Annotated in this window: 59 protein-coding genes, 1 tRNA gene and 1 pseudogene (2 of these 61 cut by a window edge); 24 read left to right on the top strand and 37 right to left on the bottom strand. The window is 69.8% G+C overall.

Features of this window, described 5'->3' with window-relative positions; all coding sequences use genetic code 11:
• From dprA to RWS82_RS04195, 8 genes are all read right to left on the bottom strand, one after another.
• Positions 1 to 492: the beginning of a DNA-processing protein DprA gene (gene dprA / locus RWS82_RS04230; RefSeq protein WP_314648180.1), read on the bottom strand. It extends 687 nt beyond the left edge of the window; 492 of the gene's 1,179 nt are visible here — the first part of the coding sequence; the start codon lies at positions 490 to 492; the stop codon falls past the left edge of the window.
• Between the two features lie 5 nt (positions 493 to 497).
• The gene (locus RWS82_RS04225; protein ID WP_314647252.1) at positions 498 to 2,027 is read right to left on the bottom strand and encodes a YifB family Mg chelatase-like AAA ATPase; all 1,530 of its coding nucleotides are present in this window, start codon (positions 2,025 to 2,027) and stop codon (positions 498 to 500) included.
• Entirely contained in the window at positions 2,024 to 2,386 is a 363-nt protein-coding gene (locus tag RWS82_RS04220) for a YraN family protein (protein ID WP_314647250.1), read from the bottom strand. The genes RWS82_RS04225 and RWS82_RS04220 overlap by 4 nt, the downstream gene beginning before the upstream one ends.
• A gap of 110 nt (positions 2,387 to 2,496) precedes the next feature.
• On the bottom strand, positions 2,497 to 2,823 hold the full coding sequence (locus RWS82_RS04215) for a DUF2469 family protein (RefSeq protein ID WP_045280377.1): 327 nt from the start codon (positions 2,821 to 2,823) through the stop codon (positions 2,497 to 2,499).
• 46 nt (positions 2,824 to 2,869) lie between these two features.
• Positions 2,870 to 3,529 carry a ribonuclease HII gene (locus RWS82_RS04210; protein WP_314647248.1) on the bottom strand — a complete coding sequence of 220 codons (660 nt, stop codon included), beginning with the start codon at positions 3,527 to 3,529 and terminating at the stop codon, positions 2,870 to 2,872.
• Positions 3,526 to 4,254, bottom strand: coding sequence for a signal peptidase I (lepB, locus tag RWS82_RS04205; protein ID WP_314647246.1), 729 nt, complete (start codon positions 4,252 to 4,254; stop codon positions 3,526 to 3,528). The genes RWS82_RS04210 and lepB overlap by 4 nt, the downstream gene beginning before the upstream one ends.
• Before the next feature lie 115 nt (positions 4,255 to 4,369).
• A complete protein-coding gene (gene rplS, locus RWS82_RS04200) occupies positions 4,370 to 4,717 on the bottom strand; it encodes a 50S ribosomal protein L19 (RefSeq protein WP_314647245.1) in 348 nt (115 codons plus the stop codon).
• A gap of 167 nt (positions 4,718 to 4,884) precedes the next feature.
• A complete protein-coding gene (locus RWS82_RS04195; protein WP_314647244.1) occupies positions 4,885 to 5,373 on the bottom strand; it encodes an MFS transporter permease in 489 nt (162 codons plus the stop codon).
• Positions 5,374 to 5,488: 115 nt separating this feature from the next.
• Between RWS82_RS04195 and map the strand changes: the two genes are divergently transcribed.
• The gene (gene map / locus RWS82_RS04190) at positions 5,489 to 6,271 is read left to right on the top strand and encodes a type I methionyl aminopeptidase (protein WP_314647242.1); all 783 of its coding nucleotides are present in this window, start codon (positions 5,489 to 5,491) and stop codon (positions 6,269 to 6,271) included.
• Positions 6,272 to 6,276: 5 nt separating this feature from the next.
• On the opposite strand, the gene RWS82_RS04185 is transcribed toward map, so the two are convergent.
• Genes RWS82_RS04185 through rpsP form a run of 6 tightly spaced genes read right to left on the bottom strand, consistent with a single transcriptional unit; the run spans position 6,277 to position 9,488 of the window.
• A complete protein-coding gene (locus RWS82_RS04185; protein WP_314647241.1) occupies positions 6,277 to 6,732 on the bottom strand; it encodes a pyrimidine dimer DNA glycosylase/endonuclease V in 456 nt (151 codons plus the stop codon).
• A complete protein-coding gene (locus tag RWS82_RS04180) occupies positions 6,729 to 7,466 on the bottom strand; it encodes a class I SAM-dependent methyltransferase (protein WP_314647240.1) in 738 nt (245 codons plus the stop codon). Before RWS82_RS04180 ends, RWS82_RS04185 begins: the two co-directional genes overlap by 4 nt.
• Before the next feature lie 41 nt (positions 7,467 to 7,507).
• Entirely contained in the window at positions 7,508 to 8,203 is a 696-nt protein-coding gene (trmD, locus tag RWS82_RS04175) for a tRNA (guanosine(37)-N1)-methyltransferase TrmD (RefSeq protein ID WP_314647238.1), read from the bottom strand.
• A gap of 12 nt (positions 8,204 to 8,215) precedes the next feature.
• Positions 8,216 to 8,821, bottom strand: coding sequence for a ribosome maturation factor RimM (gene rimM / locus RWS82_RS04170; protein WP_314647237.1), 606 nt, complete (start codon positions 8,819 to 8,821; stop codon positions 8,216 to 8,218).
• A gap of 1 nt (position 8,822) precedes the next feature.
• Positions 8,823 to 9,053: an RNA-binding protein gene (locus tag RWS82_RS04165; RefSeq protein ID WP_314647236.1), complete on the bottom strand. Its 231-nt coding sequence runs from the start codon at positions 9,051 to 9,053 to the stop codon at positions 8,823 to 8,825.
• Positions 9,054 to 9,059: 6 nt separating this feature from the next.
• Complete coding sequence (rpsP, locus tag RWS82_RS04160) at positions 9,060 to 9,488, bottom strand: 30S ribosomal protein S16 (protein WP_314647235.1); 429 nt, start codon at positions 9,486 to 9,488, stop codon at positions 9,060 to 9,062.
• Positions 9,489 to 9,696: 208 nt separating this feature from the next.
• Between rpsP and RWS82_RS04155 the strand changes: the two genes are divergently transcribed.
• Positions 9,697 to 10,848 carry a glutamate--cysteine ligase gene (locus RWS82_RS04155; protein WP_314647234.1) on the top strand — a complete coding sequence of 384 codons (1,152 nt, stop codon included), beginning with the start codon at positions 9,697 to 9,699 and terminating at the stop codon, positions 10,846 to 10,848.
• Between the two features lie 2 nt (positions 10,849 to 10,850).
• Here the strand turns inward: RWS82_RS04155 and RWS82_RS04150 are convergent, their stop codons facing one another.
• Positions 10,851 to 11,822 (bottom strand): sugar-binding domain-containing protein, encoded by a 972-nt coding sequence (locus RWS82_RS04150; RefSeq protein ID WP_314647233.1) that lies wholly within the window; start codon positions 11,820 to 11,822, stop codon positions 10,851 to 10,853.
• A 98-nt stretch (positions 11,823 to 11,920) separates the two neighbouring features.
• Here RWS82_RS04150 and RWS82_RS04145 point away from each other — a divergent pair, with 98 nt between their 5' ends.
• From RWS82_RS04145 to glpK, 3 genes are all read left to right on the top strand, one after another.
• The gene (locus RWS82_RS04145) at positions 11,921 to 13,630 is read left to right on the top strand and encodes a glycerol-3-phosphate dehydrogenase/oxidase (RefSeq protein WP_314647231.1); all 1,710 of its coding nucleotides are present in this window, start codon (positions 11,921 to 11,923) and stop codon (positions 13,628 to 13,630) included.
• An 89-nt stretch (positions 13,631 to 13,719) separates the two neighbouring features.
• The gene (locus tag RWS82_RS04140; protein ID WP_314647230.1) at positions 13,720 to 14,475 is read left to right on the top strand and encodes an MIP/aquaporin family protein; all 756 of its coding nucleotides are present in this window, start codon (positions 13,720 to 13,722) and stop codon (positions 14,473 to 14,475) included.
• A gap of 38 nt (positions 14,476 to 14,513) precedes the next feature.
• Positions 14,514 to 16,028 carry a glycerol kinase GlpK gene (glpK, locus tag RWS82_RS04135; RefSeq protein ID WP_314647229.1) on the top strand — a complete coding sequence of 505 codons (1,515 nt, stop codon included), beginning with the start codon at positions 14,514 to 14,516 and terminating at the stop codon, positions 16,026 to 16,028.
• Here the strand turns inward: glpK and RWS82_RS04130 are convergent, their stop codons facing one another.
• A complete protein-coding gene (locus RWS82_RS04130) occupies positions 16,029 to 16,967 on the bottom strand; it encodes a LysR substrate-binding domain-containing protein (RefSeq protein WP_314647227.1) in 939 nt (312 codons plus the stop codon). It lies immediately after the preceding gene.
• Positions 16,968 to 17,045: 78 nt separating this feature from the next.
• Here RWS82_RS04130 and RWS82_RS04125 point away from each other — a divergent pair, with 78 nt between their 5' ends.
• Positions 17,046 to 18,011: an EamA family transporter gene (locus RWS82_RS04125; RefSeq protein WP_314647225.1), complete on the top strand. Its 966-nt coding sequence runs from the start codon at positions 17,046 to 17,048 to the stop codon at positions 18,009 to 18,011.
• Here RWS82_RS04125 and ffh read toward each other — a convergent pair.
• Complete coding sequence (ffh, locus tag RWS82_RS04120; RefSeq protein ID WP_314647224.1) at positions 17,905 to 19,461, bottom strand: signal recognition particle protein; 1,557 nt, start codon at positions 19,459 to 19,461, stop codon at positions 17,905 to 17,907. The genes RWS82_RS04125 and ffh overlap by 107 nt on opposite strands.
• A gap of 12 nt (positions 19,462 to 19,473) precedes the next feature.
• On the bottom strand, positions 19,474 to 20,085 hold the full coding sequence (locus tag RWS82_RS04115; protein ID WP_314647223.1) for a TetR/AcrR family transcriptional regulator: 612 nt from the start codon (positions 20,083 to 20,085) through the stop codon (positions 19,474 to 19,476).
• A gap of 92 nt (positions 20,086 to 20,177) precedes the next feature.
• Between RWS82_RS04115 and lipB the strand changes: the two genes are divergently transcribed.
• Together lipB and lipA are read left to right on the top strand one after the other, a co-directional pair.
• A complete protein-coding gene (gene lipB, locus RWS82_RS04110; RefSeq protein WP_314647221.1) occupies positions 20,178 to 20,816 on the top strand; it encodes a lipoyl(octanoyl) transferase LipB in 639 nt (212 codons plus the stop codon).
• The gene (gene lipA, locus RWS82_RS04105) at positions 20,813 to 21,802 is read left to right on the top strand and encodes a lipoyl synthase (RefSeq protein ID WP_314647219.1); all 990 of its coding nucleotides are present in this window, start codon (positions 20,813 to 20,815) and stop codon (positions 21,800 to 21,802) included. Before lipB ends, lipA begins: the two co-directional genes overlap by 4 nt.
• Positions 21,803 to 21,826: 24 nt before the next feature.
• Here lipA and RWS82_RS04100 read toward each other — a convergent pair whose 3' ends face one another.
• The 3 genes from RWS82_RS04100 to smc are packed head-to-tail and all read right to left on the bottom strand — an operon-like array spanning position 21,827 to position 26,837.
• Positions 21,827 to 22,327, bottom strand: a complete 501-nt coding sequence (locus tag RWS82_RS04100) for a DUF2004 domain-containing protein (RefSeq protein WP_314647216.1) — start codon at positions 22,325 to 22,327, stop codon at positions 21,827 to 21,829.
• A gap of 43 nt (positions 22,328 to 22,370) precedes the next feature.
• Positions 22,371 to 23,243, bottom strand: a complete 873-nt coding sequence (gene ftsY / locus RWS82_RS04095; RefSeq protein ID WP_314647215.1) for a signal recognition particle-docking protein FtsY — start codon at positions 23,241 to 23,243, stop codon at positions 22,371 to 22,373.
• 48 nt (positions 23,244 to 23,291) lie between these two features.
• Positions 23,292 to 26,837 carry a chromosome segregation protein SMC gene (gene smc / locus RWS82_RS04090; protein ID WP_314647214.1) on the bottom strand — a complete coding sequence of 1,182 codons (3,546 nt, stop codon included), beginning with the start codon at positions 26,835 to 26,837 and terminating at the stop codon, positions 23,292 to 23,294.
• A 518-nt stretch (positions 26,838 to 27,355) separates the two neighbouring features.
• Here smc and RWS82_RS04085 point away from each other — a divergent pair.
• From RWS82_RS04085 to RWS82_RS04065, 5 genes are all read left to right on the top strand, one after another.
• Complete coding sequence (locus RWS82_RS04085) at positions 27,356 to 27,634, top strand: hypothetical protein (protein ID WP_314647212.1); 279 nt, start codon at positions 27,356 to 27,358, stop codon at positions 27,632 to 27,634.
• A gap of 14 nt (positions 27,635 to 27,648) precedes the next feature.
• Positions 27,649 to 28,737, top strand: coding sequence for a GNAT family N-acetyltransferase (locus RWS82_RS04080; protein ID WP_314647210.1), 1,089 nt, complete (start codon positions 27,649 to 27,651; stop codon positions 28,735 to 28,737).
• Entirely contained in the window at positions 28,734 to 29,813 is a 1,080-nt protein-coding gene (locus RWS82_RS04075) for a GNAT family N-acetyltransferase (RefSeq protein WP_314647209.1), read from the top strand. The genes RWS82_RS04080 and RWS82_RS04075 overlap by 4 nt, the downstream gene beginning before the upstream one ends.
• Before the next feature lie 98 nt (positions 29,814 to 29,911).
• The gene (locus RWS82_RS04070; RefSeq protein WP_314647208.1) at positions 29,912 to 30,604 is read left to right on the top strand and encodes an ABC transporter ATP-binding protein; all 693 of its coding nucleotides are present in this window, start codon (positions 29,912 to 29,914) and stop codon (positions 30,602 to 30,604) included.
• On the top strand, positions 30,601 to 31,926 hold the full coding sequence (locus RWS82_RS04065; RefSeq protein WP_314647206.1) for an FtsX-like permease family protein: 1,326 nt from the start codon (positions 30,601 to 30,603) through the stop codon (positions 31,924 to 31,926). The genes RWS82_RS04070 and RWS82_RS04065 overlap by 4 nt, the downstream gene beginning before the upstream one ends.
• 7 nt (positions 31,927 to 31,933) lie before the next feature.
• Here the strand turns inward: RWS82_RS04065 and mutM are convergent, their stop codons facing one another.
• From mutM to RWS82_RS04035, 6 genes are all read right to left on the bottom strand, one after another.
• Positions 31,934 to 32,797: a bifunctional DNA-formamidopyrimidine glycosylase/DNA-(apurinic or apyrimidinic site) lyase gene (gene mutM, locus RWS82_RS04060; protein ID WP_314647204.1), complete on the bottom strand. Its 864-nt coding sequence runs from the start codon at positions 32,795 to 32,797 to the stop codon at positions 31,934 to 31,936.
• Positions 32,790 to 33,482, bottom strand: coding sequence for a ribonuclease III (gene rnc / locus RWS82_RS04055; RefSeq protein ID WP_314647202.1), 693 nt, complete (start codon positions 33,480 to 33,482; stop codon positions 32,790 to 32,792). The genes mutM and rnc overlap by 8 nt, the downstream gene beginning before the upstream one ends.
• Before the next feature lie 13 nt (positions 33,483 to 33,495).
• A complete protein-coding gene (rpmF, locus tag RWS82_RS04050; RefSeq protein WP_215173959.1) occupies positions 33,496 to 33,705 on the bottom strand; it encodes a 50S ribosomal protein L32 in 210 nt (69 codons plus the stop codon).
• Between the two features lie 2 nt (positions 33,706 to 33,707).
• Positions 33,708 to 34,202 carry a DUF177 domain-containing protein gene (locus tag RWS82_RS04045; protein ID WP_314648178.1) on the bottom strand — a complete coding sequence of 165 codons (495 nt, stop codon included), beginning with the start codon at positions 34,200 to 34,202 and terminating at the stop codon, positions 33,708 to 33,710.
• A gap of 126 nt (positions 34,203 to 34,328) precedes the next feature.
• Complete coding sequence (gene coaD / locus RWS82_RS04040; protein WP_314647198.1) at positions 34,329 to 34,826, bottom strand: pantetheine-phosphate adenylyltransferase; 498 nt, start codon at positions 34,824 to 34,826, stop codon at positions 34,329 to 34,331.
• Between the two features lie 55 nt (positions 34,827 to 34,881).
• On the bottom strand, positions 34,882 to 37,056 hold the full coding sequence (locus tag RWS82_RS04035; protein ID WP_314647195.1) for an ATP-dependent DNA helicase RecG: 2,175 nt from the start codon (positions 37,054 to 37,056) through the stop codon (positions 34,882 to 34,884).
• Between the two features lie 61 nt (positions 37,057 to 37,117).
• On the opposite strand from RWS82_RS04035, the gene rsmD reads away from it, so the two are divergent.
• Positions 37,118 to 37,687 (top strand): 16S rRNA (guanine(966)-N(2))-methyltransferase RsmD, encoded by a 570-nt coding sequence (gene rsmD, locus RWS82_RS04030; RefSeq protein ID WP_314647192.1) that lies wholly within the window; start codon positions 37,118 to 37,120, stop codon positions 37,685 to 37,687.
• A gap of 70 nt (positions 37,688 to 37,757) precedes the next feature.
• Here the strand turns inward: rsmD and thiL are convergent, their stop codons facing one another.
• A complete protein-coding gene (thiL, locus tag RWS82_RS04025) occupies positions 37,758 to 38,753 on the bottom strand; it encodes a thiamine-phosphate kinase (RefSeq protein WP_314647190.1) in 996 nt (331 codons plus the stop codon).
• A 23-nt stretch (positions 38,754 to 38,776) separates the two neighbouring features.
• Here thiL and RWS82_RS04020 point away from each other — a divergent pair, with 23 nt between their 5' ends.
• On the top strand, positions 38,777 to 39,262 hold the full coding sequence (locus RWS82_RS04020; protein ID WP_314647188.1) for a DUF3515 family protein: 486 nt from the start codon (positions 38,777 to 38,779) through the stop codon (positions 39,260 to 39,262).
• Positions 39,263 to 39,277: 15 nt separating this feature from the next.
• Here the strand turns inward: RWS82_RS04020 and RWS82_RS04015 are convergent, their stop codons facing one another.
• The 6 genes from RWS82_RS04015 to leuC all read right to left on the bottom strand — a co-directional run bounded on the left by RWS82_RS04015 (position 39,278) and on the right by leuC (position 45,612).
• Positions 39,278 to 40,360 (bottom strand): D-alanine--D-alanine ligase family protein, encoded by a 1,083-nt coding sequence (locus RWS82_RS04015; protein ID WP_314647186.1) that lies wholly within the window; start codon positions 40,358 to 40,360, stop codon positions 39,278 to 39,280.
• Positions 40,260 to 41,357 carry an NAD(P)H-dependent glycerol-3-phosphate dehydrogenase gene (locus RWS82_RS04010; protein ID WP_400190069.1) on the bottom strand — a complete coding sequence of 366 codons (1,098 nt, stop codon included), beginning with the start codon at positions 41,355 to 41,357 and terminating at the stop codon, positions 40,260 to 40,262. Before RWS82_RS04010 ends, RWS82_RS04015 begins: the two co-directional genes overlap by 101 nt.
• A gap of 31 nt (positions 41,358 to 41,388) precedes the next feature.
• Positions 41,389 to 42,144: a lysophospholipid acyltransferase family protein gene (locus tag RWS82_RS04005; RefSeq protein WP_314647182.1), complete on the bottom strand. Its 756-nt coding sequence runs from the start codon at positions 42,142 to 42,144 to the stop codon at positions 41,389 to 41,391.
• A gap of 5 nt (positions 42,145 to 42,149) precedes the next feature.
• A complete protein-coding gene (gene murA, locus RWS82_RS04000) occupies positions 42,150 to 43,517 on the bottom strand; it encodes a UDP-N-acetylglucosamine 1-carboxyvinyltransferase (RefSeq protein WP_314647180.1) in 1,368 nt (455 codons plus the stop codon).
• Positions 43,518 to 43,579: 62 nt separating this feature from the next.
• Positions 43,580 to 44,176: a 3-isopropylmalate dehydratase small subunit gene (gene leuD, locus RWS82_RS03995; protein WP_314647177.1), complete on the bottom strand. Its 597-nt coding sequence runs from the start codon at positions 44,174 to 44,176 to the stop codon at positions 43,580 to 43,582.
• A 2-nt stretch (positions 44,177 to 44,178) separates the two neighbouring features.
• Positions 44,179 to 45,612, bottom strand: coding sequence for a 3-isopropylmalate dehydratase large subunit (gene leuC, locus RWS82_RS03990; RefSeq protein ID WP_314647174.1), 1,434 nt, complete (start codon positions 45,610 to 45,612; stop codon positions 44,179 to 44,181).
• A 186-nt stretch (positions 45,613 to 45,798) separates the two neighbouring features.
• On the opposite strand from leuC, the gene RWS82_RS03985 reads away from it, so the two are divergent.
• Positions 45,799 to 47,094 (top strand): PLP-dependent transferase, encoded by a 1,296-nt coding sequence (locus tag RWS82_RS03985; RefSeq protein WP_314647171.1) that lies wholly within the window; start codon positions 45,799 to 45,801, stop codon positions 47,092 to 47,094.
• Positions 47,091 to 48,404 (top strand): LLM class flavin-dependent oxidoreductase, encoded by a 1,314-nt coding sequence (locus tag RWS82_RS03980; protein ID WP_314647168.1) that lies wholly within the window; start codon positions 47,091 to 47,093, stop codon positions 48,402 to 48,404. Before RWS82_RS03985 ends, RWS82_RS03980 begins: the two co-directional genes overlap by 4 nt.
• A gap of 14 nt (positions 48,405 to 48,418) precedes the next feature.
• Here the strand turns inward: RWS82_RS03980 and RWS82_RS03975 are convergent, their stop codons facing one another.
• A complete protein-coding gene (locus RWS82_RS03975) occupies positions 48,419 to 48,916 on the bottom strand; it encodes a DUF427 domain-containing protein (RefSeq protein ID WP_314647166.1) in 498 nt (165 codons plus the stop codon).
• Positions 48,917 to 48,952: 36 nt separating this feature from the next.
• On the opposite strand from RWS82_RS03975, the gene RWS82_RS03970 reads away from it, so the two are divergent.
• Positions 48,953 to 49,549, top strand: coding sequence for an LON peptidase substrate-binding domain-containing protein (locus tag RWS82_RS03970; RefSeq protein ID WP_314647163.1), 597 nt, complete (start codon positions 48,953 to 48,955; stop codon positions 49,547 to 49,549).
• Positions 49,550 to 49,555: 6 nt separating this feature from the next.
• On the opposite strand, the gene RWS82_RS03965 is transcribed toward RWS82_RS03970, so the two are convergent.
• Positions 49,556 to 50,560: a TerC/Alx family metal homeostasis membrane protein gene (locus tag RWS82_RS03965; RefSeq protein ID WP_314647161.1), complete on the bottom strand. Its 1,005-nt coding sequence runs from the start codon at positions 50,558 to 50,560 to the stop codon at positions 49,556 to 49,558.
• Between the two features lie 222 nt (positions 50,561 to 50,782).
• Here RWS82_RS03965 and RWS82_RS03960 point away from each other — a divergent pair, with 222 nt between their 5' ends.
• From RWS82_RS03960 to RWS82_RS03945, 4 genes and pseudogenes are all read left to right on the top strand, one after another.
• Positions 50,783 to 51,340: an RNA polymerase sigma factor gene (locus RWS82_RS03960; RefSeq protein WP_314647160.1), complete on the top strand. Its 558-nt coding sequence runs from the start codon at positions 50,783 to 50,785 to the stop codon at positions 51,338 to 51,340.
• Positions 51,337 to 52,434, top strand: coding sequence for a DUF4349 domain-containing protein (locus tag RWS82_RS03955; RefSeq protein WP_314647157.1), 1,098 nt, complete (start codon positions 51,337 to 51,339; stop codon positions 52,432 to 52,434). Before RWS82_RS03960 ends, RWS82_RS03955 begins: the two co-directional genes overlap by 4 nt.
• A pseudogene (locus RWS82_RS15165) lies at positions 52,415 to 53,209 on the top strand (acyltransferase); the annotation flags it as partial. The gene RWS82_RS03955 and the pseudogene RWS82_RS15165, both read left to right, overlap by 20 nt.
• A gap of 56 nt (positions 53,210 to 53,265) precedes the next feature.
• Positions 53,266 to 53,430 carry a hypothetical protein gene (locus tag RWS82_RS03945; protein WP_314647152.1) on the top strand — a complete coding sequence of 55 codons (165 nt, stop codon included), beginning with the start codon at positions 53,266 to 53,268 and terminating at the stop codon, positions 53,428 to 53,430.
• Positions 53,431 to 53,495: 65 nt separating this feature from the next.
• On the opposite strand, the gene RWS82_RS03940 is transcribed toward RWS82_RS03945, so the two are convergent.
• Positions 53,496 to 53,568, bottom strand: a tRNA-Glu gene (locus RWS82_RS03940).
• 155 nt (positions 53,569 to 53,723) lie between these two features.
• Here RWS82_RS03940 and RWS82_RS03935 point away from each other — a divergent pair.
• Entirely contained in the window at positions 53,724 to 54,362 is a 639-nt protein-coding gene (locus RWS82_RS03935) for an MBL fold metallo-hydrolase (RefSeq protein WP_314647151.1), read from the top strand.
• Positions 54,359 to 54,362: the beginning of a GNAT family N-acetyltransferase gene (locus RWS82_RS03930; RefSeq protein ID WP_314647149.1), read on the top strand. Its footprint extends 542 nt past the window's final position; 4 of the gene's 546 nt are visible here — the first part of the coding sequence; the start codon lies at positions 54,359 to 54,361; its stop codon lies beyond the right edge, outside the window. Before RWS82_RS03935 ends, RWS82_RS03930 begins: the two co-directional genes overlap by 4 nt.

The following is a 54,362-nucleotide window of genomic DNA, read 5'->3' as shown; positions in this document are numbered from 1 at the left end:
GGCGAGGTGCTCCCCGTAGGGTGTCGACGCACGGGCCCCCACGATCGCGACACGCCGTCGCGCTGCGAGAAGCGCCGGTCGGCCACGCACCCACAACGCGACCGGCGCGTGGACGTCCAGGTCGTCGAGGGATGCCGGCCACTCCGCATCCCCCGGGAGCAGGAGCCGGGCTTTCACGTGCCGCGCGCTCTCCAGCGCCTGCACGACCGCACGCGGATCTGCCCTAGGAAGCCATCTCGCCCGAGCCTTGTCGACACCGACGAGGTCGGTGGCGGTGCGCACTCGGCGCGACGCTTCCTCCGGCGACCGCCGGTCGAGTGCGCAGAGGAGCGCCTCGACTGCGCCGACCTCCCGGATGAGCGCCCCGGCTGCGCCGTCCCCGGGCTCCGCGATCACCGACCATGCCGCGCGCGCGACGACGACATCGACCGTGTCCGCGTCCGGTCGCAGCGCCCGGGCCGCCGCGCGCGCGTCGGGCGAGAACATCCGCATTGCGCTCACCGCGCCGCCCCCTGCTTGAGGAGGAGAGCCCGACCGACGTCGTCCCGTCGCGGCCGCTCCGCGCCGGCGAGGTCGGCCATGGTCCACGCCAATCGCAGAACCCGGTCGTACCCCCGGAGGGTCAACGCCCCGCGCTCGAGCGCCCGGTCCAGCGGCCCGCGCACCGCGGCGTCGAGCCGCATGCCCCCCTGCCGCAGCCAGGTGCCCGGCACGTCGGCGTTGCGCCGCCACGGCGTGCCCGCCCAGCGCTCCTCCGCCCGGGCGCGAGCCTGTCGGACGCGCTCGCGGGCCGTGGCGGTGTCCATGCCATCCGCGACGGCGGCGGTCGCACGGGATGCGGCGACGCGCGAGACCGAGAGCTCGATGTCGAGACGGTCGCGCAGCGGGCCGGACAGGCGCGAGGCGTATCGACGGATCGCCACCGACGGGCAGCAGCACTCGGCTCCTCGCACCCCGTAGTTCCCGCACGGGCAGGGGTTCATCGCGAGCACGAGTTGGAATCGTGCGGGGAACCGAGCGACGAACCCGGCTCGGGTGACCTCGATCGCCCCCGATTCGAGCGGCTGACGCAGCGCATCGAGCGCGCTGCGGGAGAACTCCGCCGCCTCATCGAGGAACAGGATGCCCCGATGCGCTCGGACGATCGCTCCGGGGCGAGCCACCCGCGAGCCGCCTCCCACGAGTGCGGCGACGGATGCACCGTGGTGCGGCGCCTCCAGCGGCGGGATCCGCTCGAGTCTCGCGACCCCCTCTCCGATGAGTGAGCGGATCGCGGCGACTTCGAGCGCCTCATCGTCGGAGAGCGGCGGGAGGATGCCGGGGAGACGGCGCGCGAGCATCGTCTTCCCGGCGCCGGGCGGTCCGCTCAGCAGCATGTTGTGCCCTCCGGACGCCGCGACGAGCAGCGCATCGACGGCGTCCTCCTGCCCGACGACATCTCGGAGGTCGGGAACGGGTGCGGGGTCGGGCGGGGGTTCTCCCGCACTCACCGCGACGACCTCGGGAACCTCGACCTCCGCTCCGTGCCACGCCGCGACCTCCGCGAGCGACGCGGCACCCCGCACCTCGACTCCGGGGACGAGACGAGCCTCGGCCTCGTTCGCCACCGGCACGACTACACGATCGAACCCCGCTCGTGCGGCTGCGAAGACCGCCGGAAGCACGCCGGGGACGGGACGCAGACGACCGTCCAGTCCCAGTTCCCCGATGTGCACGGTCTGCCGGATCGCTCGACGCGGGATGACGTCGCCGCTCGCCAGCGCCGCTACTGCGATCGCCAGATCGAATCCGGAACCGTGCTTGGGCAGGCTCGCGGGCGACAGGTTGACCGTGATGAGCCGGCGGGGCAGCTCCAGCCCGGCGTTGCGACCGGCGTTGTGCACGCGCTGGGCGGCCTCCCCCAACGCTTTGTCGGGAAGTCCGATGATGCGGAACCCCGGCGTCTGGTTCGACAGATCGGCCTCGACCTCGATGAGGTGTCCGTCGACCCCGGTGAGCGCGACCGCCCACGTGCGCGCGGTGCTCATACGAGATCCGTCAGATGCTCGAGCACGCCGGTCGCGGGCGTCGCTCCCACGATGCCGATCGCGTGCAGACGGATCGATCGGCCGCGGGCGGATTCGGGATGCGCGACGGCCCAGGCGAGCGCCAACGCCCACAGCCGACGCCTCTTTCGTGCGTCTATCGCCTCGAACGGGTGGCCGAAGCGCTCGCTGGTGCGCGTCTTGACCTCGACGACGCAGAGCTCACCGCCCCGCACCGCCACGATGTCGAGTTCGCCCTGCGGCGCTCGCCAGTTGCGATCGACCACCGTGTACCCGAGGTCGCGCAGATACGACGCCGCCCGTTCTTCCCCGGCCCTGCCGAGTTCGTCCTTCGCTGCCATGACGACAGCGTGCCGCCCCCGCGGGGCACCCGCGGCTGCTGCCGCAGGCGACGAGCGAGTTCAGAGAAAACTCCGAACCGCGGCGACGCGTGGAGGAAGAGTGCCGCCGGTTACTCGCCGTCGAGCGAGAGCTCCTGGGGGATCTCGAACTCGCGGCGCTGCAGCTCCTCGACGTTGACGTCCTTGAAGGTGAGCACGCGCACGGCCTTCACGAACCGGTCGGCGCGGTAGATGTCCCACACCCAGACATCGCTCATCGAGATCTCGAAGTAGAAGTCGTGCTCGGTGTCGCGACGGACGACGTTCACCTCGTTGGCGAGGTAGAACCGACGCTCCGTCTCGACCACGTACTGGAACTGCGACACGACGTCGCGGTACTCGCGGAACAGGGCGAGCTCGAGCTCACGGTCGTAGTCGTCGAAGGCTTCCTCATCCATGGTCCCTCCATCCTAGGCCTGGACGGAAGACGCCGCCGTCGTGCGCTCAGAACAGGGTCGGCGCGTCGGCGATGGCCCACGACGACCGGTGGAACGGCGACAGCCCGAGGGTCCGGATCGCCTCGCGGTGCTCGAGGCTCGCGTACCCCTTGTTGCGTTCCCACTGGTAGTCGGGGTGATCGGCGTGCAGCTGCGTCATGTGCGCATCCCTCGCGACCTTCGCGATCACCGAGGCGGCCGAGACCGATGCGCAATCGCGATCGGCCTTGATCACGGGCCGCACGTCGAGGGCGACGGGGTGCACCGCCGAGAGGTAGTCGTGGTTGCCGTCGAGCAGCACGACGGCCCCCTCCAGCGAGGCGCCGAGGGCAACGACCGCGTCGACGGCCCGCGACGCGGCGAGCCCCAAGGCCCGCATGATGCCGATCTCGTCGACCTCGGCCGCACTGGCCCATCCGACGGCGGATGCCTGCACCCAGGAGGACGCACGTGCGGCGACATCCGGTCGGCGGCGTTCGGTGACGAGCTTCGAGTCGCGAAGCCCTTCCGGAACGCGGCGACGCGCCCCCGCGGCATCCATGACGGCTGCCCCGACGGCGACGGGACCGGCGAGAGCGCCGCGGCCGACCTCGTCCAACGCGATCACGAGCGAGCGCTCGGTCAGGATGCGCCGCTCGAGCGTCAGCTTGGGGGCCACCACGCTCATTCGGAATCCGGCACGCCATTGAAGATGTCGTAGTGCCCGTCGATCGCCCCGATGCGGTCGAGGGGCCAGGTGGTCAGGAACGCCTTGCCCACGACGTTGGCGACCGGGACGAATCCACCGCTCGGCAGGTCTTGGTGCTCGCGGGAATCCCGCGAGCGATCGCGATTGTCGCCGAGGAGCCAGAGGGAATCGTCCGGCACCGTGACGTCGAACGGCATGTTCGAGGCCGAGGTGTCGCCCTTGGGAAGGTTCAGGTAGTCGAGCTCGTCGACCGACGCCCCGTTGATCGTGATCTGGCCGAGCGCGTTGCAGCAGACCACATGATCGCCGGGGAGGCCGATGATCCGCTTGACCAGGTGGTCCTGCGAATCCGATGCCGAGAGACCGATGAAGGTGAGCACACCGTCAACGGCCTGCACGAGTGGGGGCGCAGGCGGTGTCTGGGGCTGGGCGTCGAGCCACCCTCCCGGGTCCTTGAAGACCACGACGTCGCCGCGGTGGTAGTCGGTCCACCGGGGCGTGAGCTCGTCGACGAGGATGCGGTCTTTCACGATGAGGGTGCGCTCCATCGATGCGGAGGGGATGTAGAAGGACCGCACGATGAACGTCTTGACCACGAACGACACGAGAGCGGCGATCACGATGATGACGAGCACGTCGCGCAGGAACACGAGAAGGCCGCGGCGGCGCTTGGTCCGGGGGGCGGCGGAGGTGTCAGACGTCATCGGGTTCCTTCGAGATCGTGCGGGTCCTGGAAGACCGTATACAGGGTCGCACACGGAGGGGAAAACACAGCACCCCAGGACATCGTGTCCTGGGGTGCTGTGGAGATGCTGCGACTCAGCGGTCGCGCTTCTCCTTGATCTTCGCCTTCTTGCCGCGCAGCTGGCGCAGGTAGTAGAGCTTCGCGCGGCGCACGTCACCGCGGGTGACGACCTCGATGTGGTCGATCACCGGCGAGTGCACCGGGAAGGTGCGCTCGACGCCCACCTGGAAGCTGATCTTGCGAACCGTGAAGGTCTCGCGCACACCGTCGCCGGAGCGGCCGATGACGACGCCCTGGAAGACCTGGATACGGGAGCGGTTGCCCTCGGTGATGTTCACGTGCACCTTGACGGTGTCACCGGGGAAGAAGTCGGGGATGTCCGAACGGAGGGAAGCCGCGTCAACGGCGTCGAGGATCTGCATGATCGTCTCTCTCTGCACTCGCCCCAGGTCGGGATGCATGATGGAAGGAACAAGAAGGGATGCGTGCCGTACGGTGCGAGAGCATCCGCGGGCTCCCCTGAGGCAGAGCCGGTTGCGGCACAACGATCCATTCTGCCACGGATGCGGCGGGCCGCCAAAACGGCGCCTCAGCCGCGGGAGTCGGTCTCCTCCACGACGATGACCTCCGGCTGCCGCGACGTCGCCGAACGCTCGGAGCCGGGGCGCACCTGCGACCAGGTGACGGTCTCGCGGATGCCGACGCCGCTCCCCCGCAGTTCGGTCCACAGCTGCCAGACCTGGAGCCAGACGAGTCCGAGGCCGACGAGGATCGCGGCGATGAGCAGCCACCCGAACGCCCCGTCGATGAAGCATCCGACGGCCACGGTCAACGCGTGCCAGGCGGTGAAGCCCGCCACGTCCAACCACGACACCGCACGCTCCGCGCGGACCGACGGCCGGGAGCGGGTGAGCAGGGTGAGGGCGAGTTGGCCCACGAGCACCGAGGGGACGGCGATGAAGAGCACCCAGAGGATCGCCCAGCCGCCCTGGAACACGGCCCATCCGACGACCAGCCACAGTGGCAGCAGGAACGCCGCCGGGAGAAGCCAGCGGAAGACAGCGCGTCGCAACCACATGCCCCGATCGTATGCCGAACGACCAGGACGCGCCCGCGTGTTCGCTGACAGCGGCGGCGGCGATGACCGGCGCGACTTCGGGGAGAATGGAGGACGGACGAGAGGACTCCCCCGAATGATCGAACTGCGCACCCCTGCCGAGATCGACGAGATGCGCGCCGCGGGCCGCTTCGTCGCAGAGACCCTCGCGACCCTGCGCGACGACACGAAGGTCGGGACGAACCTTCTGACGATCGACCGACGCGCGCACGACCTCATCCGCGCGCGTGGTGCCGAGTCGTGCTACATCGACTACCACCCCTCGTTCGGCGCCAGCCCGTTCGGCAAGGTCATCTGTACCTCGGTGAACGACGCCGTGCTGCACGGACTCCCGCACGACTACGCGCTGCGCGACGGCGACCTCGTCTCGCTCGACTTCGCGGTCTCGGTCGACGGCTGGGTCGCCGACTCGGCGGTGTCCTTCGTGGTCGGCAGCCCACGCGAGGAGGATCTGCGCCTCATCGACACGACCGAGCGTGCCCTCGACGCCGCGATCGGCGCTGCCGTCGTCGGCAACCGCATCGGCGACATCTCCGCGGCCGTGGCCGAGGTCGCCCACGGCGAGGGCTACTCGATCAACACCGACTTCGGCGGGCACGGCGTGGGGCGCACGATGCACGGCGACCCGCACGTCGCGAACGACGGTCGCCCCGGCCGCGGCTTCCCGCTGCGCGAGGGACTGGTGCTCGCCCTGGAGCCCTGGTTCCTCGCCACCACCGACGAACTGGTCACCGACCCGGACGGCTGGACGCTGCGCAGCGTCGACGGTTCACGAGGAGCCCATTCCGAGCACACTGTCGCGATCACGGCCGACGGACCGATCGTCCTCACCGATCGCTCGTTCCTCGGGGTCGACTGACGGCGTCAGCCGTCGCCGCGGAGGTCGCCCTCCCTCTCCCACGAAGCGATCGGTCCCTCGATTACGCGGAACAGCGGATGCGGCTCGGGTGCGGTGACGTCGCGCCAGCGCGCCCACGTCTCGGGACTGCGCGCCTGCAGCTTGGCACGCAGGTGCGCCCACTCGTGCGCGAGCTGGCCGGTGGTCACCTCGCCGACGGGCGCGCTGATCGCACCGGGATGCTCGATCCGCGTTCGGTCGAAACGGTATCCACGGGAATCGGCCTCATCGGCGATGGCACCGAGGTACAGACCGATGGCGCCCGGCGGGTCGGGGAGAGCGCGGAACCGTTCGAGCTGCGGATGCGCACGGTAGCCGCGGGTGCGGCCCGCGAGGACTGCTTGGGCGAGCAGCGCCTCGCGCCAGCCCGCGACGAGACCCTGACGATCGAGATGGGCGGGGTGCAGCGACCAGATCCTCATGCGCGTTGATACACGAACACGTCGGTGACGTGCGGCAGGTCGAGAACGCTCCGACCGCGGGTGTCGACGTGCGCATCGAGAACCTCCTCGATGCCGCGCAGCATCCCCGCTCGCGTCTCATCATCAGCCACCAGGAGACTGCTCACGGTGCCCCAGCGCGCAAGGTAGTCGGCGCGCGAGATCCGCTCTTCCCAGGCGACCTGCCGGTGGTCCAAGAACGTGAACCCGGGCAGTGCGACCGCCGCAGCCGCCGTGCGATCCTGCTCGTCGACAGCGGGATGCGCGATCGCGTGGCTCGCCCTGTCCCAGTCGCAGGCGGGATCGAACCGGTTCCACAGCAGCCCGAGCGTGCCGCCCGGCTTCAGCACGCGCGCGATCTCGGCGCACGCGCGCTCACGATCGAACCAGTGGAAGGCCTGCGCCACCGTGACCGCGTCGACCGACGCGTCGGCGACCGGAATGCGTTCCGCCGTGCCCGACAGCGCGCCGACGTCGGGGAACCGGGCTCGCAGGATGTCGAGCATCGACTCCGCCGGTTCGACGGCGAGCACCTCGTCGGCCCACGGCAGCAAGAGTCCCGTCAGTTTGCCGGTGCCGGCTCCGAGATCGAGCGCACGTCCGACCCGAGACGGGAGGATGATGTCGACGGCTGCGGCGGGGAAACCCGGGCGGTAGCGGTCGTACGCCGCTCCCGCGCTCTCGAACGAGCGGGCCAGAGCCGCGTGATCCACCATGTCTTCGACGCTATCAGCAGAGTCCGCGACGGTGCCGGGAGTCAGACGTCGCTCTCCGGGAGCAGATCGGGCCGACGGAGGCGAGTCCGCTCCATCTGCTGATCGCGACGCCACTGGGCGATGCGGGCATGATTACCGCTCAGCAGCACCTCGGGCACCGGCCGGTCGCGCCAGACGGACGGCTTCGTGTACGACGGGTACTCGAGCAGGCCGTCCTCGTGGGACTCTTCGACCAGACTCTCCGGGTTCCCGACCACGCCGGGGATGAGCCGTCCGATCGCCTCGATCATCGCCATCGTGGCGACCTCGCCTCCGTTGAGCACGTAGTCGCCCAGGCTGATCAGGCGCACCTCGCCCAGGTCGGCGGCGTACTCGAAGACGCGCTCGTCGATCCCCTCGTAGCGGCCGCATCCGAAGACGAGGTGCTCGCGGGTGGAGAGCTCGCGTGCCGTGGCCTGCGTGAACCGCTCCCCCGCAGGCGACGGGAAGACGATGGTCGGGCGGGCGCTGTCGCGCGTGACGTCGTCGAGGGCGAGCGCCCACGGCTCGGGCTTCATCACCATTCCCGCGCCACCGCCGTAGGGCGTGTCATCGACGGTGCGGTGCCGGTCGGACGTCCAGTCCCGCAGGTCGTGCACGTTCAGCTGCAGGATTCCTGCGCCCTGAGCTCGCCCCAGCAGCGACAGCGTCAGACCGTCGAAGTACGACGGGAAGATGGAGAGGACGTCGATCAGCACGGGCCGAGACCCTCAGTCGGCCGGGTTCGCCGGCGCGGGATCGCCGTCGTCGTTCTGCGGCGTCTCCGGATCGTCGGGAAGCTCCTCGAACAGTCCGGCGGGAGGCGTCACGATGACCCGCCCGGCGCTGAGATCGACAGTGGGGACGATGGCCTCGACGAACGGGACCATCACCTCGTTCTCGCCCGCCTTGACGATCAGCAGGTCCTGCGCGGGGAGGTGGTCGACGCGGACGACACGGCCGATGACGGCGTCGTCCCGCACGACATCGAGGCCGACGAGCTGGTGGTCGAACCACGCGTTGTCCTCGGCGTCGTCACCCTCGTGATCGAGCCACAGGATCGCCCGGACGAGGGACTCGGCGGCCGTGCGGTCATCCACGTCCTGGAAGAAGACGACCGGGTTGCCGTTCATCACCCGATACTCGCGGACGACCACGGTCTTGCCATGCCACGGAGATGCCTCCGGCACCTGCAACGTGAACTCGGCTCCCGTGACGAAGCGTCGCTCGGGGGCATCGGTGTACAGCTCCAGCTTCAACGCGCCCTTGAGGCCGTGCGGCTTGACGAGTCGGCCGACGCGAAGCTGGTTCTTGCTCTGTGCGGGCTGCGCTGCCACGTCAGTCGTCCGCGACGTCGACGCGCACGCGGCGTCCGTCTGCCAGAGCGGCCACGAGGGTGCGCAACGCCTTGGCGGTGCGGCCGCCGCGCCCGATCACACGTCCACGGTCATCGGGGTGCACACGCACCTCGAGGACGTCGCCTCTCGGCGAGGTGGATGCAGTGATCTGCACCTCGTCGGGGTGGTCGACGATCCCCTTGACGATGTGTTCGAGCGCGGCGGCGAGCACAGCGGATTACTCTGCGTCGGCGGCGGGGGCCTCAGCGGCCTCCGCAGCGTCGGCCGGAGCCTCGGCCGGAGCCTCAGCCTTCTTCTCGGCCTTGGGCTTGACGACGGACTTCTTCGACGAGTCGACCTCGAAGGGAGCCTTCGGCTCGGCGACCTTGAGCGTGGACTTCGCGTCCTTGTCGCCCTTGAAGGTGCCCCAGTCGCCGGTGATCTTGAGGATGGCGGCGACCTGCTCGGTCGGCTGAGCGCCGACCGACAGCCAGTACTGCGCCCGCTCGGAGTCGACCTCGATGAACGAGGGCTCCTCGGTGGGGTGGTACTTTCCGATCTCCTCGATCACGCGGCCGTCGCGCTTAGTGCGCGAGTCGGCGACGACGATGCGGTAGTACGGTGCGCGGATCTTGCCCATGCGCTTGAGACGAATCTTGACAGCCACGATTCTCCTGAATGGTGTGGAAGGAAACGAACCGGTCGCCTGGAGCGTGGGGTGCACACCCGGCGGAAGCTCAAAAGGTGAGGACGGATGCTGGATAGAGGGTCGAGCACATCGTCCGACCCTCTATTCTGCCAGATGCCGCCGCCGGGAGCGAACCGGCGCACCCGCGCGTCGTCGGACCACCGTACCCCCGTGCCAGACTGAGCACGTGAAGCTCGAGTTCGCACCCTCCGCCCGCTCCACTGTCGGACTGGAGTGGGAGATCATGCTCGCCGATCCGCACTCGGGCGATCTGGTCGGCCGCGCGCCCGAGCTGCTCGCCGACCTCGAGGAGCAGAGCGCGAGCGAGCGGCACACGGTCACCGGCGAACTCCTCACGAACACGATCGAGGTGACGAGCGGCGTCGGCGACTCGGTCGCCCACGCCGTCGACGACATCGCCCGGGCGATCGGAGCCGTCAGATCGGCGACCGATCCGCTCGGCATCGAGCTGCTCTCCGCCGGCAGCCACCCGTTCGCGCAGTGGTTCGACCAGAAGGTCACCGACAAGACCCGGTATCACACGCTCATCGAACGCACCCAGTGGTGGGGGCGGAACATGATGATCTGGGGCATCCACGTGCACGTCGGTGTGGAGGATCACCGCAAGGTCTTCCCGATCATCAACGCCCTCACCGCCTATCTGCCGCATCTGCAGGCACTCGCGGCATCGAGTCCGTTCTGGGCCGGCGAGCGTACGGGGTACGCCTCGAACCGTGCGTTGGTGTTCCAACAGCTGCCGACCGCTGGACTCCCCTGGGCGTTGGAGGACTGGAGCCAGTTCGAGTCCTATCTCGACGACATGGTCCGCACCGGTGTGATGCACGATCCGTCGGAGGTGCGCTGGGACATCCGGCCGGCCCCGAAGTGGGGCACCATCGAGGTGCGCGCCTGCGACGGGATGTCGACGCTCCCGGAACTCGCCGCGATCGCGGCCCTCGTCCAGGTACTCGTGGAGCACTTCTCGCGCATCCTCGACGAGGGTGGGCGCCTGTCGACGCTGCCCCCGTGGTTCCACCGCGAGAACAAATGGCGCGCGGCGCGCTACGGTCTCGACGCCCGGTTGATCGTCGCGGCCGACGGCACGCAGCGTCCGGTGCGCGAGCATCTCGCCGAGACCATCGGGGAACTCGCGCCGGTCGCCGTCGATCTCGGGTGCGCACCGGAGTTCGCCAGCGTGGCGGGAATCCTCGCGGGCGGCGCGAGCTACGAACGTCAGGTCGCGGTGGCGGACGCCGCGGGAGGCGACCTCTCGGCCGTCGTGCAGCACCTCATTCGCGAGTTCCGCACGGGCCCGCGCGGTTCGACACCCGAGGGCTGAGATCAGCCGTCCGCGAGTCGGCGCGCGAGCCCTTCGTCGAGCACGACATCGGTGACGAGTTCTGCAGCGATCGCGGCGCGGAGGCTCGCGAGCTTGGGGACACCCGAGACGACGCATACCCGGCGCGGCACCCGGCGCAGGCGATCCAGGCCGGGCCCCGTCGCCCGCGCGTTCAGCCGGATGTCGCGCCACGATCCGTCGGAGCGGAAGAACACCGTCGCGACGTCGCCGATCGCGTGATCCTCGCGGAGGCTGCGGTAGTCATCGCGTCCGAGGTATCCGCCGACGTAGACGCGACTCGGCACCTCGGCCGACGGCGAGCCGAGACTGAACACGGCGATGTCCATCTTCGACTGCAGGTCGAGCACCCGGCGCGTGCTCCGCTCGCGCCACATCGCCTCGCGGGTCGCGGGGTCGTCGAAGAACGCCGGCACGGGGAACTGCTGCACTTGCGCGCCGAACGCGCTGCCGAAGCGCTGGAGGATGTCGCTGGAGTACTCGACGCCGCTGGTCTGAGTGTTCCCGGCACCGTTGAGCTGCACGAACGTGGTGTTGTGCGTCTCCTTCTGCGTGAGCTCACGGCTCACCGCGCTGATGGTCGATCCCCACGCGACGCCGATGATCATGTTCGAGTCCACGAACTGCGACAGGAGCCGACCGGCCGTGAGCGCGACGCGTTCCAGACGCTCGACCTCGCTCACGATCTCCGGCATCGGCACGACGTGCGCGGCGACGTGGTGGCGGTCGCGGATGCGCTGCTCGAGCATTCCGAGGCGTTCGAGCGGCGAGTTGATGCGGATGTCGACGAGTCCGGTTTCCCGTGCATAGCTCAGCAGCCGCGACACCGACGACCGCGACGTGCCGAGCTCGCGAGCGATGACCTCCATGGTCTTGTCCTGCATGTAGTACAGCTGCGCCGCAGTGAGCGCAGCGACCATCCGTCCGTCCCGCGCATGCGAGCTGTGATCCGCCATGACCGCCTCCTCCCCCGATCCTTGCACATATGTGCAGTGGGCTTGCGCGCGAGGCGCGACAGGGCCACGCTGGGGGCAAGCAAGGAAGAGAGTTCGGCATGATCGAATCGACACACTCATCTCCGGAGCGCGACGACGTCCGCTCCGTCCGCGAGTCGGGCCGCACCACGGTGCTGCTGATCGGCGGCGGCATCAACGGCATCTCGGCGTTCCGTGACCTCGCCCTGCAAGGCGTGGACGTGGTCCTCGTCGAGCGAGGCGACTTCGCGTCCGGTGCGTCGGCAGCGTCGAGCCACATGATCCACGGCGGCATCCGCTACCTCGAGAACGGCGAGTTCCGACTCGTCCGCGAATCGGTCGAGGAGCGCAACGGGCTGCTTCGCATCGCGCCCCACTACGTCAAGCCGCTGCAGACGACGATCCCGATCTACTCGACGTTCTCGGGCATCCTCTCCGCGCCGCTGCGTTTCCTCACGCACAAGAGCGGCAAGCCGAAGGAGCGCGGCGCGTTCCTCATCAAGGTCGGCCTCACGATTTACGACACGTTCTCCCGAGACGGCGGCAGCGTGCCCCGACACCGCTTCCTCGGGCGCAAGCGTTCGCTCGCCGAACTCCCCTCGCTCGACCCCGACATCAAGTACACGGCCACGTACTACGACGCCTCCATGCACGACCCCGAGCGTCTGGCGCTCGACGTGCTACAAGACGGCCGTGCCGCCCACCCGGGCGCACGTGCGCTCAACTACGTCGAGGCGATCGCCCGAGACGGCGAGAAGGTGGTGCTCCGCGACCGTGAGAGCGGCACCGAGTTCAGCGTCACCGCCGACGTCGTCGTGAACACCTCCGGACCGTGGACCGACCTCACGAACGATGCGCTGGGCACCGAGACCCGCTACATGGGCGGCACCAAGGGTTCGCACATCGTGCTCGACCACCCCGAGCTCCTCGCGGCGACGCGAGGGCGCGAGATCTTCTTCGAGCACTCCGACGGACGCATCGTCCTGATCTACCCGCTGAAGGGCCGCGTGCTCGTGGGCACCACCGACATCGATGCCGATCCCGCTCAGATCGCCGTGTGCACCGAGGAGGAGGTCGACTACTTCTTCGACCTCATCCACCACGTGTTCCCGAAGATCGCCGTCAAGCGGTCGCAGATCGTCTACCGCTTCTCGGGCATCCGGCCTCTGCCGCGTCACGAGGACACGGCCCCCGGCTTCGTCTCCCGCGACTACCGCATCGAGGTCGACCAGAAGGGCGCTGTGCCGCTCGTCAGCCTCGTCGGCGGCAAGTGGACGACGTTCCGCGCCCTCGGCGAGTCGCTCTCGGACGTCGTCCTGGGGCTGCTGAAGCGCACCCGCACCGTCTCGACCGCCGGGCGGGCGATCGGCGGCGGACGCGACTTCCCGCGCACCGAGAAGGCGAAGCGCATCTGGTTCGAGGAGAACCTCGACGGCGCCGGCGACCGGGCCGAGAAGCTGCTGGCCCGCTACGGCACGCGTGCCGCCGATGTCTGGGCGTACGTCTCGCAGGGTGAGGACGCGCCGCTCGCCGGTGGCCAGCTCTCGACGCGCGAGCTCGAGTGGATGGTGCGGAACGAGCTCGTGGCCCGTCTGCAGGACATCGTGCTGCGGCGTACGAGCATCGCGTTCACCGGGAACGCCGACGCCGCGGTGCTCGACGAGATCGCCGACGCGCTCGCGCCGATGCTGGACTGGGACCGCGATCGGCACGATGCTGAGATCGAACAGACCCGCCTGCTGCTGAACGAGCGGCACGGCCTCGACATCCCGTCCCGCGCGCGCGGCTGACGGGAGTGACCGTCGCCCTCCTCGCGACGCACCCCACATAAGGAGCCACGGCAGAGGGGCCGTGGCTCGCAAGAAAGGTCAAAGAAGACATGCCTGATGTCAATCTCGGTCTCTACTTCCTCTCGGAATTCGTCGGCACCGCGATGCTCATCCTCCTGGGTGGAGGTGTCGTCGCCAACGTCGCGCTCGCGAAGACCAAGGGATTCGGCGGCGGGTTCCTGATGGTGAACTGGGGATGGGGACTCGCGGTGTTCGTGGGTGTTCTCGTCTCCCAGTACTCCGGTGCGATCCTGAACCCTGCCGTCGGTATCGGACTCCTGCTGCGCGACACCATCGATCTCCCGCGCTTCCTGGTCGCGACCGGCGCTGAACTGCTCGGAGCGATTCTCGGTGCGATCCTGGTGTGGCTCGCCTACAAGCAGCACTTCGACGACGAGCCCGACCCCGCGAACAAGCTCGGCGTGTTCTCGACCGGCCCGGCCATCCGCTCGTACGGCTGGAACCTTGTCACCGAGATCATCGGCACCTTCGTGCTGGTGTTCGCGATCTTCGCCTTCGCCGACCTCGGCGACATCGAGATCGGTGTGCCCGGGGGCCTCGGACCGCTCACGGCCCTCCCCGTCGCCTTCGTCGTGATCGCCATCGGTGCGTCGCTCGGTGGCCCGACCGGTTACGCCATCAACCCCGCTCGTGACCTCGGCCCCCGTATCGCCCACGCGATCCTCCCCATCAAGGGCAAGGGTTCCAGCGACTGGGGCTACGCCTGGGTGCCGGTCGTCGGCCCGCTCATCGGTGGTGCCCTCGCCGCTCCGGCCGCGACGGTCCTGCTCGGACTCGGCGCCTGACCGCGTCCTGACAGCGAAAATTCGAAGGAGAACACACCATGGCTGATTACATCCTCGCCATCGATCAGGGAACCACCTCGAGCCGCGCGATCATCTTCGACAAGAAGGGGAGCATCATCGCGACCGGCCAGAAGGAGCACGAGCAGATCCTCCCGAAGGCCGGTTGGGTCGAGCACGACGCGACCGAGATCTGGCGCAACGTGCAGGAGGTCATCGGCCTGGCTCTGAGCCGCGCCGACCTCACCCGTCACGACATCGCCGCCGTCGGCATCACCAACCAGCGCGAGACCGCGGTGGTCTGGGACAAGACGACGGGCAAGCCGGTCTACAACGCGATCGTCTGGCAGGACACGCGGACGCAGGAGATCGTCGACCGCCTCGCGGCGGACGGCGGCGTGGACCGCTTCAAGTCGATCGTGGGCCTCCCGCTCGCGACCTACTTCTCGGGGACCAAGATCGCCTGGATCCTGGAGAACGTCGACGGAGCCCGCGAGAAGGCGGAGTCCGGCGACCTGGTGTTCGGCACGACCGACAGCTGGGTGCTCTGGAACCTTACCGGCGGCACCGAGGGCGGCGTGCACGCGACCGACGTCACCAACGCATCGCGCACGCTCTTCATGGACCTCGAGACCCTGCAGTGGCGCGACGACATCCTCGAGGTGTTCGGGGTGCCGCGTTCGATGATGCCCGAGATCCGTTCCTCGTCGGAGGTCTACGGGGCGGCCGAGAGCTCGTCGTTGCTGCGCGAGACGCCGATCGCCGGCATCCTGGGCGACCAGCAGGCGGCCACGTTCGGGCAGGCCGCTTTCCAGACCGGCGAGAGCAAGAACACCTACGGCACGGGCTGCTTCCTCATCTTCAACACGGGCGAGGAGATCGTCCACTCGAAGAACGGGCTGCTCACGACCGTCGGCTACAAGCTCGGCGATCAGCCGACGCACTACGCGCTCGAGGGCTCGATCGCCGTCACGGGGTCGCTGATCCAGTGGCTGCGCGACCAGCTCGGCATCATCTCCTCCGCCCCCGAGGTGGAGCAGCTGGCCGAGAAGGTCGACGACAACGGCGGCGTCTACATCGTGCCCGCGTTCTCAGGCCTGTTCGCTCCGTACTGGCGCTCGGACGCCCGCGGCGCGATCGTCGGTCTGACCCGCTACGCGAACAGGAACCACATCGCCCGCGCCGCTCTGGAGGCCGTCGCCTTCCAGACGCGCGACGTGCTCGATGCGGTCAACGCGGACGCGGGCGTGGACCTGTCCGAGCTGAAGGTCGACGGCGGCATGGTCGCCAACGACGCGCTCATGCAGTTCCAGGCCGACATCCTCGGTGTGCCCGTCGTGCGGCCGGTCGTGGCCGAGACGACCGCACTGGGCGCGGCGTACGCCGCAGGTCTCGCCGTCGGTTTCTGGAGCGGTCTCGACGACCTCTCCGCGAACTGGCAGGAGGACCGCCGCTGGGAGCCGTCGCTCGACGAAGCGGAGCGCGACCGACAGCTGCGTCTGTGGCGCAAGGCGGTCACGAAGTCGATGGACTGGGTCGACGAAGACGTGAAGTGATCACGATTCGCTGACAGGGGCGGATCCGGAGTGCTCTCCGGGTCCGCCCCTTCCGCGTGCGGCGGCGGATGCGCGTTCCCACTGCGCGAGGAACGCCGCGGTCACGCGGCGCGGCGCCTGTGCGTCCCACGCGGCGTACTGGATGCGGCGGGGGCCGTCGACCAACGGAATCGCGACCACCTGCGGTCCGTGCTCCCCCGCTGTCACCGGATCGACGAGAGCCACGGCGAGTCCCTGAGCCACGAGGCCGAGCAGCAGCTCGGCGGTACCCACCTCGAACGCGACGTCGCGATCGAGGCCCGCGGCCGCGAAAGCGGTGTCGCCCTGCACGCGGCCGGAGCTGCCCGCAGGGAAATCCGCGAACGTCTCGTCGGCGAGGTCGGCGAGACGGACCCGTCGGCGACCGGCCAACCGATGATGGCGCGACACCGCGACGACGTGGCGATCGACAGCGAGCTGCTCCAGCGCGAGCCCTCGGGGCTCGTCGCCGGATCGAACACCCAGGAACGCAAGGTCGACGGTCCCCCGGCGCACCTCGTCCGCCAGATAGTCGCTGTTGCCCATGAGGAGTTCGATCCGCACCCGCGGATGCGCTCGTCGGTACCTCGCGAGCAGCTCCGGAACGCGCACGGCCGTCACGGTCGGGATCACGCCCAGACGCAGGGTGCCCGAGAGTTCCTCGACCGGCTCGACGACGGCCTCCCGCGCCCGATCCGCCGCCGACACCGCCGCGCGGGCGTGCTCGAGGAACGACGCTCCCGCCTCGGAGAGCCGCACGGAACGGCTCGACCGGACGAACAGCCGGTGCCCGAGTTCGCGTTCGAGGGCGGCGATCTGGTGGCTGAGCGCGGACTGGGTGACGAAGCACCGCTCGGCTGCGCGGGTGAAGCTCTCCTCCGCCGCGACCTCGACGACATAGCGCAGTTGTTGCAGGTCCATCCGTTCATGATCTCTGTTCATAGAGAGGGTGACAACTCTGCGTTGGACTCATGTGGCGCACAGGAACAGGCTGAAGCCATGAACCGCGGGTCCACGCTCCTCCTCACCGCTCTCGCCCCCGCCGCCTGGGGCACCACCTACCTCGTCACCACCGAGTTGCTGCCGCCGGGGCATCCGCTCTTCGCCGCGCTGATGCGATCGCTCCCCGCCGGCCTGATCGCCCTTGCGCTCACGCGGCGTCTGCCTCGCGGCGCGTGGTGGGGGAAGGCCCTCGTGCTCGGTTCCCTGAACATCGGGGTGTTCTTCGCCCTTCTGTTCATCGCCGCCGAGCGGTTGCCGGGTGGCGTCGCGGCCGCCGTGGCCGGTGCGCAGCCGCTGATCGTGTTGGGCCTCGGGACGCTCGTGCTGCGTGAGCGCATCCGGCCGCTCGGCGCGACTGCGGCGGCGGCAGGCACGCTCGGCGTCGCTCTCATCGTGCTCGGGCCGGACGCACGACTCGACGGGTGGGGCGTCCTGGCGGCGGTCGGCGGGGTCGCCGCGACCGGCCTGGGAATGGTGCTGACCAAGCGGTGGGGGCGTCCGACGGATGTCGGACCCGTCGCCTATGCGGGATGGCAGCTCACGGCCGGCGGTCTGGTGCTGCTGCTGCCGACCGTCGTCTTCGAGGGCACGCCGGAGACGATCGACGGCGCGGCGCTCCTCGGATACGCCTGGTTGGCGAGTGCAGGAGGACTCGTCGCCTACACGCTCTGGTTCCGGGGCGTGCAGGTGCTGCCGGTGCTCGCCCCCGGATTGCTCGCGCTGCTCTCGCCGGTCGTGGCCACCGTGCTCGGCGTGGCCGTCGCGGGCGAGTCCTTCAGCGCGACTCAGGGGGTCGGCGTCGCCATCGTCCTCACTGCGCTGATCGTCGGGCAGTTGCTCGCGCGCCCGAACCGCGTCAGTTCTTCCCGAACAGCTTCTGGATCTCGGCGAGGTCGGCCTCGCTCGGAGCCTGCGCTCCGCCCAGTCCGAAGCCCGAACCCGTCCCGGGGGCCGCGGCCGTGAGGCCCGCGTTCTCCGCCGCACGCTTCGCAGGGTTCCCCGAGCGCGACCGGGCACCGGACGACTTGCCCTTCTTGCCGCGCTTCGTCGACGCTCCCGGACGCCCCATGCCCGGAACCGGTCCCATACCGGGGATGTTCGGGGTGCCCCCGCGCGCGACCGTCTTCATCATCTTCGCGGCCTGCTCGAAGCGCGCGACGAGCTGGTTCACGTCGGTCACGGTCATACCCGAACCCCGCGCGATGCGCAGACGGCGCGAGCCGTTGAGAACCTTGGGGTTGCGACGCTCGCCCGGCGTCATCGATCGGATGATCGCCTCGGTGCGGTCGATCTCGCGCTCGTCGAAGTCCTCGAGCTGCTGCTTCATCTGGCCCATGCCGGGCAGCATGCCCAGCATCTTCTTCATCGAGCCCATCTTCTTCATCTGCTGAAGCTGCTCGAGGAAGTCTTCGAGGGTGAACTGCTCGGTCGCGATCTTCTCGGCGACCTTCATCGCCTCTTCCTCGTCGAAGGCCTGCTGAGCCTGTTCGATGAGGGTCAGGATGTCGCCGAGGTCGAGGATGCGGCTCGCCATGCGGTCGGGGTGGAACGGCTCGAGGTCTTCGAGACGCTCGCCCGTGGAGGCGAAGATGATGGGGCGGCCGGTGACCGAGGCGACCGAGAGGGCCGCACCACCGCGCGCGTCGCCGTCGAGCTTCGACAGGACGACGCCGGTGAAGTCGACGCCCTCCTGGAAGGCCTTCGCGGTGTTGACCGCATCCTGACCGATCATCGCGTCGATGACGAACAGCACCTCGTCGGGCTGCACCGCCTTGCGGATGTCGGCGGCCTGCTTCATGAGCTCGGCATCGACGCCGAGCCGACCGGCGGTGTCGATGATCACGACGTCGTGCTGCTGGCGTCGTGCGTGCTCGACGCCGTCGCGGGAGACCTTGACGGGGTCGCCGACGCCGTTGCCGGGTTCCGGAGCGAAGATCGTCGCCCCGGCCTGCTCGGCCACCACCTGCAGCTGGTTCACGGCGTTGGGGCGCTGCAGGTCGGCCGCGACGAGCAGCGGCGTGTGTCCGTCGTTCTCGAGCTGCCGCGCCAGCTTTCCGGCGAAGGTGGTCTTTCCGGAGCCCTGCAGGCCGGCGAGCATGATGACGGTGGGTGCAGTCTTGGCGAACTGCAGTCGACGCTGCTCCCCACCGAGGATCTGGACGAGCTCCTCGTTGACGATCTGCACGACCTGCTGCGCGGGGTTGAGGGCCTTGTTGACCTCGTCGCCGAGGGCGCGCTCGCGCACCTTGGCGGTGAAGTCCTTGACGACCGTCAGCGCCACGTCGGCGTCGAGCAGCGCGCGTCGGATCTCTCGGACGGTGCCGTCGACGTCGCTGGCGGTGAGCTTTCCCTTCGTGCGCAGATTGCGGAAGGTCTCGGTGAGCCGATCGGAGAGCGTGCCAAAGGTAGCCATGGTGCTCCGATTCTACGCGAGGACGGCGTCCTCGTCCGCCGCTCGCCAGGGCAGATCGTGGACGACGGCGAAGGCGTCGGAGAGCACCGTGCGGGGAGAACCGCGTCCGGCGCCCTGCTCGGCCCAGACACGCAAGGCCGTGAGCACCGCGGTGGCGTAGGCCGCACCGACGATGTCGGCGCGCACGACGTCGACACCGGAGTTCCGCGCCGTCGCCGCGACGGCGGCCGACAGTCGGGCGAGCCGCAGCCCCGTCTCGCGTTCCAGCTCGTCCTCCACCCCCATCGCGGCGGAGTTGCGCAGCGCGAGCGCGAGCGGGTCGGGTTCGAAGCCGTCGACGACACCGAGAAGGATCCTCTGCACCGCTCCGCCCACGTCGTCGGTCCGGACGCCCGCCAGAGCGTCGACGGCGTCTGCGATGCGGGCGTCGATCCCCGACCACAGCACATCGCTCTTCGACGAGAAGTAGTTGAAGAAGCTGGATCGGCTCACTCCGGCGCGCTGGGTGATGTCGGCGACGGAGGTCGCCGCGTAGCCGCGCTCCAGGAACAGCTCGCACGCGGCCTCGGCGAGCGTTTCGCGCGACGAGGCGCGAGGTCGTCCTGCTCGGCCGGGGGTGGTCATCCCTTCACGGTACCGCGCCGGGCCGGTGCGCCGAAACGCACGACGCAGGCGTATTGTTGGACGCGTTCCAGAAATATGCCCGAGGAGGACGGATGCTCGACATCATCACGGCGGGACTCTCCCCCGAGCTCGTACCGTACGCGGACGGATGGGCCCTGCAGCGTCGGCTGCACGCGGATATCGTCGACGGCACACGCCCCGACACCCTCGTCCTCCTCGAGCACGAGGCCGTCTACACCGCCGGGAAACGCACCGAAGCGCACGAGCGACCGACCGATGGCACGCCGGTGGTCGACGTCGACCGCGGCGGCAAGATCACCTGGCACGGCCCGGGTCAGCTCGTGGGCTATCCGATCGTGCGCCTTCCCGAACCCATGGACGTGGTCGCACACGTGCGGCGGCTCGAACGACTCCTCATCGATGTGCTGCGGCCGTGGGGCGTCGAGGGCTACCAGGTCGACGGACGCAGTGGTGTCTGGGTGCGGCGGCCCCTCTCCGAAGACAAGGTCGCCGCCATCGGCGTACGCGTGCAGCAGGGCGTCACCATGCACGGGTTCGCTGTGAACTGCAACAACTCGCTCGCCGGATTCCGGGGCATCATCCCGTGCGGGATCACGGATGCCGGCGTCACGACCGTCAGCGAGATCGTCGGCGCCGACGTCTCGCCCCGCGCCATCTCCGCTTCGATCATCGAGGCGTTCACCACCGAATACGCAGGAGTCACCGCATGACCGCCGCTCCCGAAGGGCGCAAGCTCCTCCGCCTCGAAGTACGCAACGCCGAGACGCCGATCGAGCGCAAGCCGGAATGGATCCGCACCAAGGCCAAGATGGGACCGGAGTACACGGCCCTGCAATCGCTGGTGAAGAGCGAGGACCTGCACACCGTGTGCCAGGAGGCAGGGTGCCCGAACATCTTCGAGTGCTGGGAGGACCGCGAGGCGACGTTCCTCATCGGCGGCTCCCAGTGCACACGGCGGTGCGACTTCTGTCAGATCGACACGGGCAAGCCCGCCGACTACGACACCGACGAGCCGCGCCGGGTCGCCGAGAGCGTGCGCCGCATGCAGCTGCGCTACGCGACCGTGACCAGCGTCGCGCGTGACGACCTCCCCGACACCGGCGCCTGGCTCAACGCCGAGACGGTGCGCAAGATCCACGAGTACAACCCGAACACGGGCGTCGAGCTGCTCGCCAACGAGCACAACGCCGACCCCGCATTCCTCAGGCAGATCTTCGACGCGCGCCCCGAGGTGTTCGCGCACAACGTCGAGACCGTACCCCGCATCTTCAAGCGCATCCGTCCGGCCTTCCGCTACGAGCGCTCGCTCGACGTGATCACGCAGGGACGGGATGCCGGTCTGATCACGAAGTCGAATCTGATCCTCGGCATGGGCGAGGAGCCGGAGGAGGTCGTGCAGGCACTGAACGACCTGCACGAGGCCGGCTGCGACATCATCACGATCACGCAGTACCTGCGCCCCTCGCCGCGACACCTCCCGGTTGCCCGATGGGTGAAGCCCGCCGAGTTCGTCGAGTTCAAGGAGGAAGCCGAGCGGATCGGGTTCCTCGGCGTGCTCGCCGGGCCGCTGGTGCGATCCTCGTACCGCGCGGGACGCCTCTGGGCGCAGTCGATGGCGTCGAAGGGACGGGAGATCCCCGCGCATCTCGCGCACATCGCCGAGAGCGCCGACCTAGGGTTCGCGCAGGCCGTGTGAACCGTCTCGGAGACGGCAGCGGCGTCAGTCCGAACTCATGACCGACTGGACGCTGCCGTCGGAACCGAGGTTCACCAGCAGCACGTCGTCGGTCGTGCCCGCGTCGAGGGCGTACTCCAGCACCGCGAACGGCTCGGAGCCGCCGTGCTCGTCGGCGAGGATCGTCATGCTCATGAGGCGCAGCGAGCGGATGATGTCGACCGCGGCGTCGCCGGACACATCGACCAGCACGTCGGGCAGCTCGTCGCCATAGGCCTCCTGCTGCTGCAGGATGTACTCGGTGACCTCGCTCGTGCGGTCGTCGACCTCCGCCAGCATGCCGCGTCGGGCCGTGCCGTCGACCGTCTCGAGTCCGGCGATCAGCGAGGCGGCGATGTCGAGGGCTTCGGCCGACACGTCGTCCTGGTCGGGAGCGGTCAGGTCGACGGTGACGCTCTGGTCGCCGAGCTCGACCGTCTCCGACCAGAAGATCGAGCCGTCCGGCCCGGAGGACAGGAGCCCGAAGTAGTCGTGTTCGATCGCCATAACGCTATGAAACCAGCCTCGTGCTCGTGACGGTAGCCCCGTGTCAGCCGACCAGCGACTGCACGAAGACGTGGGGGGTGAATCCGGTGAGATCGTCGATGCCCTCGCCCTGACCCAGCAGCTTGACCGGGATGCCGGTGCGTTCCTGCACCGCGAGCACGAACCCGCCCTTGGCGGACCCGTCGAGCTTCGTGAGCACGAGTCCGGTGACCCCGGCGTGCTCGAGGAAGGCCTCGGCCTGCATGACCCCGTTCTGGCCGGTCGTGGCATCGAGCACCAGAAGCACCTCGCTGATCGGCGCCTGCTTCTCGACGACGCGGCGGATCTTGCCGAGCTCGTCCATGAGCCCGCCCTTGGTGTGCAGGCGTCCGGCGGTGTCGATGATCGCGATCTCGATGCCCTCGCGCTTGGCGTACTCGATGGTCTGGAACGCGACGGAGGCCGGGTCCTGACCCTCGTGCTGCGGGCGCACGATCGCCGCCCCGCCGCGCTGGGCCCAGGTCGCGAGCTGGTCGACCGCCGCAGCGCGGAACGTGTCGGCCGCGCCGACCACCACGCTGCGCTCGAAGCCGCGGAGGAATTTGGTGAACTTGCCGATGGTGGTGGTCTTGCCGACCCCGTTCACCCCGACGACGAGAACCACCGCGGGGCGCTCGGTGAGTTTCAGCGTCGTGTCGAACTTCGCGAAGTGCTCCTCCAGCGTCTCGCGGAGCATCCGCTGCAGGTCTTTCGGATCGGTGGTGCGATAGCGCTCCACCTTCGCCCGGAGCTCGTCGACGACGCGCTCGGTGATGTCCGGCCCGAAGTCGGCCGTGAGCAGCGCCGTCTCGAGGTCTTCCCAGGTCGTCTCATCGATGGTGGGCTTGACGAACATGCCGCGCAGCGCGCGACCGAGGGACCAGGACTTCTCCGCCATCCCCCCAGCCTACGGGTCCGAACGCGGATGATCGGCGCGCACGCCGGGTCAGACCGCGGCGGCGGCCCGATCGCCCACCCGCTGGCCGACCACGGCCGAGACGCCGTCCTGTCGCATCGAGACGCCGTAGAGCGCGTCCGCGATCTCCATCGTGCGTTTCTGGTGCGTGATCACCAGCAGCTGCGAACTCTCGCGCAGCTGCTCGAACACCGTCAGGAGGCGGCCGAGGTTGGCGTCGTCGAGCGCCGCCTCGACCTCGTCGAGAATGTAGAACGGGCTGGGGCGGGCCTTGAAGATGGCGACGAGCAGCGCCACGGCTGCGAGCGAGCGCTCCCCACCCGACAGGAGCGAGAGTCGCTCGATCTTCTTGCCGACCGGGCGCACCGAGACCTCGATGCCCGTCGTGAGCATGTTCTCGGGGTCGGTGAGCGAGATGCTGCCCGAACCGCCGGGGAACAGCAGCGGGAAGACCTCACCGAACGCAGCCTCCGTATCGGCGAAGGCGCTCGCGAAGATGGTCTGCATCCTCTCGTCGAGGTCGGCGATGATCGTCATCAGATCCTGACGGGTCTGGGTGAGATCGGCGAGCTGCTCGGTGAGGAACTTGTGCCGCTGCTCCAGGGCCGCGAACTCCTCGAGAGCGAGCGGATTGACGCGGCCGAGTTGAGCGAGCTTTCGCTCGGCGTCGGCGAGACGCCGCTGTTGCATGCGACGGTCGAAGGGGATCGTCGCCTCGGCATCGGTCTCGTGCTCCCCCGCGATGCTGGACGCGTCGCGCGGCACTGCCTGATCGGGACCGTACTCCGCCACGAGGATGTCCTCGTCAAGAGAGAGCTCCGATGCCACGCGCTCCAGCAGGCTCGTGAGATGCAGCTTCTTCTCGTGGATCTGCAACTCGAGACCGTGCACGCTCTCGGTCAAGCCGGCCAGACGCTCCCGGAGCGACGACTCCTGCGCGCGCAGCGCAGTGAGCTCCTGATTCTGCGCCGCTCGAGCGGTCTCGGCCTCGGCGAGGGCGACCCGCGCCTCGGTCACCGACCGGTCGAGGGAATCGAGCACGCGGGGAAGCTCATCGGCGACCGCGGCGGCCGCCTCCCGCTGCGCACGACGGATGACGGCGCGACGAGCAGCCTCCGCGGCCGCCTCTCGCTCCTGCTCCCGCTGGCGTTCGAGCGCCGTGACCCGCGACTGGGCGGCGCGCACACGCTCCCGCAGGGTCTCGATCTCCAGACGCGCGCGGACCTCGCCTTCGCGCGCCGCTTCCAGCGCTTCCAGCAGCCCGTCTCGCGCCGATGCGTCGAGCACCGGGCGCGGGGCGGCGACCGCGTCGTCGAGCGCCTTCTTGGTCGACTCCGCCTTCGCCTCGGCATCCGAGACGGCGGATTGCGCCTGCGCCAGCCCCGCCTCCAGGCGTTCGCACTCCGCGACCGCCGCCTCGTGGCGCACGGTGATGCGGTTGACCTGCTCGGCGTGGCTCGCGAGCGCCGCGTCGAGTTCGCGCAGGGCGCGCAGAGCATCCTTCGACTGGCGACGCGTGTTCTCGACCGCGTCGTCGGCGTCGACCCGTGCTTCGCGCAGGGAATCGACGATCACCCGGACCTCGGCGAGGCGCTCGGTCGCGGCATCGCGCTCGGCCGCGAGTTCGAGGCGCGACCGCTCCCCCGACGATCCGGTGCGAACAGTGTGGGCGGTCACGACGTCGCCGGCGGCGGTGACCAGCGTCGTCGTCTCGTCGCCGAGCAAGTCCAGGGCCTCGCGTGCGTTCCGCGCCGCGGCGAGATCGTCGGCGATGAGCACGTGCGAGAGGATGCCGAGCACCCCATCCGGCGCCTCGACCGCCGTCACCGCCGGGGTCACCCCATCGAACGCGGGCAGCTCGACCGCCGGACGCGTTCCCTCCGCCGCGACGATGTCGACCACGCCATGCCCCTGCTCGGCACTCGCGGCGGCGAGCTCGAACGCGTCGGCGCGAGACTCCACGAGCACGCCCTCGGCCAGGGGGCCGAGCACCGCCGCGATCGCCGCTTCGAACCCGGGCTTCACCTGCACCGCGTCTCCCACCAGCCCGCGGATCCCCGCACCGCCCGCGCGCACGATCTCCGCCGACCCGCCGGACAGGGCCAGAGCGCTGCCGAGGGCCGACGCCTTAGCGGTGAGCGCGTCCACCTCGCGCTCGGCGGCGTGCAGCCGCTCCCGCAGGGTCTCGCGCTCGGTCTCGGCGGCGGTCGCCGCGCGCTGCGCGCTCTCATAGGCGGCGGCGTACTCGGCGGCGGACCCCTGGGGCGCCTCGGCCTCGTCGATCGATTCGAGGGCCTGCGCCGCCTCGCGCCGACGTTCATTCGCCGCCTCGAGCGCGTTCTCCTGTCGCAGCACCGCTCCGCGCACGGCGGCGAGAGCGGACGCCGCCGCGTCCGCCGAGCCGCGCAGGGCCGAGAGCCGCATGTCGTACTCCGACACGAGAGCGCTCTGCTCCGCGATGTCGACGTCGAGCGTGTCGAGTTCGGCGCGGGCGTGCACGACCTCGCGGCTCGCGACCGACGCCGCGTCCTGCGCATCCCCGAGACCCTCGGAGATCGCGGTGATCTCGTCCTTCGCCTCGTCGATCGTCGACTGCGTCACGGTGATGGCGGTGACCGCGGCGTCGTCGTCCTCTGATCCGAGGAGCGCGAGGCGCTGGTTCGCGAGGGTGTACAGCCCGCGCATCCGCTCCTGCACCTGTTCGAGGCCGAAGGCGACGCTGCGCGCCTGATCGACGGCCACGGAGTTCTGATCCTGCTCCAGACGCGCGATGCCCGCACGCACCGTCTCGACCTGGTCGGTGAGGACGAGGCGCTCGGTGTGCCGCTCGTTCTCGGTGCGGGTATGGTCGGCTAGCGCCGTGCGAAGGGCGACGACGTCGTCGGCGAACAGGCGCGCCTTCGCGTCGCGCACGACCGCCGCGATCGTCTGCGCTTCCCTGGCGATCTCCGCCTGACGTCCGAGCGGCTTCAGCTGGCGACGGATCTCACCGGCCAGGTCGCTCAGACGCGTGAGGTTCGTCTCCATCGCGTCGAGCTTGCGCACCGTCTTCTCCTTGCGGCGACGGTGCTTGAGAATGCCTGCGGCCTCCTCGATGAAACCCCGGCGATCCTCTGGAGAGGCCTGCAGCACGGTGTCGAGTCGCCCCTGACCGACGATCACGTGCATCTCGCGGCCGAGACCCGAGTCGCTCAGCAGCTCCTGCACGTCGAGGAGTCGGCAGCCTTCTCCGTTGATCGCGTACTCGCTCGAGCCGTTGCGGAACAGCGTGCGACTGATCGTCACCTCGGCGTACTCGATGGGCAGCGCACCGTCGGCGTTGTCGATCGTGAGCTGCACCTCGGCACGGCCGAGAGGACCGCGCGTCGACGTACCGGCGAAGATGACGTCCTCCATCTTCCCGCCACGGAGGGTCTTCGCCCCCTGCTCCCCCATCACCCAGGCGAGGGCGTCGACGACGTTCGACTTGCCCGATCCGTTCGGGCCGACGATGCACGTCACCCCGGGCTCGAAGACGAAGCTCGTGGGCTGCGCGAACGACTTGAAGCCTTTCAGCGTCAGGCTCTTCAGATGCATCGGGGCACCGATCGTTCGGGGGGAATCACGCCCACACGTTACCGGAATCCTGCGGAAAAGCCCGGAGCGCACGCGGTCCGGGAGCGGAACGACACGCGCGGCGACACGCCGCAGCTGAGAAAATGCTTGACGCCTGCAGCGCGAGTCCGCTAGCTTGATCGACCGACGCACTCTTGAAAGGAGGTCACCGATGAACATCCAGCACACCGCTCAGGCGCACCGCCTGCTCGCGCGCGCTTTCTCCGCGCTGCGCCCCGTGCACTCGGTGACCGACCTCGGCGTCTCCGGCATCGCTGTCTCCTAGCACAGCACCCGTCCGTCGACCGGTCCCTCGGGGACACCTGTCTTCCGCCGCTCCCGCACTGTCCTCGATGACGGCGGGCTGAGTCGGCCACGCTGCATCCGGCATCCGCGTCGCATGCGGCATCCGCGTCATCGACGCTTCTCGTCCGCGCATCGTCTGCGGCCTCCGCGGATCGCGCTTCCGCCACACCCATCCCTCACCGAAGGAAAACACCGTGAACACCACGCTGTCGCACAGCATCCCCCACCCGCCCGATACGAAGGGCCGCGAGGTCCTCGATATCCCCGCCCCCGAGGAGCTGCGGGCGCTCTCGCTCGCCGACCGCCTCGGGTTCCGCATCGGCCTCTGGCTGCTGCGGCGCGCACAACGACCGGCGGCTTCCCGCCGCTGGTCGTCCAGCTACACCAGTCCCCTGTCGCTCGCCGAGCAGCAGCTGAGTCCGCGTGAGATGCAGACGATCCTGGCCTTCCACCTGCAGCGTCAGCTGCACTGAGCAGAGACGTGGATATGGACGTCCCCCTCATCGACGGCGCGTCGCTGCGTCCGCTCGTGCTCCCCGCACGAGCGGACGCGGCCGACGCCGACGAGTTCCGCGATCTGGCGCGCGTGCGCAACCAGGTCTATAGCGAGCTCACCGGGCGCGACGAGCAGGATCTCGCCCCGGACGAGCTCCTGCCTCTCCTGCGCTCCGGACCCGACCGCACCACCCTCGTATGGGTCGTGCGTCACGACGGCGCGGTGATCGGCCGCGCCATGGTCGATATTCCGCAGGATCAGGGCGCGCGCAGCCTCATCGCCACGATCGAGCTGCTCCCCCGGGCGTGGGGGCGAGGGATCGGCCGGGCGATCCTGCCGCACCTCGAAGCCGCAGCCCGGGCTCACGGGCGCACGGTCGTCCAGAACTGGACCGAGCAGCAGGCTACCGACGGACCGAGGCTCCATGCCCCGACCGGCTACGGCAGCGTGCCGGACGACCATGTGGCCCGCTTCCTCACGCGCAGCGGCTTCACCCTCGAGCAGGTGCATCGCGTCAGCATCCTCGACCTGCATCCCCGCCACGGCCGCCGCATCCGGCATCTGAACGACGAGGCGCGAGTCCGCGCGCGGGACTATGACCTGGTGTCGTGGATGCTGCCGACCCCTGCCGAATACCTCGACGGCTACGCCTGGATGAAGTCACGGATGTCGACCGACGCACCATCCGCGGGGCTCGACGCCGACGAGGAACGGTGGGATGCCGCGCGCGTGCGCCGCATGGAAGCGCGTGAGCACGAACGTGGCAACACGATGCTCGTCACCGCCGCCCGCCATCGAGCCACGGGCGCTCTCGCGGCCTTCACGGAGCTGGCCATCGGTCGAGATCGAGCGGCGACCACCCACCAGAACGACACGCTGGTGCTCCGTGAGCACCGCGGGCACCGTCTGGGCCTGCTGATCAAGACGGCGGCGCTGCTCCGGTGGAGTGGCATCGCCCCGGAGTCGCCTCGACTCATCACCTACAACGCCGAGGAGAACCGACCCATGCTCTCCATCAACGAAGCACTCGGCTTCACCGCTCGCGCCCATGAAGGCGCCTGGAAGAAGGACCTCACATGACCGTCGACTTGACGATCACGCCCCTGCACGTCCCCGATGCCCTCGATGCTCCCGACGCGGACGACTTCGTCGCCTACGGCGAGTTCAATCGTCGCGTCTGCGCGGAGACCGCGGGGCTGCCCGACCTCGCCCCGACGGCCGCTCAGATGCTGCCCGCGTGGCGCGACCCGTCCGACACCCGCCACACGGGGTTCGTCGCCCGGCGCGGCCAGCAGATCGTCGGCATCGCGACGATCGACTACCCCCAGGAGGAGGGCGCACGGGCGGCGGAGATCGACGTGCTCGTGCCCGAGGAGTTCTGGGGCCGCGGGGTGGAGGATGCGCTCCTCGATCGCGCGGAGGACGAGGCACGACGTGAAGGGCGCACGACGCTCCAGGGATGGACACTGCACCGACCCGCGGTGCCGGGCGCGCGCATCCTCACACCGCGGACCGGGTGGGGCCGTATGCCCGTGAATCCGCCCGCCGAATTGCTCGAGACCCGGGGGTACGAGCTGGAGCAGATCGAACGCAACAGCGAACTCCACCTGACGGGCGACCTCGCCGTCGTGCGGCGCGCGCTGGCCGATGCCGAGCGCGCCGCCGGAGCGGACTACCGGGTGGTCGCGTGGAACCTCCCCACACCGCCCGAGCGCCGCGCGGGGTACGCCGCCGTGCTGGCGCGGCTCACCACCGACGCTCCGAGCGGCGACATGGAGTTCGACGACGAGGCGTGGGATGCCGACCGGGTCGTGCGACGCGACGCCCGCCTCACCGGCGCAGGGCAGCTGATGTCGGTCGTGGCCGTCGAACACCTGCCCACCGGGGACCTCGTGGCGTACAACGAGCTGCTGATCGGCGAGGACCGGACCGGTGTCACGCACCAGTTCGGCACGCTCGTGGCGAAGGAGCACCGGGGGCACCGTCTCGGCACGATCGTCAAGTGCGCGAACCTCCTGCGGTGGCGGGAGCTCGTGCCGCTGTCGCGTCGCGTCTCGACGTACAACGCCGAGGAGAATCGTCCCATGCTCGACATCAACGAGGCGCTCGGTTTCGTCCCCGTCTCGTACGCGGGCGCCTGGCAGAAGAAGATCTGAACCTCGCGGGCGGAGATCATCCTCGCGGATGAGCCTCCGCCCGCCGGTTCATCCTGCGGAGCGATGAACGGTGCGGGAGATCCGGGAAGGCTGGGAACATGATTACTCCCGTCATCGAATCCCATGGCCTGGTCAAGTCGTTCGGTCCCACTCCCGCACTGGCGGGCATGGACGTCACGATCTCCCGCGGGGAGTCCGTGGCCGTCATGGGCGCGTCCGGATCGGGCAAGACCACTCTCCTCCACATCCTCGCGGGCATCACCTCGCCCGACAGTGGTTCGGTCGTCTTCCATCCCTCGACCGGCGCGCCGATCGAGGTGACCCGACTCGGCGAGTCGGCGCGGTCGCGCCTGCGCCGTGAGCGGTTCGGTTTCGTGTTCCAGCAGGGGTTGCTGATCCCCGAGCTCACGGCCGTCGAGAACGTCGCGTTGGCGGCGATGATCACCGGGATGCCCCGCCGCGACGCCCTCCCGCACGCCGCCTCGTGGTTGGCCGCCCTGGGTCTCGCCGGCATGGAGGATCGACGCATCGGCGAGCTGTCGGGTGGCCAGGCCCAACGGGTCGCGATCGCCCGGGCGCAGGTCACGGGGGCCGAGATCGTGTTCGCCGACGAACCCACCGGGGCGCTCGACTCGCGAACCTCGGCGGAGGTGATGGACGCCCTGCTCTGGTCGACCACCGGCCAGGGGCGCACGCTCGTCGTCGTCACCCACGATCGAGACGTCGCCGCGCGCTGCACACGAACCATCGCGGTGAGCGACGGACGCGTCTCCTCGGCGGTGGCCGCATGAACGCGCACACGCTGCGGATGCTCCTCCGCCCGACCCGCGGACAGGGTGCCGTCGTCGCGCTGCCCGTCGTGGCGTTCACCGTGGTGACCGCGTTGGTGCTCACCGTCATCGGCGGTGCGCAGTCGTTCTGGCGCTGGTCGGACGACCTCGCGCCGACCTACCAGGCGCTCGCAGCGATCGCGCTCGTGCTGCTGATCGTGCCGCTCACCTCTCTCGGGGGTGCCGCCGCCCGCCTCTCGGCACGACGCCGCGACGAGCGGCTCTCGACCCTCCGCCTTCTCGGCGTCACTCCGCAGGGTGTGGCTGCCGCGACCGTCATCGAGTCGGTGCTGCTCGCAGCGGCCGGCGCCGCCGGAGGGGTCGCGCTCTCCCTACTCCTCTCCCCTCTCGTCGGCATGATCCCGTTCCGCGGTGCGAGCCTGGGATGGGCGGCGGTGACCCTGCCGCCGCTCTCGGCGCTCGCCGTCGTCGCCGCGGTGATCGCGCTGGCCGCCCTCAGCGCGATGGTCGGACTCCGCCGCGTCGTGATCTCACCGCTCGGTGTGCGCACGCGTGCCACAGCCGGCTCCTCGGTGCACTGGACGCGCGCCATCATCGCCGTGCTCGTGTTGGGCGCCGCGTTCGGCGTGATCACCGTGTTCCCCCGCGTCGCCGACCTCGTCACGACCATCGTCGTCGTGGCGCTCGCCTTCGCCGGCGCCCTGGGCGTGCTCAACCTCCTCGGACCGTGGGTGCTCAAGGTCGGGGCGTCGATGCAGCTGCGGCGGGCCGAGAAGCCCGAGCGCCTTCTCGCGGCCCGCATCGTGCTCGATTCGCCGAAGGCGGCATGGCGACAGGTCGGCGGTGTCGCGATGGCGAGCTTCATGGCGGTGTTCGCCGGCACCGGGGTCTCTCTCATGAACGTGCTCGGCGGCCCCGAAGCGACGAGCGACGAGGCCGCGCTCGTGGCGGACATGCGCACGGGGCTCATCATCACACTCGTCGCGTCGTTCCTCATGGTCGCCGCGTCCGTCGGGGTGAATCAGGCGTCGTCGATCCTCGACGAGCGACCCCTGCATCGCAGCCTCCACCACCTCGGCATGCCGAAGGAGACGGTGGATCGGGCTCGTCGTCGCGCAATCATGTCGCCCCTGCTGATCACCGCGATTGGATCGGCGGTGTGCGCGGGGGTGCTCATGCTGCCGCTCATCAGCGTCGCCCTGATCACCGCACCACTCTCCCTCCTGACGATCGTCGCGGTGCTCGTCGCGGGCATCGGCCTGGTGTGGGTCAGCGCCCGTGCAACCGGTCCGCTGCTGGCGCCCGCTTTCGCTGCGGCGTGAGCGGGCCTCAGCGCCGGCGCTGGCAGCGAGGGCAGTAGTGCGACGAGCGGTTCATGAACGCCTCGCGTCGGATCGGACCACCGCAGCGCGGGCACGGCTGGCCGCCGCGACCATAGGCGTTGAGCGAGTGCGCGAAGTACCCTGCCTGCCCGTTCACGTTGACGTACTGCGCGTCGAAGCTCGTGCCACCCTCGGCGAGGGCCTTCGCCAGCACGGAGCGCACCTCGCCCAGCAGCCGGCGCACGGCCTGCAGCGAGAGGCGGTCGGCCGACGTCTCCGGGTGGACGCGCGCAGCCCAGAGGGCCTCGTCGGCGTAGATGTTGCCGATGCCGCTCACGATCGTCTGATCGAGCATCACGCGTTTGATGGCGCTGTGGCGGCGCCTCACCGCCGCGACGAAGTCGAGGTCGTCGAAGAAGGGATCGAGCGGATCCCGCGCGATGTGTCGCACCTGCGAGGGAATGATCGATGGCCCGTCGGCGATCAGGGCGTCGACGGCCAACGAACCGAACGTGCGCTGGTCGGCGAACACGACGGCGAGCTCGCCGTGCGTGGGGTGCTCGACGTGCAGCCGCACCCGTTCGTGGCGCTCCGGAGGCGCGTCGGGTACGCGGAGCAGCATCTGCCCGCTCATACCGAGGTGGGCGATGAGGGCCGCCTCGTCGCCGTCGAGCGGGAGCCACAGGAACTTGCCCCGACGCGCGGCGGCGTGCACGGTGCGTCCCTCGAGCCGTCCGACGAAGTCCGCGGCGCCCGCAGCGTGGCGGGTGAGGGCCCGTTCGTCGAGAACGCTGACGCCCGTGATCGTCGCACCGGTGACCGCTGGGGCGAGTCCGGCGCGGACGACCTCGACCTCGGGGAGTTCAGGCACGATCGCTGAGCAGGCGCCAGGCGCTGAGCGCCGCGGCCATCTCGGCCGTCTTCTTGCTGCTGCCGCGGCCCTGCATGCTGACCTCGCCCACCGCGACGGTCGCGGTGAACCGGCGGTCGTGATCGGGTCCGGACGCCTCGACGGCGTAGCGCGGCGGAGTGGCTCCGAGGCGTGCCGCGAGCTCCTGCAGACTCGTCTTCGGATCCATGGCCGCGCCATAGCGTTCGGGGTCGGCGAGCAGCGGCTCGGTCAGACGCAGCACGAGGTCGGTCGCAGCCTCGGGGCCGGCCGACAGGTAGGTGGCGCCGATGACGGCCTCCATGGTGTCGGCGAGGATCGAGTCCTTATCGCGCCCACCCGTCTGCTCCTCGCCCCGGCCGAGACGCAAGTGCTCGCCCAGGCCGATGCCGCGCGCGACCTCGGCCAGCGCCAGGGTCGACACCACGCTGGCGCGCCGCTTGGCGAGCTGCCCTTCGTCGAGCTCGGGGTGCGTGGTGAAGAGCATGACCGTCACGGCCTGCCCCAGCACCGAGTCGCCGAGGAACTCGAGGCGCTCATTGTGCGGGATGCCACCGTGCTCGTACGCATACGAGCGGTGCGTCAGTGCCAACTCCAGAAGCTCCGCGTCGATGTCGACGCGGAGCTTCTCAGGGAGAGGTCTCTTCCCTCCAGGGACCTCCGTCACGATGACTCGCGACTCAGACGTCTGCGACCTTGCGGCCCTTGTACTCGAGGAACAGCTCGGTGCCCTGCGAGTCGGTGACGACCTTCGCCTGGTGCGGACGGCTGTAGACGACCTGTCCGTTCTCGACCGTCTTCACGAGCGCGATGGGCGCCGCCTTCCACTGCGCACGGCGCGAGCGGGTGTTCGAACGGGAGACCTTGCGCTTCGGGGGGTTACCAGCCATGACTAGCTCTCTTCTTTCTCGGCGGCGCGGCTCTCTGCCGTTCCGTCTTGGTCTGTGATGTTCTGGAGCGCGCTCCACCGAGGATCGATGGGAGCCGCCTGCTCCGACCCGGCGCTCTCGGTCAGCTTCTCACCCGTCAGCGGGTCGAGACCCGGGCAGTCCGGCTGACACACCGGCTGGAAGGGAAGCGCCAAAACGGTCGCATCCCTGACCAGAGTTTCAAGATCCACGTGGTCGTCTTGAACCTCGAAGTCAGTTTCTTCCTCACCAGGATACGCGAAAAGCTCCTGGAACTCGACTTCGACGGGCCGGGCGATGTCGGTGAGGCATCGACCGCACACGCCGGTGTACTCGGCATCCGCCGCTCCCGACACGAGAATGCCCTCGTGAACCGACTCGAGGCGGATGTCGAGATCGAGCGTCGACCCCTTCTCGAACGAGACGATTCCCTCGCCCCACTGCTCGTCGAGGGTCACCGAGAAGGCATGCTCGCGCATCTCGCCCGGCTTGCGCACGATGTCGCGGACGGGCAGGGAGAACGGGGAGGTGAAACGGGAACGCACGGATCGATTCTACCGATCAGACCTGAGTACGGGCCGGATCCGCGGTGCAGGGTGGTCGCGTCAGATTCCGCGTGCACCGGTGTCGAGGAACTCCGCGACGGCCGGGGGAACGAACGGGGAGACATCGCCGCCGAGCGACGAGACCTGACGCACCAGCGAGCTCGACACGAGCGCGTGCGCGGGATCGGGCAGGAGGAAGACGGTCTCGATGTCGGCCAGGTGCCGGTTCACGATCGCCATCGGCGACTCGTACGCCACATCGACCTGGGAGCGGATGCCCTTCACGAGAACCCCCGCGTCGACATCACGCGCATAGTCGACGAGCAGACCCATGCTCCACGCGCCGACGATGACGTTGCCCGGCATACCGTCATCGGCGATGGAGCGCTCCAGCAGGGAGAGGCGCTGGGCGATCGGCAGCATCGCCTCCTTGCCCGGGTTGTGCACCACGAGCACGTGCAGCTCGTCGAAGAGGGCGGCGGCACGGCGGATGACGTCGAGGTGGCCCAGCGTCGGCGGGTCGAACGACCCGGGGACGACGGCGATCCTGCTGCTCATCCCGCCAGCCTAGAACACGACCTCCGACGCGAACCAGTCGCCGCTGCCGCGCCGGTCAGTTCTTCGCGAGCGCTGCGCGGTCCTCGTCGCTGACCCGCCGCTCGATCGCCACCCGCAGGCCGGGGTGACTCTCGAGCGTCGGGTCGTCGCGCAGGATCTCTTCGCCCAGTTCGCGCGCGCGGACGATGAGACCCGAGTCCTTGACCACCCGGAGGAGCTTGAGCGAGGAGCGCACGCCGGCCTGCGCGGCCCCCAGCACGTCGCCCTCTCCGCGCAGCTCGAGGTCGACCTCCGCGAGCGCGAAGCCGTCGAGAGTCGCGGCCACCGCGTCGACCCGCTCGCGCGCGACCGACCCGTCTTCCGCCTCGGTGACCAGCAGGCACAACCCGGGAACGCCGCCTCGCCCGACGCGTCCGCGCAGCTGATGCAGCTGCGAGACGCCGAAGCGGTCGGCGTCGAGCACGATCATCGTCGACGCGTTGGGCACGTCGACGCCGACCTCGATGACCGTCGTGGCGAGCAGGAGATCGATCTCACCGCGCGCGAAGGCCTGCATGACCGCGTCTTTCTCGTCGGACGGCATCTTGCCGTGCAGCACGGCCCGGCGCAGGTTCCCGAGCTTCGGATGCGTGGCGAGGGCCTCGTCCAGTTGCACCACGCCCCAGCGCGGGCCGGCGGCACCCTCGGGCACGGCGGCGGGCTGGTCGGCCGGCTCGGCCGTCTTCTTGGTCGTGTCGATGGCGGCGCACACGGCGAACACCTGCCTACCCTGGGCGATCTCCTCGGCCGCGCGCTCCCACACACGGGCGAACCACCCCGGATGCTCCGCCAGGGGCGCGACGTACGTCTCGATGCCGGCGCGTCCGGCGGGCATGGTGCGGATGACCGAGGTGTCGAGATCTCCGAACACGGTCATCGCGACGGTGCGCGGAATCGGCGTCGCCGTCAGCACGAGCGCGTGCGGGCTGGACCCCTTCGCGCGCAGCGCCTCGCGCTGCTCGACACCGAAACGGTGCTGCTCGTCGACCACGACGAGGCCGAGGTCGGCGAACGTCGTCTTCTCGCCGAGAAGCGCGTGCGTCCCGACCACGATCAGGGCCTGGCCGGAGGCGACCCGCAGCGCGGCTTTCCGGCGTTCGGCGGCGGGCATCTGCCCCGTGAGCAGCGTGGGCATGACCTCGGGCGCGAGTTCTCGCCCGAGCATCTTCGTGATCGACCGCAGATGCTGACCCGCGAGCACCTCGGTCGGCGCGATCAGCGCCGCCTGACCGCCGCTCTCGGCCACCTGCAGCATCGCGCGCAGGGCGACGAGGGTCTTGCCGGAGCCGACCTCACCCTGCACCAGACGGTTCATGGGCCATGCGCCGACCAGGTCATGCGCGACCTGGTCGCCGACCGTCTGCTGGTCGGGAGTGAGCGTGTAGGGCAGCGCGCGATCGAATCGCTCGAGCAGTCCGCCGGGCGACGCCGACCTCGGTGTGGCCGCCAGGGCCCGCACGGCATCGCGCTGCTGCAGCAGCGCCGTCTGCAGCGTCAGCGCCTCGTGCATCCGCAGGGTGCGCACCGCGGGGTCGATGTCGTTCTTCGTGCGCGGGCGGTGGATGCTCTCCAGGGCCTGCGCCGCCGTGAGCAGCTCTTCGCGCTCGCGCACCGCGTCGGGAAGCGGATCGGGCACGTCGGCGAGGTCGTCGAGCACCCGCCCCACGAACCGGGCGATCTGCCACGTCTGCACCGTGGAGGTGGCCGGGTAGATCGGGATCGGCACGGCGGCCCGCGCATCCGCCCGCCGCCGTGCGGCGTCTTCGTCGTCGAACAGCTCGTACTCCGGATGCGCGAACTGCGTGACGCCGTTGAACTCCCCGACCTTGCCGGAGAACACCCCGCGCCGCCCGACCGCGAGGTCGTTCGAACGCCACTCGGCCTGGCCGATGTTCTTGGCGAAGAACGTCAGCGACATCCGGCCGATGCCGTCGCCGATGACGACGTCGACCATCGCCCCCTGACGGTTGCGCATGCGCCGGAAACTGGACGACAGCACCTCGGCGACGATCGTCACCGTCTCACCGATCGGCAGGTCGCGGATCGGGGTCAGCTCCCCCGGATCGGCATAACGCCGCGGATAGTGGGAGAGGAGATCGCCGACCGTGCGCATGGAGAAGGCCCGGTCGAGGGTCTTCGCGGTCGCGGAGCCGACCGCATCGTCGAGTGACGAATCGAGCGTGAGCGGCATGCAACGAGTCTAGGGAACGCCGCCGACATCGACGGCCCCGCACCCGGCGTATCGTGAACGGGTGACGAGGATCATCGCCGGCACGGCCGGAGGCAGCCGACTCGACGTGCCGGACGCCGGGACACGGCCCACGAGCGATCGGGTACGCGAATCGCTGTTCGGCGCACTGGAATCGGCGGATGCCATCGCGGGCGCGCGCGTCGTCGATCTGTACGCGGGTTCCGGTGCCCTCGGACTGGAAGCGCTCAGCCGCGGTGCGGTCGCGGCCGACCTCGTCGAACGCGGGCGCTCGGCGGCAGATGTCGTGCGTCGCAACGCGACCACCGTCGCCCGCGCGGGCGCACCGCTCGCGCGCGTGCATCAGAGCACCGTGCAGACGTTCCTGCAGCACGCGACGGGGCCCTTCGACCTCGTGTTCACCGACCCGCCCTACGACCTCGACGATGCGGCGATGGCCGCGGACCTGGCCGCGCTCGCACCGCTGCTGTCGCTCGATGCGCTCGTCGTCATCGAGCGCGCGAAGCGGTCGACTGCGCCGGACCTCCCGTCCGCCGGGCTCGCGCTGGTGCGAGAGAAGACCTACGGCGACACCCGCGTGTGGTGGGCGGAGCGCGCCGACCGCCCGATCTGAGCCGCCGCGGGTGCGATCCCGGCGGTTCGCACCGGTCCGGGATCGAGGTGGAAGCCGCCTCGACGGGGGGTCAGCCGCTGACGGAGTCCCAATCGCGGTAGGGGTCCCACCCGCCGACCTCCACCGGCGCCCCATCCGACGTCACGGCGTCGGAATCGCGCTCGGTCACGCGCCCGATCACTCGGAAACCCGGGGCGAGCAGGCCCTCGGGGAACGTCGCGAGCAGGGCATGGTCCTCGCCGCCCGCCAGCGCCGCATCCGGATCGGAACCCAGCGCAGCGCGGTCGAGGGCGATCGTCACGCCGGACGCGTCCGCCATCCGACGGGCGTCCAGCGCCAGGCCGTCCGACACGTCCATCATGGCCGTCGCTCCCGCCACCGCGGCCACCGGACCCAACCCGATGGGCGGGGCGGGGCGCAGCTGCGCGGCGATCATCGCCGACTCGCCCGGCCCCAGCCGCGCCGGGTCCACGGGCACCGGGGCTCCGTCCACTCGGAATCGTCCGAACAGCAGCCCGAGGCCGCGCGCCGCGTGCCCGAGCTCGCCGGCCACGGCCACCACATCGCCGACCCGGGCACCGCTCCGCGTGACCGGCGCTCGTCCGTCGAGGTCACCGAGCGCCGTGACGGCGACCGTCAGGGTCTCGGACACGGTCAGGTCGCCGCCGACGACCGCACACCCGGGCGCCAGCGCTGCGCAGGCCTCGCGGAATCCGTCGGCGAGACGCTCGACGAACGACAGCGTCAGGTCGCGCGGAACGGCCAGAGCCACGAGCAGCGCCGTCGGCCGCGCCCCCATCGCCGCGACATCGGCGAGGTTCACCGCGGCGGACTTCCAGCCCAGGTCGTACCCGCTCGTCCACGCCAGACGGAAGTCCGGACCGTGCACGAGGGTGTCGGTGGTCGCGACAACCGAACCCGACGGCGCCGCGATCACGGCCGCATCGTCGCCCGGGCCGACGAGGGCCGACGACGACGGAGGGGTGCGGGACAGGATGGCGCGGAGCACATCGCCCTCGGCGAGGTCGCCCAGGCGCGGATCGAGGTCGTCGGGTCGGGAGGGCATGTCGTCAAAGGTAGCCTGGAACCATGCCCCTCCCCCGCCGACTGGTCGCCGTCGCCGTCACCGCCGGCGCGCTGATGCTGTCGCTCACCGCGTGCTCGACCACCGTCCACGTCGAGCCGGCCGACGACGCCAACAACCCGGCGTGCGCCGCTGTGTCGGTGCTCCTGCCCGAGAGCGTCGCCGACTTCGACCGCGTCTGGACCGATGGTCAGGCCACCGGCGCCTGGGGCGATCCGACCGTGGTGCTGCGCTGCGGCGTCGCCCCGCCCGCGCCGTCCGATCTCGTGTGCACGACGATCGGCAACGTCGACTGGCTGGTGCTCGATCAGGAGGACGAACGGCAGCGGCTCGTGAGCTACGGCCGCGACCCCGCGATCGAGATCATCATCCGCCGCGAGGCCGAGGTCGACTTCCGCACCGTGGTCGAGACGCTGTCCAAGGCGATCCAGCCCGGTCTGCAGCCCGCGACGGCCGAGTGCACCGACCGGGTCGAGTTCCCCGGCAGCTGACCCTCGCGCAGCGCGTCAGCGGCGCAGACCCGCCTCGATCAGCTCCGAGATGAGGTCGCCGTAGCTCAGCCCCGAGGCGATCCAGCATTTCGGGAACATCGAGATCGGCGTGAAGCCGGGCATCGTGTTGAGCTCGTTCACCACCAGCTCGCCGGACGGTGTGAGGAACATGTCGACACGCGCGAGACCTCGGCCGTCCACCGCCTCGAACGCCCGAACGCCGGCCTCCTGGATGGCGGTGATCTCGGCATCCGTCAGCACCGCGGGGCAGACCACATCGACGCCCTCTCCGCCGAGGTACTTACCCTCGAAATCGTAGAACCCGCGCGACGTCAGCACGATCTCACCGGGGAGCGACGCGCGCACGCCCTCCGCCCCCTCGAGCACCGCGACCTCGATCTCGCGACCTGTGACGCCCGTCTCGACGAGCACCTTGTCGTCTTCGGCGAAGGCGACAGCGAGTGCCTCGTCGAGTTCGTCCCAGGCCTCGACCTTCGACACGCCCACGCTCGATCCCGCCCGCGCGGGCTTCACGAACAGGGGGAGTCCGAGCGCCTCGGCGCGGTCGCGCACCGAGGAAGGGTCGGCGTCGAACTCGCGCCGCCGTACGGTCACCCACGGCGCGACGGCGATGCCGGCCGCCTGCAGGGCGACCTTCATGAAGTGCTTGTCCATGCACAGGGCCGAGTCGAGCACGCCACCCCCGGCGTACGGCACCTCCAGCGTGTCGAAGAAGCCCTGGATCGTGCCGTCCTCGCCGTGCGGTCCGTGCAGGATGGGCAGCACCACGTCGATCTCGCCCAGGCCCTCGACGGAGCCGTCGGGGCGCACGATGCGGAGGGTGCGGTCCCCGCCGGGTTCCGGCCAGCGCACTCGGGTGCCGTTGTCGACCACCTCGGGAAGGTGGGCCGCATCGAGCGGGAACTTCGCCGGGTCGTCGTCCTCGAGCACGAACGCGCCTTCGCGCGTGATCCCCACCGGGATCACGGCGTAGCGGTCACGATCGATCGCGCCCAGCACCCCGCCCGCCGTCGCGGAACTGATCGAATGCTCGCTGGAGCGCCCTCCGAAGAGCACCACCACCGTCTGCTTGTCCATGGTTGGTCCTCTCCCCCTGGGGGGTGTCGTCGTCCGTCGTCAGGTGGGGTGCGATGTCGCGCGGGTTCATCTTCCCGTCGAGCACCATCTTCACCTGTTCGACGATGGGCATGTCCACCTCGGACTCGCGCGCCAGCTGCAGCACCGGGGCGACCGAAGCCAGCCCCTCCGCGGTCTGCTGCATCTGCTTGACGACGTCCTGGAAGCTGTACCCCTGACCGAGCAGGCGCCCGGCCGTGTTGTTGCGGCTGAGCGGCGACTGGCAGGTGGCGATCAGGTCGCCCAGCCCTGCGAGGCCCTGCAGCGTCTCCGGATGCGCGCCGTTCGCCACCGCGAAGTCGGTCATCTCGACCAGACCGCGCGTGATGATCGACGCCTTGGTGTTCTCGCCGTACCCCACGCCGTCGACGATGCCGATGGCGACCGCGATGAGGTTCTTCAGCACGCCACCGAACTCGGTGCCGATGACATCGGTGTTCACGAACGTGCGGAAGTACGAGTTGCGGGCGGCACGAGCCACCACCTCGGCCGTCTCCTGGCTGCGCGACGAGATCACGGCGGCGGTGGGCTGCTCCCGCGCGATCTCGAGCGCGAGGTTCGGGCCGGAGGCCACGGCGATGCGGTCGGGATCGCACCGCATCTCCTGCTGGATGACCTGGCTCATGCGCAGGCCGGTGCCGCGCTCGACACCCTTCATGAGGCTCACGATGCGTGCATCGGAGTCGGCGATGAGCGGCCGGAGGGCCTTGAGGTTCTCGCGCAGCGACTGGCTCGGCACCGAGAGGTAGACCTGTTCTGCCCCCTCGAGGGCTCGGGACAGCTCGTGCGTGGCCGCCATCGTACGAGGGAGGTTGATGCCGGGCAGGTAGCGCGAGTTGCGCTTGGCCTCGTCGATCTCGTGCGCGAGCTCGGCGCGTCGCGCCCACATCGTCACCTGGGCGCCACCGTCGGCGAGGATCTTGCCGAAGGTCGTGCCCCAACTGCCGGCGCCGATCACCGCGACGCGCGGTCCCTGTGCGGTCGTGCGCTTAGGAGTCAAGGCGTCCCGTCTCGTTCTGGCCGTGCGCGGAGGGGTTCCACCGCTCCGTCGGCGCCTTCTCGTCGCGCAACTCGGCGAGCAGCGCGGTGATCGCATCCATCAGCCGTGTGGTCGCTTCGGAGAGCGCCGCCGGCTCGCCCGCGCGCCCCCGGAGGTCGGTGAGGTCGACAGGATCGCCGACGAGCACGCGCACGGGCTTGCGGAGCGGCCAGAGGCTCAGCCCCTTCTGGTAGCGCCCCATGATGTGCTGCGTGCCCCAGTGCGCGACCGGGATCAGCGGGATGTCGCCGGCGAGGGCGAGCCGCACCGCGCCGGACTTGCCGCGCATCGGCCACAGGTCGGGGTCGCGGGTGAGCGTGCCCTCGGGGTAGACGATCACGCCGCGGCCGTTCGCCACGAGGTCGTTCGACTGCGCCATCGTCTGCTTCGCGGCGGATGCGGACGACGCCCGAGCCACCGGCACCATGCCCGTGCGGTGCAGGAACCATCCGAGCACCGGCACGCGGAACAGGCTCTCCTTCGCCATGAACCGCGGAGCCCGCCCCATCCGCCACACCGCGACCGCCACGATCAGCGGATCGAACTCGGAGTAGTGGTTGGGGGCCAGCACGTACGGGCCGGTGCGCGGGAGCTTCTCGGCTCCGGCGACGCGGATCTTCGCGATGAGCGACACCGCCGGCACGACGAGAGCCGCGAGCGGCCAGAACACGCTCGGCCGGGACTTCTCCGGCGACCGGGCTGCCATCGCGCTCACCGGAGGACGTCGAAGTCGGCGCCGAGCGCGTCGAGCTTGGCGAGGAACTTCTCGTATCCGCGGTTGAGGATGTCGACTCCCGAGACCGTGGACTCGCCCGATGCGGTGAGGGCCGCGATGACGTGGCTGTATCCGCCGCGCAGGTCGGGGACCACGATCTCGGCGCCGTGCAGCGGGGTGGGTCCGGTGATGACGGCGGCCTGCTCGAGATCGCGACGGGGAACGCGGCGGGGTCCGGCCTGCAGACCCCGCGGGTGCACGACGATGTCGGCGCCCATCTTCACCAGGGCCTCGGTGAAGCCCATCCGGTTCTCGTAGACGGTCTCGTGCACGACGGAACGGCCGTTGGCCTGGGTCAGCGCCACGACGAGAGGCTGCTGCCAGTCGGTCATGAAGCCGGGGTGAACGTCGGTCTCGACGACGACGGGGCGCAGCTCGCCCTCGCGCCGGAAGAGAATGCCGTCCTCCTGGATGTCGAACCATCCGCCCGCCTTGCGGAACACGTTGAGGAACGTCAGCATCTCCTGCTGCTTGGCGCCGCCGACGAAGATCTCGCCGTCGGTGGCCAGCGCGGCGGATGCCCACGACGCCGCCTCGTTGCGGTCGAAGATCGAACGGTGGTCGTAGCCGCGGAGCTTCTCGACGCCCTCGATCACGATGACGCGGTTCGGCTCGTACGAGATGATCGCGCCCATCTTCTGCAGCACCGCGATCAGATCCATGATCTCGGGCTCGATGGCCGCGTTGCGCAGCTCGGTCACGCCTTCGGCGCGCACCGCGGTGAGCAGCACCTGCTCCGTGGCGCCGACGCTGGGGTACGGGAGGTGGATGTTCGCGCCATGCAGACGGCCGTTCGGCGTGGAGAGGCGGATGCCGCTCGGCAGCTTCTCGACGATGGCGCCGAACTTGCGCAGCGCGTCGAGGTGGAAGTCGATCGGGCGGTCACCGATGCGGCATCCGCCGAGGTCGGGGATGAAGGCCTGACCGAGGCGGTGCAGCAACGGACCGCAGAAGAGGATCGGAATGCGGGAGGCGCCGGCGTGGGCGTCGATCTCCTCGAAGTGGGCCGACTCGACGTCGCTCGGGTCGAACGAGAGCGACCCGGGCTCGTCGCCCTCGGTCACGCGCACGCCGTGCACCTCGAGCAGTGAGCGGACGACGGCCACGTCGCTGATGGCCGGCACGTCGCGCAGCGTGCTCGTCGTCTCACCGAGGAGAGACGCGACCATCGCCTTGGTGGCGAGGTTCTTCGCCCCCTTGACGTCGACGCGGCCGCGCAGCGGACGACCGCCTCGAATCGCGAGGACGTCTCCGGTGAGTGCGGGGACTCCGTCCGGGAGAGCGTCGCGCACGGGTGTCGTCATTCGGGGCCTCACTTCGTTCAGGGATTCGGGGCGGGATGCCCCTGGCCTCCCGCCCCGATCCGTCATCGAACGGGAAGGGTGCGGGGCCGCCACGACTCGCGACGGGCCTCGAACTGCGCGATCTTGTCTTCGTTGCGCAGCGTGAGCCCGATGTCATCGAGCCCTTCGAGGAGCCGCCATCTAGTGTAATCGTCGATCCCGATGTCGGCCTGGATGTCGCCGAGCGACGCGGTGCGCGCCTCGAGGTCGACGGTCATCCGCACACCGGGGTTCTGCTCGACCGCGGCCCAGAAACGTTCCAGATCCTCTTCCGAGATGGTCGCGGCGAGCAGGCCCTGCTTGCCGGCGTTACCGCGGAAGATGTCGGCGAACCGGGGGCTGAGCACCACCGCGAAGCCGAAGTCGCGCAGCGCCCATACGGCGTGCTCGCGCGACGATCCCGTGCCGAAGTCCGGCCCCGCGAGAAGCACCGACGCCCCCTGATACGGAGCCTGGTTGAGCACGAACTCGGGGTCCTGACGCCAGCCGTGGAAGAGAGCATCCTCGAAGCCCGTCTTGGTCACCCGCTTGAGGAAGACGGCCGGGATGATCTGGTCGGTGTCGACGTTCGACCGCTTCAGCGGGGCGGCGATACCGGTGTGGGTGGTGAACTTCTCCATGGTCAGGCCTCCAGGTCGCTCGGGCTGGACAGGGTGCCGCGGATCGCGGTGGCGGCGGCGACCAGCGGCGACACGAGGTGCGTGCGGCCCCCCTTGCCCTGACGGCCCTCGAAGTTACGGTTCGACGTCGATGCGCAGCGCTCCCCCGGCGCGAGTTGATCGGGGTTCATGCCGAGGCACATCGAGCATCCGGCGAAGCGCCACTCCGCACCGAAGTCGGTGATGATCTTGTCGAGGCCCTCCGCCTCCGCCTCGAGCCGCACGCGGGCCGAGCCGGGCACGACCATGACGCGCACCCCGTCGGCCTTCTGCTTGCCCTCGATGATCGACGCGAAGGCGCGGAGGTCTTCGATCCGGCTGTTCGTGCAGGAGCCCATGAAGACAGCATCCACCGGCACCTCCTTCAGCGGGGTGCCGGGCGCGAGGTCCATGTACTGCAGCGCCCGCTCGGCGGCGGCACGCTCGTTCGGGTCGTCGATCGTGGCCGGGTCGGGCACCGATGCCGAGAGCGAGCTGCCCTGGCCGGGGTTCGTCCCCCAGGTGACGAAGGGTTCGAGCTCGTCGGCGTCGATGAACACCTCGGCGTCGAACGTCGCGCCCTCGTCGGTGGGCAGGGTGCGCCAGTAGGCGACCGCGTCATCCCAGTCCTGGCCCTGCGGCGCGTGCGGACGCCCGTCGAGGTAGGCGAAGGTCGTGTCGTCCGGCGCCACCATTCCGGCGCGGGCGCCGGCCTCGATCGACATGTTGCAGATCGTCATGCGCCCCTCCATCGACAGGGCGCGGATGGCGCTGCCGCGGTATTCGAGCACGTACCCCTGACCGCCGCCGGTGCCGATCTTCGCGATGACCGCGAGGATGATGTCCTTCGCGGTCACGCCGGGACGGAGCGTTCCCTCGACGGTGATGGCCATCGTCTTGAACGGCTTGAGGGGCAGCGTCTGCGTGGCCATGACGTGCTCGACCTCGCTGGTGCCGATGCCGAAGGCCATCGCGCCGAAAGCGCCGTGGGTCGAGGTGTGCGAGTCGCCGCAGACGACCGTGATGCCGGGCATCGTGAGCCCGAGCTGCGGACCCACGACGTGCACGATTCCCTGCTCGGCGTCGCCGAGCGAGTGCAGCCGAACCCCGAACTCCGCCGCGTTGCGGCGCAGGGTCTCGATCTGGGTGCGGCTGGTGAGGTCGGCGATGGGCTTGTCGATCTCCCACGTCGGCGTGTTGTGGTCCTCGGTGGCGATCGTCAGGTCGAGGCGCCGCAGCGGGCGCCCCTCGGCGCGGAGTCCGTCGAACGCTTGCGGACTGGTCACCTCGTGCACGAGGTGGAGGTCGATGTAGATGAGGTCTGGTTCGTTCTGCTCGCCCTTGACCACGAGGTGGTCGTCCCAGACCTTCTCGGCGAGGGTGCGCGGGCGCGGGGCATCGACTGCGGGGGTGTTCATGGCTCTTCTCCTGAAGCTGGCGGGTCGGCCCACGATGGACTCCGCGACGAGGAGGGGCTCAGAACGAGGTCTCGTCGCGGCCGCTAAGAAGGAGCACGGTCCGCATGACGCCAGGTTACCACCGCTTCCCCGGGCCGTGACACGCCGTGACACTCTACTGTTCACCCGCAGATCGAGAGGCTTCGCATGACCGCCGACACCCCGAGTTTCGCGACCCGCGCCCTACACGCTGCGCGCACGCGCGACGCCGCGACCCCTCGGGCCACGCCGATCTACCTGACCGCCGGTTTCGAGTTCGACGGGTTCGATCACGCCGCCGACCACTTCGGGGCGGGTTCGGGTTTCGGGTACACCCGAACGGGCAACCCCACGGTGCGGGCGGTCGAACGGCAGCTCGCGTCGCTGGAGGGTGGCGCGGATGCGCTGCTCGTCGCCAGCGGTCAGGCCGCGGTGGTCACCGCGCTGCTCACCGTCGCGGGCGCCGGCGACCACGTCGTGTCGTCGACGCACATCTACGAGGGCAGCCGCGGCCTGTTCCTCGACAACCTCGCGCGGCTGGGGATCGAGACGACCTTCGTCGACGACATCGCCGACCCGGATGCGTGGCGCTCCGCCATCCGTCCGAACACGCGGGCCCTGTTCGCGGAGTCGATCTCGAACGCCCGCAACGACGTGCTCGACATCGCCGCCGTCGCCGCCGTCGCCGACGAATCCGCCGTGCCTCTGATCGTCGACAACACCCTCGCGACGCCGTACCTCGTGCGGCCGATCGAGCACGGCGCGGCGATCGTGGTGCATTCGGCGTCGAAGTTCCTGGCCGGACACGGCTCGGTGCTCGGCGGGGTGGTCGTCGACGACGGTCGCTTCGACGGCGCAGCCGCGGGTCACAACGCCCCCCACCTCGTGCTGCCCGCACGGGACGGAGGACCGAGCGTCGAGGCGCGTCACGGCGGACTCGCCCGTATCGCCTACGCCCGCGAGTCGGTGGCCCCGCGCTTCGGAGCATCGCCCTCCCCCCTCAACGCCTTCCTGATCGGACAGGGCGTCGAGACGCTCGGATTGCGCGTCGAGCGTCAATCGCGCAACGCGCTGGCGGTGGCGGAGTGGCTCGCGAACCACCCCGAGGTCGAGAGCGTCGACCATGTCGGTCTTCCCTCGCATCCGCACCACCTCCTCGCCTCGCGATACCTGCACGGCGGATTCGGCTCGGTGTTCACCGTCACGTTGCGCGGCGGACTCCCTGCGGCACGCGCGTTCGTCGAGCACGTCGAGGTCTTCGTGCACATGACGCACATCGGCGACGTGCGGTCGCTCGTGCTGCACCCCGGCACGACCAGTCACGCACGGCGGACGGCCGAGGAGCGCGCCGTGCTCGGCGTGCACCCCGGCACCCTGCGGCTGTCGGTCGGCATCGAAGATGTGGACGACCTGATCGGAGACCTCGCACGGGTGCTCGCCGAGCTGCGGGAGGTGGCGGCATGAGCCGGCTGCAGCACTTCGGCTGGTTCCTGGCTCGGGGATTCGGACCGCAGGGATGGGGATACCCGTCGCTCGACTGGGACTACGACTGGACGCGTCCCGAGATCTACCAGGACGCCGCCCGCACCCTTGAGCAGGCGGGCTTCGATCTCGTGATCATCGAGGATGCGCCGTCGCTCGGCTCCCCGGAGACGATCGACCTCCGCGTGCGGCACGCGTTCGGCGGCCCGAAGCACGACCCCCTGCTCCTGGCGCCCTACCTGTTCCAGGCGACCCGGCACCTGGGCGTCTTCCCGACCGTGAACCCGGCAGCCTCCCTCCCCTATACCGCCGCGCGCCAGTTCGCGTCGCTGCATCACCTGAGCGGGCATCGGCTGGGGCTGAACGTCGTGACCGACACGGGCTGCGCTCGGCACTTCTCCGACGCCCCGCCGCTGGGTCACGATGAGGCGTACGACCGCGCCGAGGAGTGGCTGAGCGGCATCCGCGACCTCTGGCGCAGTTGGGACGACGGCGCGCTCGTGCGCGACCGGGACACCGACGTCTACGCAGACGGCACGAGACTGCACGCCGTGCAGCACCGCGGAACGCACTTCGCCTTCGACGGACCGCTGAACGCCGTGCCCTTCACCGACGGCGAGCCGGCGATCGCCTCGCCCGGTGGCTCCGGTCGGGGGCTGGGCTTCGCGGGGGCGAACTCCGACGTGCAGCTCGCGCTCGCACCGCTGCACGAGTCCTCGGTCCGGGCGTATCGCGCGAAGATCCACGATGCCGCACGCGCACAGGGTCGTCGCCCCGACGACGTGAAGGTGCTCTTCGCGATCCCTCCGGTGATCGTCTCGTCCGCGGAGGAGGCCGACCGCATCGTCGCGGCATCCGCTCACCCCGACGACGAGGCGCTGCGCCAGATCGCCCGCAAGCAGTCCAGCGATCTCGAGACCGACCTCACCGCACTCGACCTGGACCGGCCCCTCGACCCCGCGGTGTTCGGACCCCACGTCTCGCGCGGGAGCATCCAACGCCTGCTCGGCGACCGCGAGGACGACGCCCCGCTACGCGCCCATCTCACCGCACTGGCCCGCGCCGGTCGCATCTCCGATCGCAGCGGTTTCGTCGGAACGGCCGAGGAGTTCGCCGACCTCGTCGAGGAGCTCGGCTCCTGGGGCAACGACGGCGTGCTGCTGTGGGGCGACTTCCATCCCGTGACGCTCCACCGCACGCTGGACGAGCTCGTGCCGATCCTCCGCCGTCGCGGGATCCTGCGTCGCGACTGGGCCGACGGCGGCATCCACGCGAATCTGCGCGCGTTCTGAGGCGCGGCCGAGGGCTACCAGCCCATCGACCCCGGGGTGCCCTTGAACGGACCCACCACCCGCGAGGTGACCCACCCGCCGTAGAAGCCACCGGGCTGCGGCGTCGCGACCTCGCCGCCGACCGTGCACTCGTCCATCGGCGCCGCATACACCGCGACGCGACCGAGCAACGCGTCGAACCCCGGCGACGGGTCGGGGTAGGTCCAGGCCGCACCGGGGCGCACCACCCCGCCGCCGTGGACGTCGAAGTAGCGGGCAGCGCCCTTGAACTCGCAGAACGACGTGCCGTCGGCGGCGACGAGCGCGCCCGGCGCGAAGTCGGCGACCGGCAGGTAGTACACGGGCGGGTGACTCGTCTCGAGCACGCGCACCGCGTCGTCGGTGTCGGCGATCAGCGCCCCTCCGAGGCGGATCGTGACGCGCTCGTCGACCCGCTCGACACGCGGAGGCCGGGGGTAGTCCCACACCGATTCCTGTCCGGGTCCGGGAACGAGGGGTTCGGGTCTGCGCATCTTCTCACTGTACGTCCGACGGTGTTGACTGGGGCGATGGATGCGACCCCGATGTTCCCTCTCGGCTCGGTGCTCTTCCCGTACAGCCCCCTGCCGCTGCGCGTGTTCGAGCCTCGCTATCTCACGATGATGGGTCGACTGCTCGATGACGACGAGCCCCGCTTCGGCGTCGTGCTCATCGAGCGCGGCCACGAGGCCGGTGGTGGCGACCAGCGGGCCGCCGTCGGCACCATGGCCCGGTTGGTCAGCGTCTCGGCCGGCGCCGATGTGCTGCAGGCGGTCGCGGTCGGCACCGAGCGGTTCCTGGTGGAACGGTGGGCGGAGGACGACCCCTACCCTCGCGCCGAGATCACTCCTCTTCCCGACCTCCTGTGGAACGAGGCCCTCGCGCCGATGCGCACCGAGGCCGAGTCGATCGTGCGACGTGCGCTCTCCCGGGCCCCCGAGGCCCGGTGGGATGCAGGAACCGCACTGTCGGAGAACCCGATCGCGGCCGCGTGGCAGCTCGCCGCGATCGCCCCGCTGGGCGAGTACGACCGGTACAGGCTGCTCCAGTCGACCACGGTCGGCGGCCTGCTCCGCCAGCTCATCGACCTCTTGCTCGAAGCGGAGCTGCTCTGGTCGGCCGAGTGACGGACCTCACTCGACGGTCGGCGTGGCCTTCGCCGCCCGCTTCTCACGCGACGACGCGATGAGGCTGGCCGTCGTGGCGACCGTCATCGATACGACGATCACTCCGAGCGATACGAGGTTGTCGATGTCGGGCACCCACTCGACGTGCTCGCCGCCGTTGATGAAGGGCAGTTCGTTCACGTGCAGCGCATGGAGGATGAGCTTGATGCCGATGAAGCCGAGGATCACCGCGATGCCGTAGTGCAGGTACCGGAGCCGGTCGAGCAGATCGCCGAGCAGGAAGTACAGCTGCCGGAGGCCCATGAGGGCGAAGATGTTGGCCGAGAAGACCAGGAAGCCGTTCGTCGTGATCTCGAAGATCGCGGGGATCGAGTCGATCGCGAAGATGAGGTCGGTGACGCCAATGGTGATGAACACGATGATCATCGGCGTCCACATGCGCTTGCCGTCGACGGTCGTGCGGATCTTCGAGCCGTCGTAGCCCTCGCTGATGTCGATGCGGCGCCGGAGCATCCGCACGATGAAGTTCTCACGCCGCACGTCGTCGTCATGGTCGCCCTCGGGGAGGGCCTGCTTGATCGCGGTGTAGACGAGGAACGCACCGAAGACGTAGAAGATCGGCGAGAAGTTCTCGATGATCGTCACACCCACCAGGATGAACGCGCCGCGGAGCACGAGCGCGATGATGATGCCGATCATGAGCACCTGCTGCTGCAGGCGTCTGGGCACGGCGAACTGCGCCATGATCAGCACGAACACGAAGAGGTTGTCGACCGACAGGCTGTACTCCAGCGCCCAGCCGGTGATGAAGTCGCCGGCGTTGCGCCAGCCGCCGACATTTCCGAGCAGCACGGCGAAGAGCAGAGCGAGTGCGACGTAGAACACCACCCAGAGCGTCGACTCCTTCGCCGACGGGATGTGCGGGCGGAGACGGATGAGGAGCAGATCGGCGACGAGGATGATCGAGAGGACGATCATCGAGGTGATCTCGAACCAGGCGGGAATTTCCACGGGCAGCACGGCTTTCAGAGGGGGTCGACGGGAATCGAGAGTCTCTCCCCCGCATGAGATGCGGCGCGCGCCCGGAGCAGCAGCGGTGATGCTCGTGATGACGTTACGCGCGGAAACGGGATACTCCCCCTCGCAGACGCCATGTTAGTCCAGCCGGGCGGATCTGAGACGATGGGGCATCGGCCGACACTTCCCCGGTGAGAGACACCGAACGGAATCAGGATGCCCGCACAGACGAGTGATCAGAGATGGGCGGCTCAGGCCGCGAACGGCGACGAGAGCGCCTTCCGCGAGCTGTACCGTGCCCACGTCCGCCCCGTGTACTGGATCGCCCAGGGCATCCTCGCGTCGCCTCCAGACGCCGAGGACGTCACGCAGGAGACGTTCGTGGTGGCGTGGCGCAAGCTGCCGTCGCTGCGGCTGCAGGGCGAGTCGATCCTGCCGTGGCTCGCGACCATCTGCCGCTTCCAGGCGGCGAACCGGCTGCGGCAGCGTCGGCGGGATCGCGCGCACACCGCGGATGCCATCGACCACGACCTCGTCGACACGGTCGACGTGGAGGAGCAGGTCATCACGGCCGACCTCGCTGCGCGCATCGCCGATGCGGTGGGCACCCTCGGCGAGCTCGATCGCGAGATCCTCCGCCTGTGCGCCGCCGAGGGGTACGCCTACCAGGCGGCGGCCGCGCGGTTGGGTGTGAGCCATGCGGTGGTCCGCAACCGTCTCTCACGAGTGCGCACCCGACTCCGGGTCGCCGTCGAGGAAGAGAGAGACGCATGAACGACCAGAACCGGCACGAAGCGCTGCCCACGCTCTCGGATGAGGCCATCGCGCGGATCGAGGAGGGTGTCTTCGCCGAGATCGCCGCCGAGCCGCGGACCACGTCTTCGCCGGGCGCCGCACGATCCCGTCCGCGCCGGCGCCGGTGGCTGACGGGGCTCGGGGTGGCCGCGGCCTTCGCGGTGGGCGTCCTGGTGACACCGCCGATCCTCGCGCTCACCGGTTCGAGCTCTGCGACGAGCACGGCCGACGGCGTGGGCTTCGTCGGTGGCGCTCCCCTTCCCGCGGTGCCCCTCCCCGACCAGGGAGCAGTCGCCGATCGCAGCGCGGGATCGGAGACGGCCGAATCGAGCGCCGTGGTCCCCGGCGCGATCGCCGAGGACGGTCGTGACATCGTCGCGTCCGCGAACGCGTCGATCGAGGTCGACGACATCGCAGACGCCGCCGACGACATCGCCGCTCTCGCCGAGCAGTACGGCGGTTACGTGGAGAGCACCGACGTCGGTCGTTCGGCCGTCGCCGTGGACTCGTCCGAGCCGATGCCGTCGCACCCCGATTACGGCTGGGTGAGCATCCGCGTGCCGTCCGCCGACCTGACGGCCGTCATCGACGACCTCGACCGGACCGGCGAGGTGCTGTCGTCGTCGATCTCGCGTCAGGACGTCACGGCGACCGCGGTCGACCTGCGCGCCCGCGTAGAGGCCTCGCAGGCGTCGGTGCAGCGACTCACCGAGCTCATGTCGCAATCGGCGTCGGTGTCGGAGCTGATCGAGGCCGAAGTCGCCCTCACCGACCGCCAGGCCGAGCTGGAGTCGTACCAGCAGCAGCTCCGCACCCTCGAGGACCAGGTCGCGATGTCGAGCCTGCAGGTGCAGCTGACGCCGACGACGACCACGACCAGTGCGGACCCCGCCGGTTTCGGCGACGGGCTGCTGGCCGGATGGAACGGCCTCATCGCCTCGCTGAATGCGCTGGTCATCGCGGTGGGGTTCGTTCTCCCCTGGGCGGCGATCGCCGGTGCCGTGGTGCTGGTGGTCTGGCTCGTCCGGCGGTCTCGCGCCCGCCGTCGCGACGATGCGGACCCGCTCCCCTAGAGTCGTCGGCATGACACGCGCCGCTTCCTCGACGCCGCCTCGCACCGTACCGGCCGGCCGCGATCTCACTCTCGACCTGACCCGCGTGGCCTGCGTGCTGCTCGTGGTGTTCGTGCACATCTTGTTCACGGGCGTCGGGCGCGACGCCGACGGCGGTCTCGTGATCGAGCGGACGGTCGAGCAGCTCCCGATCTTCGACCTGGGCACGTGGGTGGCGAACATCATGCCGCTCTTCTTCGTCGTCGGCGGCTACGCCGCTCGTGCGGGCTGGCGCTCCGCCGAGCGGCGCGGGGAGTCGGCCGACCGGTTCGTGCGCGTGAGGTTGGCACGACTGGCCCGGCCGGCCGTGCCGGTGATGGTCTTCTTCACCGTCGCCCTCAGCGCCGTGCGCCTGCTAGGCATCGATCCGCAGCTCGTCGATACGATCGCGATCGGTGTGGGCTCGCCGCTCTGGTTCCTGGCGGCGTACCTGATCGCCCAAGCATGCGCCCCGTTCATGATCCGTGCGCACGCCCGCTGGGGCCTCCGCGTGCCGGCCGTCCTCCTGCTCGGCGCATTCGCCGTCGATGCGTTCCGCTTCCTCGTCGTGGACGGCGTGTTCGGTCTCGAACGTGTGCCGCCCACCGGCTACGGGATCGGACAGGAGATCTTCGGCATCCCCAATGTCATCTTCGTGTGGCTGTTCGCGCAGCAGATCGGGTTCTTCCTCTTCGACGGCTGGTTCGCGCGGCGGCAGTGGTGGCAGACGGCGCTGGTGATCGTCGCCGGGTACGCGCTGCTCTGGATGCTGGTGAGCGGTGTCGGGTACCCGTCGAGCATGCTCGCCAACCAGTGGCCACCGTCGTCGCGATCGTGGTGTTCACCGCGCCGGTCATCGGGATCACTCTGTACGGGCTCGACCTGGCCCTCGCGGCGGCGACGCTGCTCGGGGCCGTGGCGGCGCTCTGGCTCACCGGGGCTGCACGGCGCAGCGAAGGACGAACGGCAGACGAATAGGCGCAGAAGCGTGGCCGTAGACACGACGAAGGCCCCCGGAGAACCGGGGGCCTTCGCGTGTTGTGTGACCCCAGCGGGATTCGAACCCGCGTTACCGCCGTGAGAGGGCGGCGTACTAGGCCGCTATACGATGGGGCCGTCTGCGTTTCGTTTCCGTCGCGCGACAACTGTTCAAGTATGCCATGGCGATTCTCGACGGACCAAATCGAGCGGACCGAGACCTGCATCCCGGGCGTGCCGCCGCGGAAAGTCAAGGGTTTGCACGAGGGATGCCCGAGGAGTTGACTCGGATCATGCGCGTGACGAAGTACGAACATGCCACCCTCCGCCTCGACCAGAACGGGCAGACGCTGCTGATCGATCCGGGGTCGTTCACCACTCCCCTGACCGACCTCGGCGATCTGGTCGCGATCGTGATCACGCACGAGCACCCGGATCACTGGACGCCCGAGCACCTCGACCGCATCCTGCGTGCCGCCCCCGGCACCCCGATCTTCGCCCCGGCCGGCGTCGCGAAGGCCGCCGACGGCTACGAGGTCACCGTCGTCGCGCCCGGAGACACGCGCAGCATCGGCGAGTTCGACCTGCGGTTCTTCGGCGGCCGGCACGAGATCATCCACTCCTCGCTCCCCGAGATCGAGAACCTCGGCGTGCTCGTCAACGAGCAGCTCTACTACCCGGGGGATTCGTACGCCGTGCCTGAGGGGGTGTCCGTCGACACCCTCGCCGCGCCGCTCGGGGCGCCCTGGCTACGCATCGGCGACGCGATGGACTACGTGCTCGCCGTGCAGCCGCGCCGCGCCTTCGGCACTCACGACATGACCCTGTCGGTCATCGGGCGCAACATGCATCGGCAGCGCCTGCAGTGGGCGACCGAGCAGAACGGCGGCGAGTTCCTGACGCTCGACCCCGGCGACGCGTTCGACCTGTGA

It is taken from the genome of uncultured Microbacterium sp., from assembly GCF_963528945.1.
Lineage (GTDB): Bacteria > Actinomycetota > Actinomycetes > Actinomycetales > Microbacteriaceae > Microbacterium.
This window is presented reverse-complemented; position numbering and strand designations above follow the sequence as displayed.

What these genes read in the sequence shown, in the direction of transcription:
- RWS82_RS04045 (WP_314648178.1), bottom strand. Translation starts at nt 34,202, where the DNA reads ATGCGCGAGCATGCCTTCTCGGTGACCCTCGACGAGCAGTGGGGCGAG.
- rplS (WP_314647245.1), bottom strand. Translation starts at nt 4,717, where the DNA reads ATGCAGATCCTCGACGCCGTTGACGCGGCTTCCCTCCGTTCGGACATC.
- RWS82_RS04140 (WP_314647230.1), top strand. Translation starts at nt 13,720, where the DNA reads ATGCCTGATGTCAATCTCGGTCTCTACTTCCTCTCGGAATTCGTCGGC.
- RWS82_RS04020 (WP_314647188.1), top strand. Translation starts at nt 38,777, where the DNA reads ATGCCCCTCCCCCGCCGACTGGTCGCCGTCGCCGTCACCGCCGGCGCG.
- RWS82_RS04115 (WP_314647223.1), bottom strand. Translation starts at nt 20,085, where the DNA reads ATGACCACCCCCGGCCGAGCAGGACGACCTCGCGCCTCGTCGCGCGAA.
- RWS82_RS04210 (WP_314647248.1), bottom strand. Translation starts at nt 3,529, where the DNA reads ATGAGCGTGGTGGCCCCCAAGCTGACGCTCGAGCGGCGCATCCTGACC.
- RWS82_RS03970 (WP_314647163.1), top strand. Translation starts at nt 48,953, where the DNA reads ATGGATGCGACCCCGATGTTCCCTCTCGGCTCGGTGCTCTTCCCGTAC.
- coaD (WP_314647198.1), bottom strand. Translation starts at nt 34,826, where the DNA reads ATGAGCAGCAGGATCGCCGTCGTCCCCGGGTCGTTCGACCCGCCGACG.
- lipA (WP_314647219.1), top strand. Translation starts at nt 20,813, where the DNA reads ATGACCGCCGCTCCCGAAGGGCGCAAGCTCCTCCGCCTCGAAGTACGC.
- ftsY (WP_314647215.1), bottom strand. Translation starts at nt 23,243, where the DNA reads ATGGCGGAGAAGTCCTGGTCCCTCGGTCGCGCGCTGCGCGGCATGTTC.
- RWS82_RS04125 (WP_314647225.1), top strand. Translation starts at nt 17,046, where the DNA reads ATGAACCGCGGGTCCACGCTCCTCCTCACCGCTCTCGCCCCCGCCGCC.
- RWS82_RS04015 (WP_314647186.1), bottom strand. Translation starts at nt 40,360, where the DNA reads ATGGACAAGCAGACGGTGGTGGTGCTCTTCGGAGGGCGCTCCAGCGAG.
- RWS82_RS03975 (WP_314647166.1), bottom strand. Translation starts at nt 48,916, where the DNA reads ATGCGCAGACCCGAACCCCTCGTTCCCGGACCCGGACAGGAATCGGTG.
- leuD (WP_314647177.1), bottom strand. Translation starts at nt 44,176, where the DNA reads ATGGAGAAGTTCACCACCCACACCGGTATCGCCGCCCCGCTGAAGCGG.
- murA (WP_314647180.1), bottom strand. Translation starts at nt 43,517, where the DNA reads ATGACGACACCCGTGCGCGACGCTCTCCCGGACGGAGTCCCCGCACTC.
- map (WP_314647242.1), top strand. Translation starts at nt 5,489, where the DNA reads ATGATCGAACTGCGCACCCCTGCCGAGATCGACGAGATGCGCGCCGCG.
- RWS82_RS04075 (WP_314647209.1), top strand. Translation starts at nt 28,734, where the DNA reads ATGACCGTCGACTTGACGATCACGCCCCTGCACGTCCCCGATGCCCTC.
- RWS82_RS04185 (WP_314647241.1), bottom strand. Translation starts at nt 6,732, where the DNA reads ATGAGGATCTGGTCGCTGCACCCCGCCCATCTCGATCGTCAGGGTCTC.
- rpmF (WP_215173959.1), bottom strand. Translation starts at nt 33,705, where the DNA reads ATGGCTGGTAACCCCCCGAAGCGCAAGGTCTCCCGTTCGAACACCCGC.
- RWS82_RS04035 (WP_314647195.1), bottom strand. Translation starts at nt 37,056, where the DNA reads ATGCCGCTCACGCTCGATTCGTCACTCGACGATGCGGTCGGCTCCGCG.
- RWS82_RS03985 (WP_314647171.1), top strand. Translation starts at nt 45,799, where the DNA reads ATGACCGCCGACACCCCGAGTTTCGCGACCCGCGCCCTACACGCTGCG.
- smc (WP_314647214.1), bottom strand. Translation starts at nt 26,837, where the DNA reads ATGCATCTGAAGAGCCTGACGCTGAAAGGCTTCAAGTCGTTCGCGCAG.
- RWS82_RS04220 (WP_314647250.1), bottom strand. Translation starts at nt 2,386, where the DNA reads ATGGCAGCGAAGGACGAACTCGGCAGGGCCGGGGAAGAACGGGCGGCG.
- RWS82_RS03960 (WP_314647160.1), top strand. Translation starts at nt 50,783, where the DNA reads ATGCCCGCACAGACGAGTGATCAGAGATGGGCGGCTCAGGCCGCGAAC.
- RWS82_RS04180 (WP_314647240.1), bottom strand. Translation starts at nt 7,466, where the DNA reads ATGGTGGATCACGCGGCTCTGGCCCGCTCGTTCGAGAGCGCGGGAGCG.
- RWS82_RS04130 (WP_314647227.1), bottom strand. Translation starts at nt 16,967, where the DNA reads ATGGACCTGCAACAACTGCGCTATGTCGTCGAGGTCGCGGCGGAGGAG.
- leuC (WP_314647174.1), bottom strand. Translation starts at nt 45,612, where the DNA reads ATGAACACCCCCGCAGTCGATGCCCCGCGCCCGCGCACCCTCGCCGAG.
- RWS82_RS03980 (WP_314647168.1), top strand. Translation starts at nt 47,091, where the DNA reads ATGAGCCGGCTGCAGCACTTCGGCTGGTTCCTGGCTCGGGGATTCGGA.
- RWS82_RS04070 (WP_314647208.1), top strand. Translation starts at nt 29,912, where the DNA reads ATGATTACTCCCGTCATCGAATCCCATGGCCTGGTCAAGTCGTTCGGT.
- glpK (WP_314647229.1), top strand. Translation starts at nt 14,514, where the DNA reads ATGGCTGATTACATCCTCGCCATCGATCAGGGAACCACCTCGAGCCGC.
- lipB (WP_314647221.1), top strand. Translation starts at nt 20,178, where the DNA reads ATGCTCGACATCATCACGGCGGGACTCTCCCCCGAGCTCGTACCGTAC.
- RWS82_RS04145 (WP_314647231.1), top strand. Translation starts at nt 11,921, where the DNA reads ATGATCGAATCGACACACTCATCTCCGGAGCGCGACGACGTCCGCTCC.
- RWS82_RS03955 (WP_314647157.1), top strand. Translation starts at nt 51,337, where the DNA reads ATGAACGACCAGAACCGGCACGAAGCGCTGCCCACGCTCTCGGATGAG.
- RWS82_RS04005 (WP_314647182.1), bottom strand. Translation starts at nt 42,144, where the DNA reads ATGGCAGCCCGGTCGCCGGAGAAGTCCCGGCCGAGCGTGTTCTGGCCG.
- thiL (WP_314647190.1), bottom strand. Translation starts at nt 38,753, where the DNA reads ATGCCCTCCCGACCCGACGACCTCGATCCGCGCCTGGGCGACCTCGCC.
- RWS82_RS04080 (WP_314647210.1), top strand. Translation starts at nt 27,649, where the DNA reads ATGGACGTCCCCCTCATCGACGGCGCGTCGCTGCGTCCGCTCGTGCTC.
- RWS82_RS04065 (WP_314647206.1), top strand. Translation starts at nt 30,601, where the DNA reads ATGAACGCGCACACGCTGCGGATGCTCCTCCGCCCGACCCGCGGACAG.
- RWS82_RS04195 (WP_314647244.1), bottom strand. Translation starts at nt 5,373, where the DNA reads ATGTGGTTGCGACGCGCTGTCTTCCGCTGGCTTCTCCCGGCGGCGTTC.
- RWS82_RS04150 (WP_314647233.1), bottom strand. Translation starts at nt 11,822, where the DNA reads ATGGCGGATCACAGCTCGCATGCGCGGGACGGACGGATGGTCGCTGCG.
- lepB (WP_314647246.1), bottom strand. Translation starts at nt 4,254, where the DNA reads ATGACGTCTGACACCTCCGCCGCCCCCCGGACCAAGCGCCGCCGCGGC.
- RWS82_RS04225 (WP_314647252.1), bottom strand. Translation starts at nt 2,027, where the DNA reads ATGAGCACCGCGCGCACGTGGGCGGTCGCGCTCACCGGGGTCGACGGA.
- RWS82_RS04215 (WP_045280377.1), bottom strand. Translation starts at nt 2,823, where the DNA reads ATGGATGAGGAAGCCTTCGACGACTACGACCGTGAGCTCGAGCTCGCC.
- RWS82_RS03935 (WP_314647151.1), top strand. Translation starts at nt 53,724, where the DNA reads ATGCGCGTGACGAAGTACGAACATGCCACCCTCCGCCTCGACCAGAAC.
- ffh (WP_314647224.1), bottom strand. Translation starts at nt 19,461, where the DNA reads ATGGCTACCTTTGGCACGCTCTCCGATCGGCTCACCGAGACCTTCCGC.
- RWS82_RS04100 (WP_314647216.1), bottom strand. Translation starts at nt 22,327, where the DNA reads ATGGCGATCGAACACGACTACTTCGGGCTCCTGTCCTCCGGGCCGGAC.